This window comes from Herbaspirillum sp. RV1423 (assembly GCF_000577615.1).
GTDB lineage: Bacteria > Pseudomonadota > Gammaproteobacteria > Burkholderiales > Burkholderiaceae_D > Herbaspirillum.
The window spans coordinates 228547-286217 of the sequence record NZ_CBXX010000004.1; the positions used below are offsets into that span (position 1 = coordinate 228547).

47 protein-coding genes (1 of these 47 running past the window's edge) are annotated in these 57671 nt (G+C 59.4%); 22 read left to right on the forward strand and 25 right to left on the reverse strand.

Annotated features, from left to right (window positions below):
• Positions 1-137: 137 nt before the first annotated feature.
• Entirely contained in the window at positions 138-701 is a 564-nt protein-coding gene (locus RV1423_RS05800; protein ID WP_034294193.1) for a sigma-70 family RNA polymerase sigma factor, read from the reverse strand.
• A gap of 157 nt (positions 702-858) precedes the next feature.
• Here RV1423_RS05800 and RV1423_RS05805 point away from each other — a divergent pair, with 157 nt between their 5' ends.
• Together RV1423_RS05805 and RV1423_RS05810 are read left to right on the forward strand one after the other, a co-directional pair.
• A complete protein-coding gene (locus RV1423_RS05805; RefSeq protein ID WP_034294195.1) occupies positions 859-1587 on the forward strand; it encodes a c-type cytochrome in 729 nt (242 codons plus the stop codon).
• 2 nt (positions 1588-1589) lie between these two features.
• Positions 1590-2879: a cytochrome c gene (locus RV1423_RS05810; RefSeq protein ID WP_034294197.1), complete on the forward strand. Its 1290-nt coding sequence runs from the start codon at positions 1590-1592 to the stop codon at positions 2877-2879.
• Between the two features lie 37 nt (positions 2880-2916).
• Here the strand turns inward: RV1423_RS05810 and phoB are convergent, their stop codons facing one another.
• From phoB to RV1423_RS05835, 5 genes are all read right to left on the reverse strand, one after another.
• Positions 2917-3618 (reverse strand): phosphate regulon transcriptional regulator PhoB, encoded by a 702-nt coding sequence (gene phoB / locus RV1423_RS05815; protein ID WP_034294199.1) that lies wholly within the window; start codon positions 3616-3618, stop codon positions 2917-2919.
• A gap of 99 nt (positions 3619-3717) precedes the next feature.
• Positions 3718-5055 (reverse strand): phosphoglucosamine mutase, encoded by a 1338-nt coding sequence (gene glmM / locus RV1423_RS05820; RefSeq protein ID WP_034294201.1) that lies wholly within the window; start codon positions 5053-5055, stop codon positions 3718-3720.
• Between the two features lie 43 nt (positions 5056-5098).
• Positions 5099-5953, reverse strand: coding sequence for a dihydropteroate synthase (gene folP / locus RV1423_RS05825; protein ID WP_034294204.1), 855 nt, complete (start codon positions 5951-5953; stop codon positions 5099-5101).
• 164 nt (positions 5954-6117) lie between these two features.
• Entirely contained in the window at positions 6118-8004 is a 1887-nt protein-coding gene (gene ftsH, locus RV1423_RS05830) for an ATP-dependent zinc metalloprotease FtsH (RefSeq protein ID WP_034294207.1), read from the reverse strand.
• A gap of 297 nt (positions 8005-8301) precedes the next feature.
• Positions 8302-8946 (reverse strand): RlmE family RNA methyltransferase, encoded by a 645-nt coding sequence (locus RV1423_RS05835; protein ID WP_034294210.1) that lies wholly within the window; start codon positions 8944-8946, stop codon positions 8302-8304.
• An 87-nt stretch (positions 8947-9033) separates the two neighbouring features.
• On the opposite strand from RV1423_RS05835, the gene RV1423_RS05840 reads away from it, so the two are divergent.
• Positions 9034-9507, forward strand: coding sequence for a YhbY family RNA-binding protein (locus tag RV1423_RS05840; protein ID WP_034294212.1), 474 nt, complete (start codon positions 9034-9036; stop codon positions 9505-9507).
• A 120-nt stretch (positions 9508-9627) separates the two neighbouring features.
• On the opposite strand, the gene greA is transcribed toward RV1423_RS05840, so the two are convergent.
• The 4 genes from greA to RV1423_RS05860 form a co-directional block, all read right to left on the reverse strand.
• Positions 9628-10104, reverse strand: a complete 477-nt coding sequence (greA, locus tag RV1423_RS05845) for a transcription elongation factor GreA (protein ID WP_034294214.1) — start codon at positions 10102-10104, stop codon at positions 9628-9630.
• A gap of 214 nt (positions 10105-10318) precedes the next feature.
• Positions 10319-13552 carry a carbamoyl-phosphate synthase large subunit gene (gene carB / locus RV1423_RS05850; protein ID WP_034294216.1) on the reverse strand — a complete coding sequence of 1078 codons (3234 nt, stop codon included), beginning with the start codon at positions 13550-13552 and terminating at the stop codon, positions 10319-10321.
• Positions 13545-14717, reverse strand: coding sequence for a glutamine-hydrolyzing carbamoyl-phosphate synthase small subunit (gene carA, locus RV1423_RS05855; protein ID WP_034294217.1), 1173 nt, complete (start codon positions 14715-14717; stop codon positions 13545-13547). The genes carB and carA overlap by 8 nt, the downstream gene beginning before the upstream one ends.
• A 310-nt stretch (positions 14718-15027) precedes the next feature.
• A complete protein-coding gene (locus tag RV1423_RS05860; protein WP_034294219.1) occupies positions 15028-15435 on the reverse strand; it encodes a heme-binding protein in 408 nt (135 codons plus the stop codon).
• A 220-nt stretch (positions 15436-15655) separates the two neighbouring features.
• Between RV1423_RS05860 and RV1423_RS05865 the strand changes: the two genes are divergently transcribed.
• Complete coding sequence (locus RV1423_RS05865) at positions 15656-16222, forward strand: C40 family peptidase (RefSeq protein ID WP_034294221.1); 567 nt, start codon at positions 15656-15658, stop codon at positions 16220-16222.
• 59 nt (positions 16223-16281) lie between these two features.
• Here RV1423_RS05865 and RV1423_RS05870 read toward each other — a convergent pair whose 3' ends face one another.
• Positions 16282-17217 carry a patatin-like phospholipase family protein gene (locus RV1423_RS05870; protein WP_034294224.1) on the reverse strand — a complete coding sequence of 312 codons (936 nt, stop codon included), beginning with the start codon at positions 17215-17217 and terminating at the stop codon, positions 16282-16284.
• Between the two features lie 121 nt (positions 17218-17338).
• Between RV1423_RS05870 and RV1423_RS05875 the strand changes: the two genes are divergently transcribed.
• The 9 genes from RV1423_RS05875 (at position 17339) to RV1423_RS05915 (ending at position 32684) form a co-directional block, all read left to right on the forward strand.
• A complete protein-coding gene (locus tag RV1423_RS05875) occupies positions 17339-17956 on the forward strand; it encodes a TetR/AcrR family transcriptional regulator (protein WP_034294226.1) in 618 nt (205 codons plus the stop codon).
• An 84-nt stretch (positions 17957-18040) separates the two neighbouring features.
• Positions 18041-18952: an alpha/beta fold hydrolase gene (locus tag RV1423_RS05880; RefSeq protein ID WP_034294228.1), complete on the forward strand. Its 912-nt coding sequence runs from the start codon at positions 18041-18043 to the stop codon at positions 18950-18952.
• A 476-nt stretch (positions 18953-19428) separates the two neighbouring features.
• Positions 19429-20970 carry a TolC family protein gene (locus RV1423_RS05885; protein WP_231502066.1) on the forward strand — a complete coding sequence of 514 codons (1542 nt, stop codon included), beginning with the start codon at positions 19429-19431 and terminating at the stop codon, positions 20968-20970.
• 10 nt (positions 20971-20980) lie between these two features.
• Positions 20981-21850: an efflux RND transporter periplasmic adaptor subunit gene (locus RV1423_RS05890; protein WP_231502067.1), complete on the forward strand. Its 870-nt coding sequence runs from the start codon at positions 20981-20983 to the stop codon at positions 21848-21850.
• Positions 21851-21880: 30 nt separating this feature from the next.
• Complete coding sequence (locus RV1423_RS28460; RefSeq protein WP_081768708.1) at positions 21881-22804, forward strand: phage tail protein; 924 nt, start codon at positions 21881-21883, stop codon at positions 22802-22804.
• 64 nt (positions 22805-22868) lie between these two features.
• On the forward strand, positions 22869-23846 hold the full coding sequence (locus tag RV1423_RS05900; protein ID WP_034294230.1) for a tetratricopeptide repeat protein: 978 nt from the start codon (positions 22869-22871) through the stop codon (positions 23844-23846).
• Between the two features lie 84 nt (positions 23847-23930).
• Positions 23931-29183, forward strand: a complete 5253-nt coding sequence (locus tag RV1423_RS05905; RefSeq protein WP_034294232.1) for an Ig-like domain-containing protein — start codon at positions 23931-23933, stop codon at positions 29181-29183.
• Positions 29180-30571, forward strand: a complete 1392-nt coding sequence (locus RV1423_RS05910) for an efflux RND transporter periplasmic adaptor subunit (RefSeq protein ID WP_034294234.1) — start codon at positions 29180-29182, stop codon at positions 30569-30571. Before RV1423_RS05905 ends, RV1423_RS05910 begins: the two co-directional genes overlap by 4 nt.
• Positions 30572-30581: 10 nt before the next feature.
• The gene (locus tag RV1423_RS05915) at positions 30582-32684 is read left to right on the forward strand and encodes a site-2 protease family protein (protein WP_197034882.1); all 2103 of its coding nucleotides are present in this window, start codon (positions 30582-30584) and stop codon (positions 32682-32684) included.
• Positions 32685-32694: 10 nt separating this feature from the next.
• Here the strand turns inward: RV1423_RS05915 and RV1423_RS05920 are convergent, their stop codons facing one another.
• From RV1423_RS05920 to RV1423_RS28965, 5 genes are all read right to left on the reverse strand, one after another.
• Entirely contained in the window at positions 32695-35892 is a 3198-nt protein-coding gene (locus RV1423_RS05920) for a CusA/CzcA family heavy metal efflux RND transporter (protein ID WP_034294236.1), read from the reverse strand.
• Between the two features lie 29 nt (positions 35893-35921).
• Positions 35922-37496, reverse strand: coding sequence for an efflux RND transporter periplasmic adaptor subunit (locus RV1423_RS05925; RefSeq protein WP_034294238.1), 1575 nt, complete (start codon positions 37494-37496; stop codon positions 35922-35924).
• An 8-nt stretch (positions 37497-37504) separates the two neighbouring features.
• Positions 37505-38767 (reverse strand): TolC family protein, encoded by a 1263-nt coding sequence (locus RV1423_RS05930; protein ID WP_306409261.1) that lies wholly within the window; start codon positions 38765-38767, stop codon positions 37505-37507.
• A gap of 99 nt (positions 38768-38866) precedes the next feature.
• Positions 38867-39223, reverse strand: a complete 357-nt coding sequence (czcI, locus tag RV1423_RS05935) for a cation efflux protein, CzcI family (RefSeq protein ID WP_034294243.1) — start codon at positions 39221-39223, stop codon at positions 38867-38869.
• A gap of 131 nt (positions 39224-39354) precedes the next feature.
• Positions 39355-39918 (reverse strand): DUF4148 domain-containing protein, encoded by a 564-nt coding sequence (locus RV1423_RS28965; protein WP_197034883.1) that lies wholly within the window; start codon positions 39916-39918, stop codon positions 39355-39357.
• On the opposite strand from RV1423_RS28965, the gene RV1423_RS05945 reads away from it, so the two are divergent.
• The 3 genes from RV1423_RS05945 to RV1423_RS05955 are packed head-to-tail and all read left to right on the forward strand — an operon-like array spanning position 39917 to position 42406.
• A complete protein-coding gene (locus RV1423_RS05945; RefSeq protein ID WP_034294245.1) occupies positions 39917-40588 on the forward strand; it encodes a heavy metal response regulator transcription factor in 672 nt (223 codons plus the stop codon). The two genes, RV1423_RS28965 and RV1423_RS05945, sit on opposite strands and share 2 nt — an antisense overlap.
• A complete protein-coding gene (locus RV1423_RS05950) occupies positions 40585-42000 on the forward strand; it encodes a heavy metal sensor histidine kinase (protein WP_034294247.1) in 1416 nt (471 codons plus the stop codon). Before RV1423_RS05945 ends, RV1423_RS05950 begins: the two co-directional genes overlap by 4 nt.
• A 16-nt stretch (positions 42001-42016) precedes the next feature.
• Positions 42017-42406 (forward strand): hypothetical protein, encoded by a 390-nt coding sequence (locus RV1423_RS05955; protein ID WP_034294249.1) that lies wholly within the window; start codon positions 42017-42019, stop codon positions 42404-42406.
• A 199-nt stretch (positions 42407-42605) separates the two neighbouring features.
• Here the strand turns inward: RV1423_RS05955 and RV1423_RS05960 are convergent, their stop codons facing one another.
• The 4 genes from RV1423_RS05960 to RV1423_RS05975 all read right to left on the reverse strand — a co-directional run bounded on the left by RV1423_RS05960 (position 42606) and on the right by RV1423_RS05975 (position 46526).
• Complete coding sequence (locus RV1423_RS05960; RefSeq protein WP_034294251.1) at positions 42606-42986, reverse strand: RidA family protein; 381 nt, start codon at positions 42984-42986, stop codon at positions 42606-42608.
• Positions 42983-43870, reverse strand: coding sequence for an alpha/beta hydrolase (locus RV1423_RS05965; protein WP_197034884.1), 888 nt, complete (start codon positions 43868-43870; stop codon positions 42983-42985). Before RV1423_RS05965 ends, RV1423_RS05960 begins: the two co-directional genes overlap by 4 nt.
• A 109-nt stretch (positions 43871-43979) precedes the next feature.
• A complete protein-coding gene (locus RV1423_RS05970) occupies positions 43980-45104 on the reverse strand; it encodes a porin (protein ID WP_034294255.1) in 1125 nt (374 codons plus the stop codon).
• 111 nt (positions 45105-45215) lie between these two features.
• Positions 45216-46526 carry an MFS transporter gene (locus tag RV1423_RS05975; protein WP_051516505.1) on the reverse strand — a complete coding sequence of 437 codons (1311 nt, stop codon included), beginning with the start codon at positions 46524-46526 and terminating at the stop codon, positions 45216-45218.
• Positions 46527-47052: 526 nt separating this feature from the next.
• Here RV1423_RS05975 and RV1423_RS05980 point away from each other — a divergent pair.
• Positions 47053-47814 (forward strand): GntR family transcriptional regulator, encoded by a 762-nt coding sequence (locus tag RV1423_RS05980; protein WP_051516506.1) that lies wholly within the window; start codon positions 47053-47055, stop codon positions 47812-47814.
• Between the two features lie 81 nt (positions 47815-47895).
• Here RV1423_RS05980 and RV1423_RS29705 read toward each other — a convergent pair whose 3' ends face one another.
• The gene (locus RV1423_RS29705) at positions 47896-48069 is read right to left on the reverse strand and encodes a hypothetical protein (protein WP_155835033.1); all 174 of its coding nucleotides are present in this window, start codon (positions 48067-48069) and stop codon (positions 47896-47898) included.
• 426 nt (positions 48070-48495) lie between these two features.
• Between RV1423_RS29705 and RV1423_RS05985 the strand changes: the two genes are divergently transcribed.
• Together RV1423_RS05985 and RV1423_RS05990 are read left to right on the forward strand one after the other, a co-directional pair.
• Positions 48496-49341 (forward strand): ureidoglycolate lyase, encoded by an 846-nt coding sequence (locus tag RV1423_RS05985; RefSeq protein WP_034294257.1) that lies wholly within the window; start codon positions 48496-48498, stop codon positions 49339-49341.
• Positions 49342-49474: 133 nt separating this feature from the next.
• A complete protein-coding gene (locus tag RV1423_RS05990) occupies positions 49475-50227 on the forward strand; it encodes an SDR family NAD(P)-dependent oxidoreductase (protein WP_034294259.1) in 753 nt (250 codons plus the stop codon).
• Between the two features lie 252 nt (positions 50228-50479).
• Here the strand turns inward: RV1423_RS05990 and RV1423_RS05995 are convergent, their stop codons facing one another.
• Complete coding sequence (locus RV1423_RS05995; protein WP_034294262.1) at positions 50480-50920, reverse strand: multidrug/biocide efflux PACE transporter; 441 nt, start codon at positions 50918-50920, stop codon at positions 50480-50482.
• Positions 50921-51012: 92 nt separating this feature from the next.
• Between RV1423_RS05995 and RV1423_RS06000 the strand changes: the two genes are divergently transcribed.
• On the forward strand, positions 51013-51891 hold the full coding sequence (locus RV1423_RS06000; RefSeq protein WP_034294264.1) for a LysR family transcriptional regulator: 879 nt from the start codon (positions 51013-51015) through the stop codon (positions 51889-51891).
• Here RV1423_RS06000 and RV1423_RS06005 read toward each other — a convergent pair.
• Entirely contained in the window at positions 51888-53624 is a 1737-nt protein-coding gene (locus tag RV1423_RS06005; RefSeq protein ID WP_034294266.1) for a methyl-accepting chemotaxis protein, read from the reverse strand. The genes RV1423_RS06000 and RV1423_RS06005 overlap by 4 nt on opposite strands.
• A 704-nt stretch (positions 53625-54328) precedes the next feature.
• Here RV1423_RS06005 and RV1423_RS06010 point away from each other — a divergent pair.
• Both RV1423_RS06010 and RV1423_RS06015 read left to right on the forward strand, forming a co-directional pair.
• On the forward strand, positions 54329-55135 hold the full coding sequence (locus RV1423_RS06010; RefSeq protein ID WP_034294268.1) for a transporter substrate-binding domain-containing protein: 807 nt from the start codon (positions 54329-54331) through the stop codon (positions 55133-55135).
• A gap of 83 nt (positions 55136-55218) precedes the next feature.
• Positions 55219-56109: an NAD(P)-dependent oxidoreductase gene (locus RV1423_RS06015; protein WP_034294270.1), complete on the forward strand. Its 891-nt coding sequence runs from the start codon at positions 55219-55221 to the stop codon at positions 56107-56109.
• Positions 56110-56160: 51 nt separating this feature from the next.
• Here RV1423_RS06015 and phoR read toward each other — a convergent pair whose 3' ends face one another.
• Both phoR and RV1423_RS06025 read right to left on the reverse strand, forming a co-directional pair.
• Positions 56161-57480: a phosphate regulon sensor histidine kinase PhoR gene (gene phoR, locus RV1423_RS06020; protein ID WP_034294554.1), complete on the reverse strand. Its 1320-nt coding sequence runs from the start codon at positions 57478-57480 to the stop codon at positions 56161-56163.
• Between the two features lie 108 nt (positions 57481-57588).
• Positions 57589-57671 carry the 3' portion of a response regulator gene (locus tag RV1423_RS06025; protein ID WP_034294271.1) on the reverse strand. Its footprint extends 595 nt past the window's final position, so the window shows 83 of its 678 coding nt (coding positions 596-678); its start codon lies beyond the right edge, outside the window — the gene reads right to left on this strand; it ends in the stop codon at positions 57589-57591.

Here is a 57671-nt window from a genome sequence, read left to right on the forward strand (position 1 = left end):
ATTTGACTCCATTCACGCGGCGCCTTTCGGATGCCGGTGCCCAAATTTGCTTAGGAGGGGATCGCTCTATCCACTGAGCTACGGGGGCGTGGGCGCTATTGTAACGGCTGCGGAGGCAGAAGGAAAGTTTCGGCCGTTCAGGCTTGGCGGGTCTCGAACCAATTCTGGTCGAGACACAGGCGCAACTGCATGCGCGCACGATACAACAGCACGCTGCAATTGCCGGCGCTGATCTTCAGTTCCTTGCAGATCTCGGCAATGTCGAACTCGAACAACTCGCGCATCGAAAACACGCGCGCCATCACCGGCGTCAGCTTGTTCAGGCAGAAATCCATGATGTCGAAAAACTGCGCCTGCTGCAGCGTCTCAACCGGATTACCCCAATCCGCCGGCGCTTCGGCCCAATGGCCGGTGTCGTCGAACAAGGCGTCGAAATCGCCCGGATCGCCGATTTCGTCCTTGCCGACCTGGATGTATTTCTTTTCCTTGCGCAGCAAATCGATGATCTTGTGCTTGAGGATGCCTACCAGCCAGGTGCGCAGCGACGACTTGCCGGAATAGGAGGCCGGATTTTGCAGCGCTGCCAGCAGCGTTTCCTGGGCCGCGTCTTCGGCCGCATCCTCCTGCAAATGCAGGCGCGCAAATTTGACCAGCATGCCGCGCTCGGCAATGACGGCTTGCTCAAACGACTTGTCGTTCATGGGATGACCTGCCTTTTGTCATTTATCTGTACTGCAACAGGCGCTACTGTACTTCGGTTTTTGTGCAACTGGTGTACAGGCATGATAAGGGGTCGCTCCTATACAATGCAAACACTACGCGACCAGCTCGCCTCATATAACCAATAACGAGACTTATATGGCCAGCCCGACCTCTTTCCTGTTTGCGGCGCGCAGACTGCTCCTTGCGCTCTTCGCCGTGCTGATGGCATCCAACCTCGCGGATGCCCAGCAATTGCCGGACACCATCGCCCAGCGCCTAGCAGCCTGCACCGCCTGTCACGGCAAGCAAGGCCGCGCCTCCAGCGATGGCTATTACCCGCGCATCGCCGGCAAGCCGGAAGGCTACCTGTTCAATCAACTGACCAACTTCCGCGACGGCCGCCGGCAATATCCGCAGATGACTTACCTGCTCGATCATTTGTCGGATGCCTATCTGCATGAGATCGCCGCCTATTTCGCTGAACAGCACCCGCCCTACCCGGCGCCGCAGCCGACCGAAGCAACGCCGGCCGTTCTGGAGCGCGGCCGCGCCTTGGTCATGAATGGCGACAGCGGCAAGAAGGTGCCGGCCTGCGTGGCTTGCCACGGCCAGGCCCTGACCGGCACGGCGCCAGGCATTCCAGGCCTGATCGGATTGCCGCGCGACTATATCAACTCGCAGTTCGGAGCCTGGAGAAACGGCGTACGCAAAGCCAAGGCGCCGGATTGCATGGCCCAGATCACGCAAAAACTGTCGCTGGAAGACATCAATGCCGCCAGCAGTTGGCTGACCGCACAGATGGTGCCGCAAGACGCCAGGCCAGCCGCGGCGCCGATAGCCAGACTACCGCTGTCATGCGGCAGCGTCGCTGAACAAGGAGGCTGACCATGAAACGTATTTTTCTGGCCATCCTGTTTCTGTTCATCGCCGTGCCCGCCATACTGATCGGCGTCCAATTCATGGGCCACGATGACGATGAAACCGCGCCCTCATCCGCTACACCCGCCACCGAACAGCAAGTCGCCCGGGGTGCCTACCTGGCGCGCGCCGGCGATTGCATGGCCTGCCACACGGCGCGCGGCGGCCAGCCCTATGCCGGCGGACGCGCCATCCCGACGCCGTTCGGCACCATGTACGCGCCCAACATCACCGCCGACAAGGAAACCGGAATCGGCAACTGGAGTCCCATGGATTTCTGGCGTGCGCTGCACAACGGACGTTCGAAAGACGGCAACTTCCTTTACCCGGCGTTCCCTTATCCCAACTACACCAAGGTCACGCGCGAAGACGCCGATGCGCTGTTCGCCTATATGCAGACGGTGAAGCCGGTCCGCCAGGCCAATCGGGAACATGCGCTGCGCTTCCCCTACAACTACCGCATCCTGCTGGCAGGCTGGCGGGCGCTGTACTTCACGCCCGGCACGTATCGCGCCGAGAGCAGGCAATCGGCGGAGTGGAATCGCGGCGCATATCTGGTGCAAGGTCTGGGACATTGCAGCGCCTGCCACACGTCGCGCAACGCCTTCGGCGCCACCATCGACAAATCGGACCTCGCCGGCGGCCTGATTCCGATCATGAACTGGTACGCGCCGTCACTGACGTCGGATGCCGAAGCCGGGCTGGGCAATTGGGAACTGCAACACATTGCAGCGCTGCTGAAGACCGGCGTATCGCCGCGCAGCACCGTATTCGGCCCGATGGCCGAAGTTGTCAGCCAAAGCCTGCAACATCTGAACGACAGCGATGTCCGGGCCATGGCGGTATATCTGAAGTCGCTGCCGCAAAACGACCCACCGCCGGAGCTCGATACACAGCAACCGGACAAGGCGAGCGCCGATCGTATCCTGGAAGCGGGCAGCAAGATTTATAAAGAGAATTGCGCAGAGTGCCACAAAGCCGACGGCCGGGGCATAGCGCCGGCCTATCCGCCGATGAGCGGCAACCGCGCCCTGACCATGGGTTCCGCGGTCAATCCGATCCGCATGGTGTTGAATGGCGGCTTCCCGCCATCCACCGAAGGTAATCCGCACCCCTATGGAATGCCGCCTTTCGGACAGATGCTCAACGATCAGGAAGTTGCAGCCGTGGTGTCGTATATCCGCAATAGCTGGGACAACCGCGCCGGCTTCGTGTCGCCGCAAGAGGTGAATCGCTACCGCTCGATTCCTCTGGACTGAGGATTGACCGCTGGGATGAAGGATGAAGCGGCAGCCGTCAGCCGCCTTTGGCTTCCATGCTGAGCTTGTAACCCATGCCGCGCACCGTTTTCACATAGTCGGCGGCGGCACCCAGCGATTTGCGCAGACGCATGATGTGGACATCGACCGTACGTTCTTCGATAAAGGTATGGTCGCCCCACACCTTGTCCAGCAATTGCGCGCGCGAGAAAATCCGTTCCGGATGCGCGACCAGATAGCGCAGCAGTTTGAATTCGGCCTGATCCAGTTCAATTTCTTCCATGTCGACGGTAACGCGATGGCGTTCGGTGTCGATACCGACCAAGCCATAGGACAGGCTTTGCTGGCCGACTTCCGGCGCCTTCCGGCGCAGCAGCGCCTGCACGCGCGCCACCAGCTCCTTTGGCGAAAACGGCTTGGTCACATAGTCGTCAGCACCTTCATTCAGCCCCTTGACTTTGTCCTCTTCCATGCCCTTTGCCGTCAGCATGATCACCGGCAAGCTTGCCGTACGTGCATCGCGCCGCCATTCGCTCAACAGCCCCAGCCCTGAGGTATCGGGCAACATCCAGTCAAGCAACACCAGATGAGGCAACACGTCGGCAATCAGCTTGCGCGCCTGCGCGGCATCGCTGGCGGTCGACGTGGCAAACCCTGCGCCCTGCATCGTAAAACGCAGCAGTTCGGCGATGCTCGGTTCGTCCTCGACTAATAAAATATGTAACTGGTCTTTTGACATTCGCTGATATGTTTGACTTGTAATATGCGACGCCTGATTGGAAGATGCGCAGGAATCCATCCCGGTTCCTGCACCTTGCAGTTGCGTTAACCCGTAGCGTCAGACCGTTACTTTATCAGCAATCCGCCTGGCCATTGCTTGCGCGACATCCGCCTGCTGCGCTTCAACCATGACGCGGATCAGCGGCTCGGTGCCGGAAGGCCTGATCAGCACGCGACCAGTGTCGCCCAGCGCCTTCTCGACCGCGTCTTTTTCGGCTTGCATGCCGGGATTGGTTTTCCAGTCGAAGCCGACGGGAATCTTGACGTTGATCAGGACTTGCGGATACAGGTTGATGTCGGCCGTCATGTCGGCCAGGCTCTGTTTTGCGCGTTTGAGCGCCGACAATACCTGCAAGGCCGAAATGATGCCATCGCCGGTAGTGTGCTTGTCAAGGCACAGCAAGTGGCCCGAACCTTCGCCGCCAAGCAACCAGCCGCGCTCCTGCAGGGTTTCCAGCACATAGCGGTCACCGACCTTGGCGCGCGCAAAGCCGATGCCCATGTTCTTGAAGGCGACTTCCAGCGCCATATTGGTCATGAGGGTGCCGACCGCACCAGACACCGGACCGGTAACGAGGCGATCCTTGACCATCACGTACAGCAATTCGTCGCCATTGTAGATGCGACCGTTGGCGTCAACCATCACCAGGCGGTCGGCGTCGCCGTCCAGCGCGATGCCGACTTGCGCCTTGTTGGCAAGAACGGCTCTGGACAAGGCATCCGGCGCTGTCGCGCCGAAGCCTTCGTTGATGTTGAGGCCGTTGGGCTGATTGCCGATGGTGATGACTTCGGCGCCCAGTTCATGGAAGACGTGCGGCGCGATCTGGTAGGCGGCACCATGCGCGCAATCGACCACGATGCGCATGCCATGCAGGTCCAGGTCGTTGGGGAAGGTACTCTTGCAGAATTCGATGTAGCGTCCCTGGGCATCGTCCAGGCGCCTAGCCTTGCCCAGTTTTTCGGAGGACACGCAGGCCATCGGCTGTTCCAGTTCAGCTTCGATTTCGGCTTCCACTGCATCTGCCAGCTTGTTGCCCGAGGCCGAGAAAAACTTGATGCCGTTGTCATGATAGGGATTATGCGAAGCCGAAATCACCACCCCGGCCGACAACCGCAAGGCGCGCGTGAGATAGGCCACCGCCGGCGTCGGCACCGGGCCGGCCAGCATCACATCCACGCCGGCCGCGGCAAAACCGGCCTCCAACGCGGCTTCCAGCATGTAGCCGGAAATCCGAGTGTCCTTGCCGATCAGCACCGTCGGCTTGGCCGAGGAAGACCACGATTTGGTCAGCACCTTGCCGGCGGCATAGCCGAGACGCATGACGAAATCGGGCGTGATTGGCGCAATTCCCACGCGTCCGCGCACGCCATCGGTACCAAAATATTTTGCAGCCATGATTCTGAGCTTTCTATTGACAGGTATTTTTATAAATTGTTTTTCAATCGCCAGCGGCGACCGTGCCGGCCTGCCAGACGTTGAGCGCGTCAACGGTCTCCGCAACATCGTGCACACGAATAATCATCGCACCTTGCGCCGCCGCTGCCAAGGCCGCGCCTAGGCTACCGGCCAGGCGCTGCTCCAGCGGCTTGCCGGTGATCGCGCCGATCATTGATTTGCGCGACATCCCGGCCAGCAGCGGCAAATCGAGCGTCTCGATCAGCCGGCGCGTGTTCCTGAGCAATTCGTAGTTATGTTCAACGCTCTTGCCGAAACCGAAACCGGGATCGATGCACAGGCGATCATGATCCACGCCGGCGGCTTGCAAGGCAAGGACACGCTCCTGCAGGAAAGCGGCAACTTCCTGCACTACGTCGCCGTATTCCGGTTGCTGCTGCATGGTCTGGGGATTGCCCTGCATGTGCATGATGCACAGGCCTGCGGCGCTGTCCTTGACGGCATCGATGGCGCTCGGCGCGCGAAAACCGTTGATGTCGTTGATCATGTCGGCGCCGGCGATCAGGGCCTCGCGCATGACTTCCGGCTTGTAGGTATCAATCGACAGCGGCTTGCCGCAGTCACGCAGCGCGTAAATCACCGGCATCACGCGCCTCAGTTCTTCGTCGAGAGGCACCGGCGGAATGCCGGGCCGGGTCGATTCGCCACCGATGTCGATGATATCAACGCCGTCGGCAATCATTTGCTCGGCGTGCGACAGGGCAAACTCAAGCGAGGAATAACTGCCCCCGTCAGAGAAGGAATCGGGGGTGACGTTGAGGATGCCCATGACCAGAGGCCTGTGCCCCTGCCGGACCGTAAGGCGATAACGCCCGCATTGTAGATATTGTTGGTTCATTGAGGCTGAATCGTTTTCAAACCATGGTGCTCGAAGCTCACCTGCAGACGATGACTTGTTCTTGTTGATGTCTGCGTCGGAACGACTGTCTGGAACATGCCAAACAAAGAAAAAGGGCGAGGATCGCTCCTCACCCCGGACCAGCTTCGCTTCCGGCCCCTTGATCAGGCGGGGGCAGTAGCGTTCGGCGAAATATCGCTTGGCGGCGTGTTGTCGGAAGACTTCTTGGCCGGTATGCCGGATTTCGGCGGACGCGGTTCGTTGCCGGCCATGATGTCGCTGATCTGGTCGGCGTCGATAGTTTCCCAATCGAGCAGCTTTTGCGCCATGACTTCGACCTTGTCGCGATTCTCTTCCAGCAGTCTGCGCGACAACGCATATTGCGTATCGAGGATCTTGCGGATCTCGGTGTCGACCTTTTGTTGGGTCGCTTCCGAGACGGTCTTGGACGACATGCGACCGAAATAAGCGTCTTGCTCGGTGTCCTCATAGACCATGGTACCCAGCGACTCGGACATGCCGTAACGCGTCACCATTGCGCGCGCCAGTTTGGTGGCGCGTTCGAAGTCGTTGGAAGCGCCGGTCGACATCTGGTGCATGAAAATCTCTTCTGCAATGCGGCCGCCGAACAGGATCGCGATTTCTTCCAGCATCTTGTCCTTGTACATGTTGACGCGATCATGTTCAGGCAACTGCCAAGTCAGGCCGAGCGCATAGCCGCGCGGCATGATCGTGACCTTGTGCACCGGATCTGCCTTCGGCAACAGCTTGGCGACGACGGCATGGCCGGACTCATGGTACGCAGTGTTGCGGCGTTCTTCTTCGCGCATCACGGCGGACTTGCGTTCCGGGCCCATGACGATCTTGTCCTTGGCGTCTTCGAAATCCTGCATTTCGACCAGACGCTTGCTGCGGCGTGCCGCAAACAGGGCTGCTTCGTTGACCAGGTTGGCCAGGTCGGCCCCGGAAAAACCGGGCGTGCCGCGTGCCAGGATATCGGCCTTGACGTCAGGCGCGATAGGCACCTTGCGCATGTGGACATACAAAATCTGTTCGCGGCCGCGAATGTCCGGCAGGCCAACCATCACCTGGCGGTCGAAACGGCCCGGACGCAGCAGCGCCTTGTCGAGCACGTCGGCACGGTTGGTCGCAGCGATCACGATGACGCCGGAGTTGGCTTCAAAACCATCCATCTCAACCAGCATCTGGTTCAGCGTCTGTTCGCGTTCGTCGTTGCCGCCGCCCATGCCGGCGCCGCGATGGCGACCGACTGCATCAATTTCGTCGATGAAGATGATGCACGGTGCGTGCTTCTTGGCGTTTTCAAACATGTCGCGCACACGCGAGGCGCCCACGCCGACGAACATTTCGACAAAGTCGGAACCGGAAATGGTGAAGAACGGCACTTTGGCTTCGCCGGCAATAGCGCGGGCCAGCAATGTCTTACCGGTACCCGGAGGGCCGACCATCAGGACGCCGTGCGGAATGCGGCCGCCGAGCTTCTGGAATTTGGTCGGATCGCGCAGGAATTCGACCAGCTCCTGCACTTCTTCCTTAGCTTCATCGCAACCGGCGACATCGGCGAAAGTCACCGAATTGCTGTTCTCGTCAAGCATGCGCGCCTTCGATTTGCCGAAGGAAAACGCGCCGCCTTTGCCGCCGCCCTGCATCTGGCGCATGAAGAATACCCAGACGCCGATCAGCAACAGCATCGGGAACCAGGAAATGAAAACTTGCGACAGGAAGGATTGTTCTTCAGGTTGCTTGACGTCGAACTTGACGCCGTTGTTCAGCAGGTCGCCGACCAAGCCGCGGTCCAGATAGGTCGCGGCAGTCTTGACTTTCTTGCCGTCCTGCGTGGTGGCGACGATGCTGCGGTCTTCAATGGTCGCGTCCTTGATGTGGCCGGCTTTTACTTCGCTGATGAAGTCGGAGTATGCGATCGGCGTCGCTCCGGACGCCAGACTGCGGCTGTCGAACTGTTTAAAGACCATAAACAGCACCAGGGCGATCACCACCCAAATGGCGGCTTTGGAAAACATGTTGTTCACTAGAACTCCTCCGACGCGAGCGCGCCTCATTACCTATATTTGTCCGATTTTACTCGGATTCATCTGCGCTTACTAGGAAACCGTCCATACCGGCAGCCCTGCACTGGACTACGGCAAACCAGCGCGCAAACTTGAATGCGGCGAAACGGGAAAACGACGTCGGAATCGACGTACAAAAATTCCCTCTCAACGTACAAATGGGGGTTTCCAGTGATAGATGTGCGGCCGGAAACGATGAAATCAAGGAGAAAAATGGCTGGAATACCGGTTTTTCGCCCAAGATTTACGACATGACGCCTATACCGGATTCTTGAGAATCTTGCCCAAAAGGAAAATTTCGGAGGATTTGTCGCGGCTGGCTTTGGGCTTCTTCGACGTCACGGTCTTGAACTCGGCGCGAAACTTGTGCAGCAGCTCGTTGTAGCCGGTGCCGTTGAAGCACTTTACCAGCAAGGAACCGGTCGGTTTCATGTGCAATTGCGTAAATTCGATTGCCAGATCGATAAGATGCTCGACCCGCGCCGCGTCGGCAATGGCCACCCCGGACAGGTTGGGCGCCATGTCGGACAACACCAGATCAACCTTGCGGCCATCCAGAATCGCCTCCAGTTGCCGCAAGGAAGCCTCTTCGCGAAAATCGCCCTGGATGAAATGCACATCCGCAATCGGGTCCATCGGCAACATGTCCAAGCCGATGATGGTGCCGCGAATGCCTCCGCCCTCAAGGCCGGCCAGCTTGTTGCGCGCGTATTGCGACCAACTGCCCGGCGTCGAACCGAGGTCGACGATGACCTGGCCGGGCTTGATCAGCTTTTCCTCTTCGTCGATTTCCTTGAGCTTATAGGCGGCGCGCGCACGATAGCCCTCCTTCTGCGCAAGCTTCACATATGGATCGTTAATGTGATCGTGCAGCCAGTTTTTGTTTAATTTGTTCTTTGCCATTCGCGTAGAATACTGGTTTTAAATATTAAGGGACAGAGTTCGGGTCTGCTGACAGGCTCAAGCTGCAAGCCCCGCCAGAAACAATCTATGTTGAAACTTACTCCCGCAGAGCGCAGCGAACTGCGCGCCGAAGCGCATGGCCTGAGTCCTGTCGTGATCATCGGCGAAGGCGGTCTGACGCCTGCCGTCACCAAGGAAATCGACGCCGGCCTGAACGCTCACGGCCTCATCAAAGTGCGCGTATTCGGCGATGACCGCGAAGCGCGCGTGGCCATTTACGACACCATCTGCGAAGAACTGAAAGCGGCCCCGGTGCAGCACATAGGCAAACTGCTGGTGATCTTCCGCCCGAAGAAGGACGCCGCCAAAGACCAGCGCAGCGAAACGCGCGGCAAGGGCATGCGCGAAGTCACCATCGTCAAGCCAAGCCCCAGCGGCACCAAGCGCCCGACGGTCAGCAAGGTCATGCTCAAGGGCAACGAACGCGTGACTGCCGGTGGTTCGATCAAACGCGCCAAACCGCGTCAGAAAAGCGTCAAGAAATCGATGTCGAGCCGTTGACCCGCGCACTTCTTCGCAGAAGAAAAAATGCCCGCCGAAGCGGGCATTTTTTTGACCTCCACGAGACGCTGTTCATCCACTCATCATCTACAGCGCCGCAGCCGGCCATGATGCAGCCACTCAGACGTAGCGCACTTCCAGAATTTCATACTCGCGCAAACCTGATGGCGCCTCGACGGCCACCACGTCGCCGGCGCTCTTGCCGATCAATGCGCGGGCGATCGGCGACGTCACCGATACCTTGGATTCCTTGATGTCGGCTTCGTCGATGCCGACGATCTGGTAAGTCACCTTCTCGCCGCTATCCAGGTTTTCCAGGTCGACGGTCGATGCAAAGACCACGCGGCCGTCCGCGCTCAAGGTTGCGGGATCGACGACCAGCGCCGAGCCCAGCTTGCCTTCCAGATCCGCGATGCGGCCTTCGATGAAAGCCTGGCGTTCCTTTGCGGCATCGTATTCGGCGTTTTCCGACAAATCGCCCTGCGCGCGCGCTTCAGCGATCGCATTGATGACGGCCGGACGTTCTTTAGATTTCAAACGCTGCAACTCTTCCTTCAGAAGCTCTGCACCATGCTTGGTGATGGGAACTGTACTCATAAAACTCTCAACAAAAAATGAGGCACTTTTGTATGACTTGCCCTGGAGGCCGTTGCAACATCGCGCCGGCGGTTCCGCAGCGGCGGCGCGATGTTGCAACAGCCCTTACAGGCAAATACAGAGTTTGCCGTTAAAAAAGACACAGAGGGCATCGAATACTCAGATGCCCTCTGCACTAGTAATGAAACTCAGCAATGAAACGTGTATGTGGGGTTTAGTGTATAGCTTTATGCAGCCCTTGTAAATCATACACATCCAGCACGTCCAGGTGGCGCATGCCTTCCACGGCAGCCTCGGCGCCGGCGATCGTCGTGAACGTCGTCACGCGCGCGGCCAGTGCCGAAGTGCGGATGGCGCCGGAGTCGGCAATCGCCGTACGCTTCTCTTCGACCGTGTTGACCACGAGCGTGATCTCGTTGTTCTTGATCATGTCGACGATGTGCGGACGGCCTTCCACTACCTTGTTGACGGTCGTGACGGGAATGCCGGCGGCGGCGATGGCGGCAGCCGTACCCTTGGTCGCGACGATCGAGAAGCCGAGGCCGACCAGATCTTTCGCCACCTGCACTGCGCGCGGCTTGTCGCTGCCCTTGACGCTCAGGAACACCTTGCCCGAAGTCGGCAGCTTGACGCCCGCGCCCAATTGAGACTTGACGAAGGCTTCGCCGAAGGTCTTGCCCACTCCCATGACTTCGCCAGTGGACTTCATCTCTGGTCCGAGGATGGTGTCGACGCCCGGGAATTTCACGAACGGGAACACGGCTTCCTTGACGCTGAAGTAAGGCGGAATCACTTCGTTCCTGATGCCCTGGCTTTCCAGCGACTGGCCGACCATGCAGCGCGCGGCGATCTTCGCCAGTTGCAGGCCGGTCGCCTTGGAGACGAACGGCACGGTGCGCGATGCGCGCGGATTCACTTCCAGCACGAATACGACGTCTTGCAGCTTGCCGTCGACTTCGCTCTGTTGGATCGCAAACTGCACGTTCATCAAGCCGACCACGTTCAGGCCCTTGGCCATCAACGCGGTCTGGCGTTTCAGTTCTTCGATGGTTTCCTTCGCCAGCGAATACGGCGGCAGCGAGCAGGCCGAGTCGCCCGAGTGAACGCCGGCTTGTTCGATGTGTTCCATCACGCCGCCGATGAAGGTGCGCTCGCCGTCGGACAGGCAGTCGACGTCGACTTCGATCGCATCGTTCAGGAAGCGATCCAGCAGCACCGGCGAATCGTGCGAGACCTTGACCGCTTCGCGCATATAGCGCTCGAGGTCGCGTTGCTCGTGGACGATTTCCATAGCGCGGCCGCCCAGCACGTACGAAGGACGCACCACCAGCGGATAGCCGATTTCCTGCGCCAGACGCAACGCGTCGGCTTCGGTGCGGGCAGTGCGGTTGGGTGGTTGACGCAAACCGAGATCCTGCAGCAGCTTCTGGAAACGCTCACGGTCTTCGGCGGCGTCAATCATGTCCGGCGAAGTGCCGACGATAGGCACGCCATTGGCTTCCAGGTCCAGCGCCAACTTCAGCGGCGTCTGGCCGCCGTACTGGACGATCACGCCGTAGGGCTTTTCCAGCGCAACGATTTCCAGCACGTCTTCCAGCGTCAGCGGCTCAAAGTACAGCCGGTCGGAGGTATCGTAGTCGGTGGAAACGGTTTCCGGATTGCAGTTGACCATGATGGTTTCGTAGCCGTCGTCGCGCATTGCCAGCGCAGCGTGCACGCAGCAATAGTCGAACTCGATGCCCTGGCCGATACGATTCGGACCGCCGCCCAGCACCATGATTTTTTTCTTGTCGGTCGGCTTCGATTCGCACTCTTCCTCATAAGTCGAGTACATGTAGGCGGTGTTTGTCGAGAACTCGCCCGCGCAGGTATCGACGCGCTTGTAGACCGGACGGATGTTGAGCGCATGGCGCTTCTCGCGTACTGCGGTGTCGGTGACCTTCAGCAGCTTGGCCAGGCGACGGTCGGCGAAACCCTTTTGCTTCAGCTTGAACAGCGTGTCCTTGTCCAGCCCGTCGAGCGTCTGGCCGTTTTCCAGCCACAGTTCGATGTCGACGATTTCCTTAATCTGCGACAGGAACCAAGGATCGATGTGGGTCAGGCCGTGCACTTCTTCCAGCGAGAAACCTTGCGCGAACGCGTCGCCGACATACCAGATGCGGTCGGGACCAGGCTCGCCCAGTTCTTCCTTGATGGTCTCGTGATCGGTGGTCTTTTCGTTCATGCCGTCGACGCCGACTTCCAGGCCGCGTAAGGCTTTCTGGAACGATTCCTGGAAGGTGCGGCCGATTGCCATCACTTCACCGACCGACTTCATTTGCGTGGTCAGATGGTTGTCCGCTTGCGGGAATTTTTCGAACGCAAAACGCGGAATCTTGGTGACGACGTAATCGATCGACGGTTCAAACGAAGCCGGAGTCGCGCCGCCGGTGATTTCGTTGCGCAGTTCATCGAGCGTGAAACCGACCGCCAGCTTGGCGGCGATCTTGGCGATCGGGAAACCGGTCGCTTTCGAAGCCAACGCCGACGAACGCGAAACACGCGGATTCATTTCGATAACGATCATGCGGCCATCCGCCGGATTGACCGAGAACTGCACGTTGGAGCCGCCGGTGTCGACGCCGATCTCGCGCAGCACCGCCAGCGAGGCGTTGCGCATGATCTGGTATTCCTTGTCGGTCAGCGTTTGCGCCGGCGCCACGGTGATCGAGTCGCCGGTATGCACGCCCATCGGATCGAGGTTTTCGATCGAGCAGACGATGATGCAATTGTCGGCTTTGTCGCGCACGACTTCCATCTCATACTCTTTCCAGCCGATCAGCGATTCTTCGATCAGCAGTTCCGAGGTCGGCGATGCTTCCAGGCCGCGCTTGCAGATGGTTTCAAATTCTTCGGCGTTGTAGGCGATGCCGCCGCCGGTGCCGCCCATGGTGAACGATGGACGGATGATGACCGGGAAGCCCAGTTCCTTCTGCACTGCCCACGATTCCTCCATGGTGTGCGACACACCCGAGCGTGCCGAACCCAGACCGATCTTGGTCATCGCGTCCTTGAACTTGGAGCGATCTTCGGCCTTGTCGATCGCCTCTGGAGAAGCGCCGATCAGTTCGCAGCCGTATTTTTCGAGCACGCCGTTGCGGTGCAAGTCCAGTGCGCAGTTCAGCGCCGTCTGGCCGCCCATGGTCGGGAGGATCGCGTCCGGCTTTTCCTTGGCGATGATGCGCTCCACCACTTGCCAGGTGATCGGCTCGATATAGGTGACGTCGGCCATTTCCGGGTCGGTCATGATGGTCGCAGGGTTGCTGTTGACCAGGATGACTTTGTAGCCCTCTTCACGCAGGGCCTTGCAGGCTTGCGCGCCGGAATAGTCGAATTCGCAGGCCTGGCCGATGATGATCGGACCGGCTCCGATGATCAGGATGCTTTTAATGTCGTTACGCTTAGGCATGTTTCTTTTTCTCCATCATCGCCACAAATTTATCGAACAGGGGGGCGATGTCATGCGGCCCGGGCGATGCTTCGGGGTGGCCCTGGAAGCAGAACGCGGGCTTATCGGTACGGGCAAAACCTTGCAGCGAGCCGTCGAACAGCGACACGTGCGTGACGCGGCAGTTGGCCGGCAAAGTCGCGGCATCCACGGCAAAACCGTGGTTTTGCGACGTGATCAGTACTTGTTTGGTTTCCAGGTCCTGCACCGGATGGTTCGCGCCGTGGTGACCGAACTTCATCTTCAGCGTCTTGGCGCCGGAAGCCAACGCCATGATCTGATGGCCGAGGCAAATGCCGAAGGTCGGGATACCGCGCTCGATCAGCTCCTTCGACGCGGCAATCGCGTAGTCGCACGGTTCCGGATCGCCGGGGCCGTTGGACAGGAAGATGCCGTCGGGATTGAGCGCCAGCGCTTCGGCGGCAGTCGCCTGCGCCGGCAGCACGGTCACCTTGCAGCCGCGCTCGGCGAGCATGCGCAGGATGTTGTACTTGACGCCATAGTCGAAGGCGACCACGTGAAATTTCGGCGTGATTTGCTGGCCGTAGCCACGGCCGAGCTTCCACTCGGTCTCGGTCCAGTTATACGCTTGTTTGGTCGACACGACCTTGGCCAGGTCCATGCCCGCAAGGCCGGGGAAAGCGCGCGCCAATTCCAGCGCCTTGGCGGTGGCCGCGTCAATGTCCGATTCGCCGGCCACGATGGCGCCATTCTGCGCCCCCTTTTCGCGCAGGATGCGGGTCAGCTTGCGCGTGTCGATGCCGGCAATCGCCACAATATTGTTGGCTTGCAGATAATCGCTCAGGTTTTGCTTGGTGCGAAAATTGGAAGTCAGGCGCGGCAGATCCTTGATGATCAGGCCGGCAGCGTGAATCTGCGATGCTTCGACGTCTTCGGGATTGACGCCGGTGTTGCCGATATGCGGGTAAGTCAGTGTGACGATCTGGCGGCTGTAGCTGGGGTCGGTCAGAATTTCCTGATAGCCGGTCATGGCGGTGTTGAAAACGACTTCACCGGCGGTCGTGTTGACCTTGCCGGCGGCGCCGATGGAAACACCAAGAAAAACGGACCCGTCTGCTAGCGCGAGGATGGCCGGAACGGTAGGGCCAGAAAGAAGAGGCAGCAAGGGTAACTCCTGAGATTGTTACCGCCGCTGGCCTGACCAGATCTAGGGACGCACCCAACCAACCGACGACCGGCGCAAACACCCCGTTTTAACTACGTGGGGGAAGGTTGTGGGTCTGCTGGGGCGAGGTGGAGGATTCGGTATGCGCTACGGCGGAATTTAAATTAGCTAAACCGCTCGATTATAGCGCAAAATGCGCCCCCCAGCAAATCCAAAGATTGCCGGACGGCGCATTTCCAGACCTTCCCGGTTATCAAAAACCGGCTAAAAATCAACTAATTAGCAGATTATTTACATACCGATCCAGGTCTCACAGACCCAGTGCGGCGATACCCGCCTTGGCGATCTGCACATCCTCCGACGACTTCACGCCGGACACGCCGACGGCGCCGACACATTGCCCTTCGACAACGATAGGCACGCCGCCTTCCAGCAAGCCATCCAGTTCCGGAGCACACAGAAAGGAGAAGCGGCCGTTATTGATCATGTCTTCGTAAATCTTGGTTTCGCGACGGCCCAGGGCGGCAGTCTTGGCCTTGGCCGGAGCGATGTGCGAGGAAGCAGGCGCAGCGCCGTCCAGGCGTTGCAACCACAGCAAGTGACCACCATCGTCGACGATGGCAATGACGACCGCCCAGTTATTGGCCTTGGCTTCCGCTTCGGCGCCGGCGGCGATTTTCTTCAGGTCTTCGAGTGTCAGGTATGGTTTCGTTTGCATGATGCTCCCAAATGGCTCAAGTAAAAAAGAATGCTGATTGTAAGTCGAGATTGCGCCGCTGGCACAAAATATGCTGAACTCGCGGCATCCGCTTTCATTGCACGGCTACGTCAGCATATATAAGACATTGACCTTATTGCAATTTTTCAAAAATAAGCTTTTGACATCGGCGATGAAATTGTTTACATTCCAGCAGTCATACCGATAGGGAAATGTCCTGATGACAACACGCAACGCCGCACGATACCGACAACATCTCGCAAAAGCGTGCGTGCTGGCTGCCGGCCTCTGGTTCTGCAGCACCGCGTGGAGCATCGACAATCCCCCCCAGCAAGATCCTCTTCCTCCCGGCAAAGCAAACATCGCTCTCGCCAAACTGCATGACATCACCAACCGCGCTTCCGAACTGGCCGTCCAAGCGTTGAGCATGCTCGGCATCAACTACCGCTATGGCGGCACCTCGCCGGAAACCGGCCTGGATTGCAGCGGCCTGGTGCGTTACGTCTTTAAGGAAGCATGGGGCACCGACCTGCCGCGCACCTCGGCTGAAATCAGCCGCGTCGGTGAAAAAGTCGACAAGATCGACCTGCGTCCGGGCGACCTGGTGTTTTACAACACACTACGCCGCGGTTTCTCGCATGTCGGCATCTATCTCGGCGACCGCAAATTCATCCACTCGCCATCCGCGGGCGGCCAGGTGCGCATCGAAGATATGGATCTGGCGTACTGGAAAAAACGCTTCAACGGCGCGCGTCGGATCGTCACCGAAGGCGAAGAACCGCACTAAGTACCAAGTCCGGGATTGTGATCCCCGGATTTCCCATCATTGCCCGCCGAACAGCGTCGTTAATTCCCGCTTTTTGCCTTCAATTTCTGCCTGAGTTCCGGCATCGCCTTCATCGTCGCCTGCTCTCCGGCCAGAATCGCCAGATTGCGTCCCGCAAAATCGCTGCCCTTCATCGCCCCCAGTCCAGGCTGGATAACGATATCTGCATCCTTCAATTCGTAGTAGTTGATGCTCTGCCCCATGATCGCGAAGGTCTGCAGCATCACGTCGACCGAACTGGACGAAGCCTGGGCTTCAGGCTGAGCCGAGATATTCACGGCAATCACGAAGTCCGCCCCCATTTCGCGTGCAAAATGCACCGGCACCGGCGCCACCAGGCCGCCGTCGACATAATAGTGATCGCCGATCTTGACCGACTGAAACACGCCCGGCACGGCCGATGATGCGCGCACCGCGACGCCGGCGTTGCCGCGCCGGAACAGGATCGGCTGGCCCGTCTTGAGGTCGGTCGCGACGGCGCCGAACGGCAGTTTGAATTTTTCGATCGGCAAGTTATTGACTGAGCGGTTGACGTAACTCTGCACGCCCTCGCCCTTCAGCACCCCGCTGACCTTGGCGAAAAACGGCACCGACCAGTCGGAAATGGTTGCTTCGTCCATATCAAGCGCCAGCTTCTGCAAGGCAAAGCCGTTGTTGCCCGCGGCATACAAAGCGCCCACCAGGCTGCCCGCGCTGGTGCCGACCACGATGTCGGGGAAGATGCCCTGCGACTCCAGCGCCTTGATCACGCCGACGTGCGCGAACCCGCGCGCCGCGCCTCCGCCAAGCACCAGTGCGATACGCGGCTTTTGCTGCGGCCTGGCCGGCGCCGCAATCGGCGTCACCGTCGCGGCGACGGGTGTGTCGACGTTTTTTTGCGGCAGGATGCTGCAGGCGGACAGCAGGAGAAGGAAGAGCGGAAAGAGCGCGCTGACGGCGCCACGCAAAGCGGACATATTCTTCGAGAACACAAAATCTCAGCCCGGACGGGCGCAACCATTTTAGCCGAAACACCTTCCTGCCTGCCGTCGCCCTCTTTCCCTTGATTTGGAAACAATCATTTCCTATAATACGGCAATGACTGCCAACACTCCCCCTACAAGCAACCGCAGCCGTGGCCGGCCGCGCGAGTTCGACATCGACGCTGCGCTGGACAAGGCAATCGTCGTGTTCACCGAGAAGGGCTATTACGGCGCCTCGATCAATGATCTGGGCGTCGCCATGGAACTCACCGCCGGCAGCATTTACAAAGCCTTTGAAGACAAGAGGAGTGTTTTCGCCGCCGCCCTTGAACGCTATATCGCCTTGCGCACCGAGCGCCTGCAGCAAGCGCTCAAACCCGCCGCCACAGGACGGGAACGCATCAGGGCCCTGCTGGCGCTGTATGCCGAATCGAGCCACGAAGACGAAGGACGCCGCGGTTGTTTGATCGTCAGCAGCGCGGTGGAATTATCCGTCGCCGATCCCGCCATTGCCCGCCGCGTCGCACAGACGCTCGACACCCACGAACAGCGCTTGGCGCTCTTCATCCGCCAGGGAAAAGAAGACGGCAGCATTTCGGTGCAAGTCGATGCCGCATCCACGGCGCGCCTGCTGCTATGCGTGCTGCAAGGCATGCGCGTGATCGGCAAGACCGGGCGCAGCAAGAAAGCAATGTTCGGCCTGATCGACAATGCCCTCAAAGTACTCGATTAACTTTTTTTGGAAATTAAGGAAATAATCATTTCCAATTGCTTGAATCACCCTACCCAAACACTTGATGAAAAGGAAGCCAAGACCATGTCCACATTCGATCCCCTCACCTTCTGGAACAGCTTCCACCACGGCAGCGCGCACGTCAACGGCATACGCCTGCACTATGTCGAAGGCGGCGGCGGTGGTGCACCGGTTCTGCTGATCCCCGGCTGGCCGCAAAGCTGGTACGCCTGGAGACTGGTCATGCCGCTCCTGATTGCGCGCGGCCGGCGCGTCATCGCCATCGATCCGCGCGGCATCGGCGACTCCGACAAGCCGCCTTCCGGCTACGACCTGAAAACCGTGGCGGCCGACCTGCACGAATTCATCCGCACGCTCGGCCTGGCCGGGCATGGCAAAGTCGACGTCGCCGGCCATGACGTCGGCACCTGGATCGGCCATGCCCTGGCCGTCGACTGGCCTGAAGACGTGCGGCGGCTGGCCTTGTTCGACGCCGCCCTGCCCGGCATCACGCCGCCTCCGCCGGCCGGCATTGCGTCGACCGAGCTCAATGCCAAAACCTGGCATTTCGCATTCAACCGCCTCGACGATTTGCCTGAAATCCTGCTGCAAGGCCACGAACGCGCCTTTCTCAACTATCTATTCCATACCAAAGCGATCAATCGCTGGACCATCGGACCGGCCGATCTGGACGAGTACGAACGAGTATTCACCGCACCCGGCGCCGTGCGTGCAGCCTTGTCCTACTATCGCACCGCCTTCAGCCCCGAAGGTCTGGCGCAAAGCCGCAACCGCGCCGAAAGGAGGTTGGGAATGCCGGTCCTTGCCATCGGCGCCGAACACGGCGTCAAAGACGCCCTGCTCAATACGCTACGCACCATCGCCTCCGATGTGCGGGGCGACGTCATTGAGAGTTGCGGACATTACATTCCTGAAGAAATGCCGAACAGCGCAGCCGACGCCCTGCTGGGCTTTTTCGGCGAAGCGAGCAACTGAGGTACTTGCCGGCCGGACGGAATGTTTACTGCGTGAACATGACCGTCGGAATCTTTGAATCCGTTTTTTTGATTTGTTAGCGAGCCAAGCAAAGAAATTCAATGCCATTAAGCAACTATCGCCAAGGCCGTCGGCGGTTCGATTCATTATTCGAGCATGAAAATACGAGCAAACACACTCCATCGAAAAAGTACATGTATTTCCTAGAAATATGTCTTGAAATAGGGCAATCAATCCCTTAACATTCACGCACATTTAGACGATTTCGCGACGGCAAGGGCAATCATTCGCTCTCTTCGCAAGCCCATCTGAATACAGATTCAAGCTTGATGAACGACGCAGGATGACGCGCCGTTGATGACGCTCACAAGCCAAAACGCAAAGTTCTGGCTTTCGAAGGGGGAGTCTTTCTTCTCTAAAAAAGAGTGGGAAGACAAACAAAAATAACACCGCACTGCAATCAGGAATCGCTCCGCATGTCCATCGATAACAGCAACTCCGCATCGCATACTCCATCCTTCCGCCGACTCGCTTTCAGCGCCTTGGTATTATCGGCAGTGACCGGATGCGCCTCCATCGCGCCGCAAGCATTGAGCAACGCGGAAATATCCGCCACGCTGCAAGCCGACAAGCAGGCGCTGAGCAAAGACGTCGAGCCGCTCAACGGTCCATTGACGCTGGATGAGGCAATTGCCCGCGCCATCAAGTACAACGCCGATCGCCGGCTGAAAATGATGGAAGAAGCGCTGGCTACAGGCACGCTGGAAGCTGGCAACTACGACATGCTGCCGAAACTGGTGGCCTCGGCCGGCTACCGCGATCGCAGCAATGACTACATCACCCGCAGCCAGGATTCGGTGACCGGACAGCAATCTCTGGCCAACCCGTTTATTTCCTCCGGCCGCAGTGCGACAACGACCGATCTGACTTTCTCCTGGAGCCTGCTGGACTTCGGTCAAAGCTATTACGCGGCCAAGCAGAATGCCGACCGCGTACTGGTCGCGCAGGAGCGCCGCCGCAAGGCGCTCCACATATTGATTCAGGACGTGCGCACTTCGTATTGGCGCATGGTCGCGGCGCAATCCCTGAAAGACAAGGTGCAAAGCGCCATCGCCGACGCAGAAAAAGCCTTGAAAGACGCGGAACGCGCCGAAAACGAACGACTGCGCAATCCGCTCGACGCGCTGCGGTTCCAGCGGCAATTGCTGGAAAACCTGCGCCTGCTGGAAGCCGTGGAGCAGGAACTGTCTGCCGCCCGCATCGAACTGGCTTCGCTGACCAGCCTGCCGCTCGGCACCGACTACACCGTTTCCACGCCTGCCGTGGAAACGGCGAAAACCTGGCTTGACCTGCCTATCGCACAACTTGAAGAACAGGCGCTGATGCGCAATGCCGATCTGCGCGAAAGCATGTACAACGCCCGCATCGCGCAGCAGGAAACGCGTCGGACCATGCTGCGGTTATTCCCCGGCCTGTCCTTCAACTACGGTTACAAAACCAGCGACGACAGCTATCTCATCAACCAGCACTGGAGAGAGGCCGGCGTCCAGGTTTCCTTCAACCTGTTCAACCTGCTCGCCATCCCCAGCCAGAAACGCCTGGCCGATGCCGGTGTGAGCCTCGCCGAACAAAAACGCATGGTGACGCAGATGGCCGTGCTCACGCAACTTCACATCGCGCGCCTGCAATACGCCAATGCGCTGCACCAGTTTGACCGTGCCGATGCGATCGCCAATGTCGAGAACCGCATCGCCGACCACGTCACCAACCAGACCCTCGCCGAAAAACAAACCCAGCTTGATCGGGTCTCCCAGCAAACCTCGCAGATCCTGGCGCAATTGCGGCGTTACCAGGCAATGGCTACTGTGCAGACCGCTTCATCGCGACTGCAAGCCACGCTAGGCATGGAACCCGTCATCGCCGACACCGCCGGCGAGTCGGTGCAGGAACTGGCGGCAGCGGTGCACAAGTCGCTGCAAGCCTGGGATAGCGGTCAACTGCCAGAGACGAAAAATTAAGCCGGCAACCATGCGAACAATCAAGCCAGGCAGGAAATGGCAAACGCTGCAAGCGATGGCTGTGCTGGCAGCAGCCGGAATGGCGACCGCAATATCAGGCACTGCCTTGGCCACCGAACCGCTCAGACCTGCCGCGGCTGCACCGGCCAAACCGGCTGTATCGGCAACGACGACGCAAAATGCTCAGGCCGCGCCGGGCATGCTCGACAAACGTGAAATCCGCGCCCAGCTTGCTCCCGTGCGCTACACCACGATCGCCGCCGAAATCGGCGCGGTCGTCGCGCGGCTGCCGGTTCCTGAAGGCGGACGCTTCCAGCGCGGCCAACCCCTGGTGCAATTCGACTGCGCAGTGCAAAACGCCCAACTCAACAAAGCCAGGGCAATCCTTAACGCCGCCGACAAGGGGTGGCAAGCCAACAAGCGCCTGGCCGAACTCAACTCCGTCGGCAAAGTTGAGCTCGACAATTCGGAGGCCGAGGTCGCCAAGAGCCGCGCGGACGTGGCGGCGCAAGCCGCCATTGTGGCCAAATGCGCAATCGCCGCACCTTTCAGCGGCCGGATTGCGGAGCAAAAGATACGCGAGCAGCAATTCGCCCAACCTGGTCAGGCGCTGCTTGAAATCCTCGATGACAGCTCCCTCGAACTGGAGTTCATCGTGCCGTCCCGGTGGCTCGCCTGGGTCAAGCCCGGCAGCACTTTCCAGGTGCGCATCGATGAAACCGGCAAAGCCTATCCGGCCAAAGTCCAGCGCCTGGGCGCCCGGGTGGATCCGGTGAGTCAATCGGTCAAAGTTGTCGGCGTTATCGACGGGAAATTCAATGAATTGATGGCCGGCATGAGCGGTGCCGTGATGTTCCGCCCGGAAGAGCAACACCAATAGATCGAAAAATCTTATCAAGGGAGAAGGCACATGCGGAACCGATCGAATAAAACATGTCACCAGGTTGCCCAACTTGGCGTCTTGACCGCGGCATTGATGGGCAGTACCGGCAGCTACGCCTGCCCGGCCGATCCTTTCATCTCGGCGGTCTGCATCATGGCCGTGGCGGGCAGTCAGTACACGGCTGGTTTCGACAGCTACGTGCTGGCCAACGGCCAGGCACTCAACACCAATTCCTATCAGGCCCTGTACGCCCTCATCGGCACCACTTACGGCGGCACTACCAGCGCATTCAATCTGCCCAATCTGCAAGGACGCGTGGTGGTTGGCGCCGGTTATCAGGCTGCCACTGGCCTCAACTACCCAGTCGGTGCAGCGCAAGACAATAGCCCGGCTATCCAGTTGACGGCCGCGCAGTTGCCGGCCCACTTCCATCTGCTGAACTCCGCCTCCTCGCCGATCCAAGTCGCCGGCGGCGGCGTGTCGCTCAACTTTCAGAATGTCAACTTCGTCACCAGTCTGGCGGCGGTCACCGCGACAACGACGCTGACGAACGTACAAGCCTCGACGGACGGCAGCGCACTGCAACTGTATGCGTCTCACGGCGGGACCACCACCAACGAGCCCTTGAACGCCTCGCTCACCCTCACCTCCGGCGCGGCCGCCAAGATATATTCCGATGCCAGTCCCTACGTAGCAATGAAAGCTGGTTCCACCGGCAGCATTCGCGGTACCGCTCCCGTCAGCTTCGTCGGCAACCCGACCACCACACTGGCCGGCACCGCCACCACGAGCATGGTTGGCACGCCGTCAGCCAGCCTGACGCCATTCAATGCATCGATCAGCGGAGCAACCGCCGCAGCCGGCGCCAACGGACCGGTCAATATCATGCCGTCCTATATCGCACTGCGGTATTTCATTGCCGTTTCCGGCCTGTATCCGGTCTCCAACTAACCGCCGCGGCTGCGCCGCACCCGGCGCAGCCGCCGCATTCCTGATTGTCATTGCCCGCTTGCGCATGAACACTCCTCGCCACGGTTGCCTTCAAATACTCGTGATTGCCGCGTTGTTGCTCGGCAGCGGAACGGTGCATGCCGCACGGGACAAGGCGCTCGATAAAGCCCTGGATCTCGCGCAGGCGGCGCTCGCCGCAAAAGACTACAAGAAGGCTTATGCCTTGTACCTGCGTCAGAACGAACGCAGCGGTCTGGCGCAGTTCGTGGTGGGCATGTTTTATCAGGAAGGCTGGGGCCGCCCACGCGATCCGGCAGTAGCTTGCGGCTGGTTCGAAAAAGCCGCACAACGCAAAGTGCCGACCGCCGAAAACAACTGGGCCGACTGCCTGGCGCAAGGCATTGGCCGCCCACCGGACATTCCCTCCGCCCTGAAGTGGTATGAACTGGCTGCGCAGCACGGGCATCTGCTGTCTGCCTGCAACGCTGCCGACTATTACATCCAGGGCAAGGGAGTGCCCCAGGATGTGCAGCGCGGCATCGACCTCTGCACATCAGTCGCGCAAGCTTCCTCGCCTCCGGCCATGCTCCGGCTGGCAGACTATTATGAGCAAGGCAACTTCGTGCAGCAGGACTTGCCGCGTGCACGCGCCTGGTATCAGGAGGCCGCCGCCCTCAATAACGCCGAGGCGCAATATCATCTCGGCGTAATGCTGGCGCAGGGCGAAGGCGGCCCGGCCGACCTGCAGGCCGGCGTGTTCTGGTTGGAAACGGCTGCCGGCGCCGGCTATGTGCCGGCCTACCTGCCCACAGCCCTGCTGTATGCAAAACTCCCTGTCGAACCTGATACCGGCATGTTGTCAGCCGAACATCTGGCCAAGGCGTATCTATGGAATAGCGCCGCCAAAGCCACGGTCACCGATGCCGCCGGGCGCGCGGCCATTGAGCGTCTCGACGGCATGATCGGCACCGTCATGCCGGCCGCCTGGCGGGCGCAGTTGGATCAACAGGTTGCCGCACATTTGGCCCAATATGCGCACTGACCTGCTCAAAAACTTGACTACAATACTTCAACACGCTCCTGACTCCATGAGCGCCGGCATCAACGTCACTTCGGGACTCTCGCCATGAACAGTACAGCCTCCCACCGCTCTCTCGATCCGCTCGTCATCGACGCGGCCAAACCGATCCGGGCGCGCCTGCAACGCACCCCGCATCGACTGGCGTTGGAACAACGCTTCATGTTCGACGGCGCCGCCGCGGTGGACGCCGCCCACGCCCATGCCGCCGCCGACACTGCCGCGCTAGCCAAGATTGCCGAAGTACCCGCCGCGGTCGAAGTGCGCGCTGCAGATCCGGGCAAGAACGACCAGAAGAAAGAAGTGGTCATTGTCGACACCTCGGTGGCCAACTATAAAACACTGGAAGCGAGCATTCGCGCAGGCGTAGGCATTGTCGAAATCGACGGCAGCAAGGACGGCCTGGCGCAAATCGCCAAATGGGCGGAGACGCAAAGCGGCTACGATTCGATCAGCATCCTGTCGCATGGCAGCGATGGTCAACTGCATCTGGGCACCACCACGCTCACCGATGCCAGCCTGTCGGACACCCAGGTCCAGGCCGAGCTGGCCGAATTGGGGCACTCCCTCAAAGCCGGCGGCGATTTGCTGCTGTACGGCTGCAATATTGCTGAAAACCAGGATGGCCAGACCTTCGTCAATGACCTGTCCAAAGCGACCGGCGCCGATGTCGCCGCCTCCAGCGACGCCACCGGCAGCGCCTCCCTGGGCGGTGACTGGACGCTGGAATACCACACCGGCACGATCGACGCCACCACGCTGGCGGCAAGCGATTATCAAGGCCTCCTGACCAGCACAACATTTGATTTTGAAACCGTAACGCAAGGCACAATCAGCAAAACAATCACACAGACAATTGGCTCGGACACGATGGTCATCACCTCGACCGATGCCAATATGCTGGTCGACACCGAGACCTTTGCTTTTGGATCGGACGTGCCGAATGCTTCCGGTGTGGTGATGGCAACGGGAGAAGGCGGTCTCTATACCGAGTCGCAACTCACCCTCACCGTTGCCGGCGGAAAAACCTTTGACCTGACCTCATTCACGCTGGCGATTCTTGGCGGCGACGGCCAGACCATTACCCTCACCACGAGCAAGGGAAGTGAAACCTTCACGGCCAACTTCGTCGGCAATTCCTGGGTACTCAATCTGTCCTCGGCCACGCATCCGAGTTATTTCACCGGCGTGAGCAGTGTCTCGATCACCACCGCCGATCCCGCCCACGTCTTCGAATGGGGCTTCGACAACATCGTCCTCAGCAACATCACCGATCCCAATGCACCGCCGACCACGACCGTGGCAACTGCCGCCCTGCAGCACGATACAGGCGTTAGCGGCACCGACTTCATCACCAACGTTGCCGGCCAGACTATCAGCGGCACCCTGTCGGCCAACCTGGTCACGGGCGAATCGGTTCAGGTCTCGTTCGATGGCGGCGCCAACTGGGTTACCGCCACGAGTACGGTCGGCTCCAACGCCTGGTCCGTCAACACCACGCTGTCCGGCAGCAATACTTTCGAAGCCCGCGTGACCAACAGCAATGGCAGCAGCACCGCCTACACGCACACTTATGCACTCGATACCACAGCACCGTCCGTCACCTTCAGCAACCCGGCGTTGTCGAACGATACCGGCAGCAGCAGCACCGATTTCATCACCAACAACCCTGCCCAGACCATCACCGCCACGCTCAGCGCCGCACCGGCGGGCAGCGATGTCGTCTATGGCTCGCTCGACAACGGCACCACCTGGACCGATATCACCAGCAAAGTTTCCGGCACCACGCTGACCTGGAACGGCGTCACGCTGACGAGCAGCAACACGCTCCTGCTCAAGGTGCAGGATGCCGCCGGCAACGACGGCACGGCCACCAGCCATGCCTATACGCTCGACACCACCGCACCCGCCACCAGCGTCGCCAGCGCCGCCTTTTCCAACGACAGCGGCACATCCGCCAGCGACTTCATCACCAGCACGGCGGCGCAAACCGTCAGCGGCACCCTGTCGGCCAACCTTGCCAGCGGTGAAACCGTGTATGTCTCGCTCAACAACGGCGCCACCTGGACTGCCGCCACCGCTGCCGTCGGCGCCAACACCTGGACGCTGGCTGGCGTCACCCTGACGGGTAGCGACACGCTGAGGGTCAGGGTCAGCGACGCGGCAGGCAATAATGGCGCCGCGCTGGTGCAAGCCTATGTCCTCGACACCACCGCGCCGTCGATCTCCTTCAGCAATGTGGCGCTGTCGGCCGACACCGGCGCCAGCAGCACCGACTTCATCACCAAAACCCCCGCGCAGACCGTCACGGCAACTCTCAGCACGACGCTGGCCGGCGGCGACATCGTCTACGGTTCGCTCGACAACGGCGCCTCCTGGACCAATATCACCAGCAAGGTTTCTGGCACCACGTTGACGTGGAACGGCATCACGCTGACCGGCAGCAACACCTTGATGCTGCGCGTCACCGACGCGGCCGGCAATGACGGGACCGTCAACAGCCATGCCTATACGCTCGATACCAGCGCCCCGGCCACGCCCGGCACGCCGGTGCTCAGCAGCGCCAGCGATAGCGGCGTATCGAACAGCGACGGCATTACCAACGACACCACGCCGACTTTCACCGGCAGCGCCGAGAGCGGCAGCACCGTCAGCATCTTCGATGGCGCCACCTTCCTCGGCACCACGATAGCAAGCGGCGGCGGCTGGACCTTCACCTCCGGCGCGCTGGCCAACGGCAGCCACACCATCACCGCCACGGCCACCGACAGCGCCGGCAACGTCTCGGCCGCCTCCGGCGCATTGAGCATCTCGACCGACGACGTCGCGCCTTCCACGATCTCGGTCTCGGTGCCGGCCAATGGCACCTATTACAGCGGCCAGTCGCTCGACTTCACCGTCAATTTCAACGAGGCGGTCATCGTCGACACCACCGGCGGCACCCCGCGCATCGCGATGGTGGTCGGCGCGACCACCCGCTACGCCAGCTATGTCTCGGGATCAGGCACCAGTACGCTAACGTTCCGTTATGTGGTGTCCAGCGGCGACAACGACAGCAACGGCGTCACCGTCGGCGCGCTCTCGGCCAACGGCGGCAACCTGAGAGATACCGCCGGCAACAGCGCCGTACTGACTCTCAACAGCGTCGGAAGCACCGCGGGGGTGAACGTCGACGGCTCCCAGCCCAGCATCACCACCGTCACCTCGAGCACCGCCGACGGCGCCTACAGCAGCGGCCAGACCGTCACCATCGCAGTCAGTTTCAGCAGCGCGGTCACCGTCGACACCAGCGGCGGCACGCCGACATTGGCCCTCGACAGCGGCGGCACCGCCACGTATACAGGCGGTTCGGGCAGCAACACGCTGACCTTCACCTACACGGTCGCCAACAGTCAGAACAGCGCCGACCTCGACTACAGCTCATCCGGCGCGCTGACGCTCAACGGCAGCACCATCGTGGAAACCGGCGGCGCCCATCAGGCCGCTTCGTTGACGCTGGCGACGCCGGGCACCGCCGGTTCGCTCGGCGCCAACAAAGACATTGTCATCGACACCACCGCCCCCACCACCAGCATCGCCAGCGCCGCCTTTTCCAACGACAGCGGCACGTCCGCCAGCGACTTCATCACCAGCACGGCGGCGCAAACCGTCAGCGGCACCCTGTCGGCCAACCTTGCCAGCGGCGAAACCGTGTATGTCTCGCTCGACAACGGCGCCACCTGGACGGCCGCCACCGCCGCCGTCGGCGCCAACACCTGGACGCTGGCCGGCGTCACCCTGGCGGGCAGCAACACGCTGAAGGTCAGGGTCACCGACACGGCAGGCAATAGCGGCACCGTCCTGACGCAAGCATACGTCCTCGATACCACCGCGCCGACGATCTCCTTCAGCAATGTGGCGCTGTCGGCCGACACCGGCGCCAGCAGCACCGACTTCATTACCAAGACTGCCACGCAGACCGTCACGGCAACCCTCAGCTCAGCTCCGGCTGGTACCGACATCGTCTACGGTTCGCTCGACAACGGCGCCACCTGGACCAATATCACCAGCAAGGTTTCAGGCACCACGCTGACGTGGAACGGCATCACGCTGACCGGCAGCAGTACGCTGATGCTGCGCGTCACCGACGCGGCCGGCAATGACGGGACCGTCAACAGCCATGCCTACACGCTTGATACCACGCCTCCCACAACGACAATCAGCAATGTGGCGCTGTCGGCCGACACCGGCGCCAGCAACACCGACTTCATTACCAATACCGCCGCGCAGACCATCAGCGCCACACTCAGCAACGCCCCGGCCGGCTCCGACATCGTGTACGGCTCGCTCGACAACGGCGCCACCTGGACCAATATCACCGGCAAGGTTGCGGGCACGACGCTCACGTGGGATGGCGTCACCTTGCTTGGCGGCAGCAACACGCTCCTGCTCAAGGTGCAGGATGTCGCCGGCAACGACGGCGCCGTCGCCAGCAAAGCCTATACGCTGGAGGTCGTCGCGCCGGTCGTAACTACTCCCACTCCTACCCTGTTGCCGACCAACCCGCCGCCGGTGAACGTCATGGCTTTTCCGGACGCGCCGACGCCGGTGACCGCTCCGCTCGGTCTGGGGCCCGCCGATACGCCGAATCCCCCCTCGCTGACATTCTTGCCGGTCGACTCGCCGTTGGGTATTCCCCGGATATTGGCTGGGGCTGACGCGCCCTTGGCGACATCGCGCCTGTTTTCATCAGACACCCCCGGCGAACGAAGCACCCAGTTGACCTCCCCATCCGTCCCCGGCGGCTATCGGGTGGTGGTGCTCGGCTCAACGGGAGCCGGCGACGCGCTGCAGGTCAATGCACCGATCGGCGATGTCGCCTTCAGGGCTGGAGAGCGGCTTTCCTTTCAGGTGCCGGCCGATGCTTTCGGTCACACCAATCCGGATGCCGTGGTGACGTTGTCGGCCACCGCCGCCGACGGCCGCCCCTTGCCTAACTGGCTGTCCTTCTCCGCCAGGACCGGCACCTTCACCGGTCAGGTGCCTGCGGGCATGCGCGGCGAGATCAACATCCGCGTGGTGGCGCGCGACAGCCAGGGACATGAAGCGGTGCAGATTCTGAAGATTCGCGTAGGCGAAGTGCGGGCGCAAAGCGCTCAGCAACGCTTGCTCCCGGGCGAATGGCCGGGGTCGGAAAAGCCGCAGATCGTTGCAGGCCGCAGCAGCCTGAGCGAGCAACTGCATGCTTCCCGCAACGGCGGCGCAGATCGCCTGGCGGCGCTCGCACGTAGCGTCAAGGCGGTGCTGACGGGACATGCATGAGCAACGCGGACCGGCCTGACCATCCGCCTTCGCCGCTGCTGACCCTGATCGATCTGGGCCATCGCGCCCGGAGCGCCGCCAACGCGGACGAGTTGGCATTTCTGCTGGTGAACGACACGCACCGCCTGCTGCCGTACCGGCAAAGCGCCCTGTGGTTTGCCGAAGGCGGCATACGCTGCCTCTCCGGCGTTGTTCAGGTGGAAGCGAATGCGCCTTATGTGCAATGGCTCAACCGGCTTTGCCAGGCGTTGCCGCCGGCCGACGACGCGCCCAAGGCCAGCATCGTGGAATATGACGCCTTGCCTGCCGAGCTGGCGGCGCAATGGGATGAATGGTTGCCGCGCCAGGTGCTGTGGATCAGCTTGCCCACCAGCGCCAGGCATCCGGGCAGTGTCGCCGGCGGCCTGCTGCTGGCCGGCGATGCCGGACTGACCGATACCGCATTTTATCCATTGCTGGAAGAGTGGCTGCACATCTGGCGCCACGCCTGGCTGGCGCAGTTTCGCCCGCGCCCCTGGTCGCTTGCGCTATGGCGCGAAAAAGCCGCTGCATGGTGGCACGGCGCAAGCCCCCGTCCCTGGTGGCGGCGGCGCCCGTTGCAGATCGCGGTGGCGGTCATTGCGTTGCTGCTGTGCCCCGTCCGGCTCACGGTGCTGGCGCCGGGCGAGTTGGTGCCGGCGCAGCCGGCAGTCATCCGCGCGCCGCTCGACGGCGTCATTGCACAGTTCTATGTGCAACCCAATGCCGTGGTCAAGGCCGGGCAACCGTTGTTCAGCTTCGACGAAGCGCCGCTCACCAGTCGCCTGGACGTCGCCCGCTACGCACTGTCTACGGCCCAAACGGAATACCGGCAACAAGCGCAAATGGCGGTGTCGGACAACAAATCGAAGGGACAACTGGCCATGTCGCTGGGCAAGATAGGCGAAAAGCAGGCCGATGCCGACTATCTGGAAAGCCAGTTTCAGCGCGCCCATGTCATCGCGCCGCAGGACGGCATGGTGCTGTTCGACGATCCCTCCGAATGGATCGGCCGGCCGGTGCAGACCGGCGAACGGATCATGAAGATCGCCGCACCTCAGGATATGGAAATCGAAGCGTGGATCCCCGTCGGCGACGCCATCCCGCTGCCGGACGCCGCCACGGTCAGCCTGTATCTGGCGGCAACGCCGTTCGATGCGCTCGGCGGCCAGGTGCGCTATCTTGGCCACGACGCCCTGCCCCGGCCGGACGGCAATTATGCCTATCGTCTGCGCGCCCGGCTGGATGGCGCAAGCACGCAACGCGTCGGCCTCAAAGGCACGGTCAAGGTACAGGGCTCCTGGGTGCCGCTGGTGTATTGGGTGCTGAGACGCCCGCTGGCGCTGATCCGCCAAGTCATCGCCTATTGAACCGCGGCGCATGACTCCCGACCTGCCTCCTTTGCGCGAAGAATTGTCGTTGATGCCCGGGCCGCCGCTGGTCGGAGGCCAACCGAGCTGGACCCTGCATGACCCGGTACGCAATCTGTTCTTCCAGATCGACTGGAGCGGCTTTGAAATACTCAGTCGCTGGGCGCTCGGCCAACCGGCCGCCATCGTCGACGAAGTCAATGCGCAAACGGCGCTGCAGATCGGCCCTGAAGATGTCCAGGACCTGGCCCTGTTCCTCCAGCAAAACCAGTTGTTGCGCCCCGCCGTCGGCGCTGCGCCGCTGCTGGCGGACATGCGCGGCAAGCAGCGCAAAAGCTGGGGAGAATGGCTGTTGCATAATTACCTGTTCCTGCGCTTGCCGCTGGTGCGGCCCGATCGCTGGCTGTCGCGCTGGAGTCCGCGCCTGAACTTTTTCTATAGCAAGCTATTCTTTCGCCTGACGCTGGCCGCCGCACTGCTGGGCTTGTTGGGCGTGTACCGGCAATGGGAACAGTTTGCCGGCACGCTGGTCGATCATTTCACCTGGCAAGGGTTGGCCGCCTACGGGGCCACGTTGATTGCCATCAAGACGCTGCACGAGCTGGGCCACGGCTTCACCGCCAAACGCCACGGCTGCCGGGTGCCCAGCATGGGCGTGGCGCTGCTGGTGCTATGGCCGGTGGCCTATACCGACACCAACGAAGTCTGGAAGCTCAGCGAACGCCGCCAGCGCCTCGAAATAGCCGGCGCCGGCATCGCCACCGAACTCATCATCGCAGCCTGGGCCACCCTGGCATGGGTGGTGCTGCCGGACGGCTTGCCGCGTGCGATTGCTTTTCTGCTGTCGACCACCACCTGGATTTCCACGCTGCTCATCAATGCCAGCCCTTTCATGCGCTTCGACGGCTACTTCCTGCTCTCCGATTACCTGCAAATCCCCAATCTGCACAGCCGCTCCTTTGCGCTGGCGCGCTGGGATCTGCGCGAGCGTCTGTTCGCCGTCAATGAACCGGTGCCGGAACATCTGCCGCAGCGTTTGCATAAAGGGATGGTGCTGTTCGCGTGGGCCGTGTGGATCTACCGGCTGACGGTATTTCTTGGCGTCGCCGCGCTGGTCTACCATTTTTTCATCAAGGCGGCGGGGATTTTCCTGTTCATGATCGAGATCGGCTGGTTCGTGCTGATGCCGCTGCGGCAGGAATTGCTGGCATGGCGCCAGCGCTGGCCACAGATCCGCCAGCGACGACGCTATCGGCGCAGCGCCATTGCGGCGATCGTGCTGATGCTGATCTTTGCGCTGCCCTGGCCCACGCGCATCACGACATCCGGCATGCTCCAGCCCGTCCGGCAACTGGAACTCTACGCCCCCTCTCACGCGCAGATCGGCGCACTGCCGGCGACGAACGGCAGCACAGTTGCGGCAGAGGCGCCGCTGCTGGTCATGAAATCACCCGACCTGATCCGACGCAACCAGCAAAACGAGGCGCGGCAAGAACAACTGTCGTGGCAGTCGAACTCCGCCAGCTTCGACGTCGAGGCACGCAAAAACTGGCAATTGCTCAATGAGCAACTGGCGTCGACCGAGGCCGAACAAGCGACCGTCGACGCCGACATGAAACGCTACCAACCGGTCGCGCCCTACGCGGGCAAGCTGGAAGACCTTGATCCCGACCTGCGCCCCGGCCAGTGGCTCAGCCAGGGCGAGTCGCTGGGCCGCCTGATCGGCGATGGTCCCTGGCAGGTCGTGACGTATGTCGACGAAGACGACATTCACCGCCTCGCGCCGGGCGACCGCGCCGTTTTCATCGCCGACGGACTGGCCGGCCCCAATCTCCATCTGGAACTGCTCAACATTGACAAGAACGCCAGTCCGACGCTCAGCGAAGGTCCGCTGGCCAGCATGTTCGGCGGGCACGTTGCCGTCAGAGAGAAAAAAGGAATTCTCTATCCGGAGCGCGCTATCTACCGCGTGGTCTTGAGCGTCCGTTCCGATGGCCCGATCACGCAACATAGCTGGCGCGGACGCGTCACCTTCGCCGCCCGCTGGGAAGCGCCGGGACTGCGGTTCCTGAAAACCGCAGTGGCCGTGTTCTGGCGCGAGGCAGGATTCTAGGGCCTGTTCATTACAAAAACCGCGGTCTGCTCCAGAATTTCCAGAATGGCTGCTTCGCGGGGCGGGAATCGCTCTGCTCATCCTCGTCGTTCGCATGGGCCATCTTGTACAGCAGCGGCAAGACCAGAAGGGTCAGAATGGTCGACGACAGGATGCCGCCGATGACCACCGTTGCCAAGGGACGTTGCACTTCCGCTCCGGTGCCAGTGGCCAAAGCCATCGGCACAAAGCCCAAGGACGCCACCAATGCCGTCATCAACACGGGACGCAATCGCGTCATCGCGCCTTCGTGAATGGCCTCGCCCAGGGTCCGGCCTTCCTCGCGCAGTCCGCGGATGAATGCAATCATGACCAACCCGTTAAGCACTGCAACGCCGGACAAGGCAATGAAACCGACCGCAGCCGAAATAGACATCGGAATGCCGCGCAAGGACAATGCAAGAATGCCGCCGGTTAACGCAAACGGTATGCCGGTGAAGACCAGAAGACCGTCCTTGACATTGTTGAACATGGCAAACAACAGCACAAACACCAATAGCAGCGCAACCGGCACCACGATTTGCAAACGCCTGGCGGCTGATTGCAGATTCTCGAACTGACCGCCCCATGTCGTCCAATAGCCGGCCGGAATTCTGACTTGCTGCTGAATCTGTTGCTCGGCATCGGCAACGAATGATCCCAGGTCGCGTCCGCGGACGTTCGCGCTGACGACAATACGGCGCTTGCCATTTTCCCGACTGACCTGATTGGGGCCCGGCGCGATGTCCATCTCGGCGATTTCCGACAGGGGGATGTAGCTGGTCTTGGTCGCGTTTGCCGCCAGCGGCAATGCGATCGGCAACCGTTTCATCGCCTCGATGTCGTTACGTGTCTGCTCAGGCAATCTGACGATGATGTCGAAACGGCGATCTCCCTGGAACAAGGCGCCGGCTTCCTTGCCGCCGATTGCCGTGGCCAGCGTATCCTGCACATCTGCGATATTGAGCCCATAGCGTGCAGCCTTTTCCCGATTGATATTGACAGTCAACATCGGCAAACCGGTGGTTTGCTCTATTTTGACTTCGGTGGCGCCGGGGATTTTTTCCAATACCGACGAGATCTTGGCGGCATTGTCATTCAATACCGTCATGTCGTCGCCAAAGATCTTGACCGCAACGTCGCTACGCACGCCGGAAATCAACTCGTTGAAACGCAACTGGATGGGTTGCGAAAATTCATAGCTGTTGCCCGGGATTTTCGCAACAGTCTCCTGAATCGCCTCCATCAGTTCGGCCTGCGTCTTCTTCGGTTCCGGCCATTGATCCAGAGGCTTGAGCATGATGTAGCCATCCGAAATATTCGGCGGCATCGGATCCGATGCCACTTCAGCAGTGCCGGTCCGCGCAAATACCCGTTCTATTTCCGGGAATTTCTGTTTTAGCGTGCGCTCGATCTGCTGTTGCATGGCAATCGATTGCGTCAGGCTGGTGCCCGGTATACGCAGCGCTTGCACGGCCAGATCGCCTTCGTTAAGGCTTGGCACAAACTCACTCCCCATGCGCGAGCCGATCACGGCGCACAGTACGATCAAGGCACCGGCGAAAGTCAGGACAACGGGCTTATTCACCATCGCCTTGCGCAGAAGCGGCTCATAAGCGCGTTTTGCCGCGCGCATCAAACCGTTTTCCTTCTCCGCCACTTTTTCGCCGATAAACAAGGCAATCGCTGCGGGAATGAAGGTGACCGACAGGATCATTGCCCCGAGAAGCGCCGCGACAACCGTGAATGCCATCGGCTGGAACATCTTGCCTTCGACGCCAGTCAACGCGAACATCGGCAAGTAGACGATCATGATGATGAGTTGCCCGAAAAGCAGCGGCCGACGGGCCTCCCTGGACGCGGCAAATACCTCATGGAAGCGTTCGGTGCGTGTCAAGGGACGGCCATGATGTTCCTGCGCGTGAGCGAGTCGCCGTACGCAGTTCTCCACAATCACCACGGCGCCGTCAATGATGATGCCGAAGTCCAGCGCGCCGAGACTCAGCAAATTCGCGCTGACATGGTTGGCGACCATCCCCGTGAAAGTGAAGAGCATGGCAAGCGGAATCACGGTCGCCGTAATCAAGGCTGCACGAATATTCCCCAAGAAGACGAACAACACGGCAATGACCAGAATCGCGCCCTCGATAAGATTTTTCTTGACGGTATCAATGGCCTTGTCGACCAGGACAGTTCGATCGTAGACGGTGACGGCGTTGATTCCCTCCGGCAGCGAACGATTGATCTCCGCCATTTTCTTGTCGACGGCCTGTGAAACGGTGCGGCTGTTCTCACCGATCAACATGAAGACGGTGCCAAGGACCACTTCCCGGCCATTTTCGGTTGCTGCGCCGGTGCGCAGTTCCCGGCCGATGCCGACCTGGGCGACGTCGGTGATGCGAATCGGCACCCCCTGAACGCTGCCCAGAATGATGTTGCCGATGTCCTCGACCGAACCGACCTGGCCGGGCGCACGAATCAGATACTGCTCGCCGCGGCGTTCAATATAGCCGGCGCCGACGTTGCCATTGTTTTTCTCCAGCGCGGCGGCGACGGATTGCAATGTCAGGCCATACGAGGCGAGTTTTTCGGGAGAAGGCGCAACATGGTATTCCTTGGCATAACCTCCGATGGAATTGATCTCGGTCACCCCCGGCACGTTGCGCAGTTGCGGCTTGATGATCCAGTCCTGGATCTCGCGCAAATCTGCGGGCGTATATTCGGAACCGTCCGGTTTTCTGGCGCCGTCCCGGGCTTCGACCGTCCAAAGATAAATTTCACCAAGGCCGGTCGAAATCGGCCCCATTCCCGGATCGATTCCCGGAGGCAACTTGCTGCGCGCCTCCTGAATGCGTTCATTGACCAGTTGGCGCGCGAAATAGATATCGGTGCCGTCTTTGAAGATCACCGTGATCTGCGACAGACCGTAGCGGGACAAGGAGCGCGTCTGCTCCAGATTCGGCAAGCCGGACATGACCGTCTCGATCGGATAGCTGATGCGCTGCTCGGTCTCCAGCGGAGAATAACCGGGGGCAGCGGTGTTGATCTGCACCTGGACATTGGTGATGTCGGGTACCGCGTCGATCGGCAGTTTCTGGTAACTATAGACGCCGTAGGCGGCCATCCCAAAAACCGCAAGCAGGACCAGCCATCGGTGCTCGATGGCGAATCGAATGATGCGTTCAAACATGATTGTGATCTCTCTCGGTGAGTGCCAATTTAATGTGCGTGTTCCGCGCTGCCTTTGCCCAGTTCCGCCTTGATCGCAAAACTGCCGTCGGCGGCATAAGGCATGCCCGCCTTCATGCCCTCCTTGATCTCAACCTGCTTGCCGTCGGTACGCCCCAAGGCGACCTCTTGCGCCATGAAGCCGCCAGGAATCCGCACGAACACGATGTTCTTTCCATCGATGCTCTGGACGGCTTCTGCAGAAATGGCGACAGGCACTTCCGTCTGGTCGGAGATGACTTCCACGTTTACAAAAAGACCGGGACGCCATGCATTTGACGGGTTTTGCAATACCACATGCGCCTTCGCGCTACGCGTCTGCTCGCCCAACAGGGAGCCGACATAACTGATCTTGCCGGTTGCCGACGATTCAAAGGCGGTGGCCTTGACGATGGCTTTCTCGCCGACCTTGACGGTGTTCATGTCCTTGGGGGTGACAATGATTTCGGCCCAGACAGTCGACAGGTCGGAGACCATGAAGATATTGGCGTCTTCCTTGACGGACTCGCCAAGACTCAGATGCTTCTCGACCACGACGCCATCGAACGGCGCCCGGACCTCATATCGGTTCAAGCCGCCTGTGGAGACGCCTGCTCCGACAGCGCGCAGTTTTTGCTGAGTATTGCGTGCGGCGATCTCTGCTTCGTGCAAGGCTTGTTGTGCTTGCAGGTAGTCTTGTTCCGCAGAGATCTTTTCTTCCCAGAGCGTCTTCTCGCGCACATAAGTCGACCGCGCCAGAGCAAGACGTTGCTGGGCATTCAGTTGCTCGCTGCGCAGTTCGGAAATGGCGCTGCTGCTGATGACTGCCAGGACCTGGCCTTTCTTGACCATTTGTCCCAGATTCGCGCTCACGGAATCGACCACGCCTGCGACCTGCGGCACGACGTGGGCAGTGCGATCTTCATTGAAGCGGATCTCTCCCGGCAATTGCAAGCCGCTGTTCAATCGTACTCCTGCGGCGGTTTTAATCTTGATGCCGGCTGCCGCGATCTGATCGGCCGTCAGCTCGACCTTGCCTTCTTCCTTCGAGAACGTGAATGCCAGCTTCCTTCCATTGGCAACCACTTCAAAATTGATGTCGAACAGATGCGGCTCTTCTATGCTTGCGGCACTACGGAAAGCATCTTTGGTCACCTCAAGAGGAATCTTCTCTTTCTCTTGCAGCGGCCTGGCCAATACGGCCGTCAACTGAACAGATTGAGGAAGCACGGGTTTTCCATTTTCCAGGGGATAGACGACCAACCTGGCGCCGTCACTGTCTTCGGCAAGCACCACCTCGATAGCATTCGCGCCTTCGGCCAACAACGCACCGCCATGCGGACCTTTGGCGGAGGTCGTCTTATGGTGTTCGTCATCGCCGTGCTCGTCCTTATCTTTATGGTCCGATGCTTCGGCGGCGCCGTGATGTTCGCCATCTTTATGGGCTTTTTCTTCCTGGTGTCCCTGCGCCGGTTCGCCGGCTCCCTCACCGGCCGAGTCCTTCCCGCCCGTCGTCAATACCAGACCTGACAACAATGCGGTGACGATGACAATGGCGGCAATCGCTATTTTCTGTTTCTTATCCATGATTTCTCTCACTCTTTTTCTGTGCTGTTCGGACCCGCCAGACGATCCAGCTCGGCGGATGCCTGATGAACGTTGGACAGTGCCTGCCAGTATTGGGATTTGGCCTGGAAGTAGGTACGCTGGGCATCCAGGACCTCAAGGAAACTGAATTTCCCCAGCTCGAAACCCTTGGCGGCGGCGCCATAGGCGCTTTCTGCGCCCGGGATGATGTCTCGCCGCAAAGCGTCGACTTCCTGCACGGCATTGCGCATGCGCTCGTAGCTTTGCGCGGCTTCGCCTTGAATGCGTATCTCGGTTGCGGCCTGTTCATCGCGCGCTTTGTCCACGCGTTTGATCGCTTCCAGCTCATTGCCCTTGTTGCTGTCGAAGACGGGAATAGGTATCGAAACCCCGACTACCCACATATTCCGACGCGCCTCCTCATCCCGCTTGCTACCCAGGCTGACCGTCAGGTCCGGGATACGTTTGGCGCTTTCGATTTTGGCAAGCGCGCGCCGGCGTTCGACCTCCAGTCGCGCCAGCTTGATCGCCGGGCCGTCATTGACGCGGTCAATCAGTCCGGTAATGGCGGGCAACGCCGGCATGGTTTCCACATTACCAACGGCCGGCGTCAATGTGCTCCCGAAGTCGCCCCAATACGCCGTCAACCGCTTGCGCGCCAAGGTCAGATCGCTTGAGGCCTGCCCCAGGGCAAGACGCGCGCTGGCGTCGGCCACTCTCGCCTTGGTCTCTTCCACCGGCGAAATTTTGCCGGCGCTCACGCGACGGGCGGTCATAGCGGTCGAGCGTTCCGTCAGCTTCAGCAGATCCTCCGCCAATCGCAATCTTTCTTGCGCGATCAGCGTCTCAAAGTACGCCGCTGTCACACCGGATCTGATCTCTGCCCGCTTGACTGAAAACTCGAGAACCGCTATGTCGTGCGCACGCTGCGCCGCCTCGATGCGCGCACTACGCTTGCCGCCCAGCTCAATAGGCTGATTAAGCTGATAGGTAGTCGTGCGCGTGGATTTTCTCGTGTCCTCCATGAGAGCCGATATTTCGGGATTAGGACGCGCGCCGGCCTGGATGATGGTGGCTTCAACGGCTTCAATTTCCAACCTCGCGGCAGACAGTTCTTTGTTTCGTTCGAGCGCGAGGTCGATAGCGGCCTGCAAAGTGGGGCTATCGCCAGATGGATTCGCCCCGGCATTGGGTGCGAATGCACTTGCATGTCGGTCATTGCCGGCGGCAATGGATTGCGCGTACGCAGGATGGGCGAGCAGGATCGCCAACCCGATGGGAAGGTAAAACCAGGACATCAAATTCTCCAAAGATAAAGGGAAGAATTCGGCGAGTGTCCGACGGAAAAGGTGAAAGTCGAGCTCGCCGAGTTAGGCGGCGAGATGCCAGTTGGGCTTTTCAGGGCCCTCGGCGATATGGGAGGAGAAGCTGGAATGGATGAACGGATACACCGCTGGATTGAAATCAACCGAGGCTTTTAATTGCGGATAAGTGCAAACGGATTTGGCGCAGGAAAGATGGCAGAAGCCGCATTCCACGTCGTTGTCAGCCGCGCCCTTTGAGACCTTTTCCTTCGTCGAAACGGACTTCGGCGTGGTCGTATGCTCATGGTGGCCGAAGTGCGCGCGCGTCTGAATCGCCTCATTTTGACAATACGATGCCATTGCAGCCCAGGAAAGCTGCAACGGCAACAGCAATAGCAAAATGACGAGGAAGAAGCGTCTCATAGCGGCAGATTATAACTTCATCGTCGAAGTCGATAGTTCACAGGTTCGGGTATTTTTTATCGTGATACTAGAACTCACGCCTATTTATGAAATGAGTTCTCATACAACGAAGAGCGTCGCCGATGCTGAGCTTATGCGCCGGAGTAAAGAGACTTGCCCGGAGACTGCTCCGCTTCCTGGATCGATTCCCGGCGAACTTCATTCTTTACTTCGGCACGCGTTTTCGCTGAGGGCGCCATGATCAGGACGGAGTAACTATTGTTATTGACGATCAAACCATCCTTTTGCGCCTGCGCCAATTCGGCAATCACTTCTGCGCGCGTTTTGCTGCCTTGGTATGTCACGACGGGATAATTATTGCGCGCCGACATATTGGCAGCATCGCGTGCAGCCTGTGTCGGCGCGGTTTCCGCAAAGACGGCGGCAGACGACAGCGACAACAGGGCGATAACAATGATTTGGGTCGATTTCATATTAACTCTCCAATTAGATAAAGTAAGATCAAACGCCTCAAGAATGAGACCTTTAAAACCGATCGCCTGCCAGCCTGTGCCGTCCGGCGCATCGTTGGAGAGAATTTTAGAAGCCGGCCGCGCACACAAAGATTGCCTGCACATTACAAATTTGTAATGCAGAGATGCCTTGATATCGGAGAAAATGCGGGCACAACCATTGCCGTAAAGGGACCGCCGCATGCGCATCTTGCTGGTAGAAGATGAACCGAAATCAGGCGACTATCTGCGCAAAGGCCTGACTGAGTCAGGTTTTACCGTGGATTGGGTACAAACCGGCCCGGATGGTCTGCATCATGCCCAGACCAGCGACTACAATCTGATCGTTCTTGATGTCATGCTCCCCGCCATGAGCGGTTGGGATGTTCTCCAAGCATTACGCCAGACACACGACACGCCTGTACTTTTTTTGACGGCACGAGATGAAGTTGAAGACCGTGTGAAAGGACTCGAATTGGGAGCCGACGATTATCTCGTCAAGCCATTTGCGTTTACCGAGCTGCTTGCACGGGTGAGAACCCTACTGCGACGCGGCCCCACGCGCGAATCGGAGATTATCGTATTCGCCGACGTGCAAATTGACGTCATCAAACGCCGTGTCACGCGTGGGGAGCACCGCGTCGATCTGACCGCCAAGGAATTTGCGCTGCTCCATCTACTGGCAAAGCGGCCGGGGGAAGTGCTCTCGCGGTCTCTGATCGCCTCTCAGGTCTGGGATATGAATTTCGACAGCGACACCAATGTCGTCGATGTCGCTGTACGACGCTTGCGCGCCAAGCTGGATGATCCGCATATGCAAAAACTCATTCATACCGTACGCGGCATGGGCTATGTATTGGAGGTGCGTTCGTGAATCGTTTTCATCCTGCATCGTTGACTGCGCGTCTGGTCTTCCTGTTTGGGCTGGTAGCGATCGTAACCTTCGCCGGGGTCGGCACCTATCTTTACCATTCCCTTTCCCGGCAACTTGAAACGCGTGACGATGATGAGTTGCTCGGAAAAATACGCGCCATGAGCCATCTGGTCCAAGAGGCAGGATCCGTTGACGCGATTCGTCGTGATCCGCATATCTTCATGGATGCGGCTGCCGGCCACGATCAACTGGTCGTCTTGATGAAAGTCGGCAATGATGATTTGGTCGTGAATAGTCATCCCGAAACGGAAGTTCTATCCTTTTCGGTTCCGGCCACCAATGAAAATGATCTCAATCGTTCTGCGGTGTCGGCGCTGAAGTTGCGAAACGGCGGATCTGCGCGCGCCGTCGCGACCGCGGCCATCGTCGGCAAGACAAATGAGCGCGTGGAGATCATGGTCGCTCGTACTGCGTCGGACAGGATGCAACTATTGGATGGCTACCATGCGGAAGTATGGACGGCTGCGCTGGGCGGCACGCTGTTGGCGACGGTACTCAGCTATTTCCTGGTATTGCGCGGTCTGCGTCCATTACGCATGGTTGCGCGTCAGGCGCAGACCATTACTGCGCATCGTCTCGATACGCGGCTGGATATGACTGCAGCCCCGCAGGAACTGCACGAGATAGTGCAATCGTTTAACGCCATGCTGGATCGGCTTCACGCGAGTTTCGAGAGATTGACCCAATTTTCTGCCGACCTGGCTCATGATTTGCGAACACCGCTGAACAATCTCATGGTGCAAACACAGGTGGCGATTTCCCAGGTTCGGACGCCGGAGGAATATCAGGCGCTGCTCATTTCGAACATCGAAGAATACGAACGCTTGACCAGGATGACGGAAAGCATGCTTTTCCTGGCAAGAGCGGAGCATGCGCATGTGGTCGTCAACAAAGAGTCGCTCGACATCGAAACGGAACTGCGTCGTATCGCGGAGTATTTTGAGGGGATTGCCGAAGATGCAGGCATCACGATTCAGGCATCAGGGAAAGGCACGCTTTTTGCAGACGCAATCTTGCTCAGACGTGCCGTGAGCAATCTTGTCGCCAATGCCATCCGCTATACGCCGATCGGCCACGTCGTCAAGCTTGAAGCCAGGAAAGACCACGGATCCGCGATAGTCAGCGTATCCAATCCGGGACGCGGTATCGAGGCGGACCATCTCGAACGGATCTTTGACCGGTTTTACAGGGCGGATACGGCGCGAAGTAATTCGGCCTTCTCCACCGGACTGGGACTGGCCATCGTGCAATCCATTATGACCTTGCACGGCGGCACAGCGACCGCTGAAAGTGCGATTGACGGAGCAACCGTATTCAAACTGACTTTTCCGCCTGAAGCGCCCCTCTTATGAGAAAGGACATCGCGTCATGAAAAACAAGGAACCCATTCCATGGGGAAAAAACGCCGCGGCGATAGGCATCGGCGCCATGATTGCCGGATGTGCGACCCATCCTGTGGCAACGGTTGGCGCAGGCACTATTGATGCATACGTCCATGGCGACTATCAGATAGAAAAAGACCTTTCCGATCGCCCGCAGTGCCTCCGGAAAATGCCATCAAGCGAACTGGAAAAAATCAGACTTGTGAAGGTTTCGTATCGCGCCAGCGGCAGTCAATTTCGCACTTTTACAGTTGCCGAGGCGCCGAAAGATGGATTTGCTCAAGCCGGCGTACATGTGGAACTCATTCCCGGAGACTGCAGGAAGGGAAACCTGGCCACCATCGTCCGCCCGCTATATGCCCATCCACCATCCTGATGTGCTGTGGCAGTACTTATTTTCCTCTCATCGTTGTTGTTGGCGCTGTCAATGCTTCCATTTTATTTTTCCGATCTCCTGCGTGAAAGCGACTCGCAAGCTTCGACAAAAAGTTGTAATCGGCCGAGGTTACGTAAGAACATCCATTTGCAAAAAATGGTGGGCCGAGAGTCCCTTCCCGATATCGATAAAATTGACGCTATTTGTTATCAGTTTGAGCGTAAGCGACGATTTCTATCGCCATCCCCGGCACCACTAAAGCACTCACGCCGACGGTAGAGCGATTTGGGTACGGTGCATCAAAGTAAAGGCGATAGACCTCATCCACGATACGCATGTCGACGACATTGGTCAGGTAAATCAATACCTGTGCAACATCATGCATGCCCATGCCGGCCGCTTTCAGCGCCAGCTCAAGGTTGGAAAAAGTCAGATGGGCCTGGTCTGCGATCGGCCCGGTCTCGACAGTGCCGTCTTGGCGTACCGGGCCATGCGTAGTGTAGAGAGTCCGTCCAGCGCGGATGGCCCATGAAAAGGGCTGCCCCAGATCGGGCAGGCCGGTGTCGATGTGCTCTTTCATTGAACGGTGTCCTTGACGATGGCGGCGAGGCGTCGGTACCAGGGATGATCGGGATCTCGCAGCGCCAGATGCGTTTGAAAATGATCGAGACCGGTTTCGACGTGGAAGCTTTGGCGGCAATCTTGAAACGCCAGCAGCGACGCCAGACGTCGATTGGAACTGAGTACACGGGGACTGTCGCTGTCGCCGCAACTGAGAAGCATGGGTATCGTGTTGCCGTTGGTCCAGCACAAAGGACTCATTACGCCATCGTGTTCTGCCGCCGACAGCACCATGCTGTAGACGCGCTCTTCCAGTGATTCCGGTGCCGGTGCGGGATGGTGCATATCCATGATGCCACTGATGGGCAGGCAAGCACGGATGGCGCTGCTTCGAATACCTGCGGCGACCAGTTCGCGCATGCGCAACGCTGTCAACGTAGCGAGATGCGCGCCGGCTGAGTGGCCAGACAGATACAAACGGTCGGCGCTGCCGCCATATTGCGGCGCCTGCAGGCTCAAGGCTTGCAGCAGCAACAGACAATCGTTGTAAGCGGCGGGCATGCGATGTGCAGGCGCCAGCCGATAGGTCGGTGCGACCAGGACCATTCCCAGGCCTACTACGTGTTCGGCCATGAAGGAGACGTATTCCTTGTAGCCATTGGTCCAGCCGCCGCCGTGCCAGAACACCAGAATCGGACGTCCGCTGACGCCTCCTTTGAAGTAGACGTCGTAGCGTTGCGCCACGTCCTGGCCGTAGTGAACGTCGCGGCGGCAAATAAGCTCTTTGCCGTGGGTATGGGCCAGACTTAATACGGTTTGTTCGTATTGTCGGGCCGCTTCAGATGGCAGCGGTAACTGGGGCGGTAAATTGGGGGGCACGTTACCGCTATTCGAATTAAGCAAGATGATTCTTTCCGGGAGAAGGTTGATTCACGGCTTCAGAGGCTCAGCGCAAAGTTAGTCTCCCTGACGTCTTACTTGACTCACCATCTGAAGCGTTCTTTAAATTCGTTCAGAACTTGTGGCGCATGCCGAACGAAATCGAGGTTTGTTCCCGGCGGCTGGAAGGCGACATGTAATAGATCTGCGCAAATTGCGCATCCCCTGCCGCACGTTGGTAAATGCCGACCAGAAACAGGTCCGTGCGCTTGGTCAGGAAGTAGTCCAGGCCAAGATTGATTTGATGCCACTTGGGCTTGGTCTGCGCCAGGCTGGCCTTGCCATCGGTGAAAATATAAGACGCGCCGGCCATGAGCTGGGGCGTCAGGAAACGTGTGCCCGTGAACTGATAGTTGGTCAGTTTGAGGTTGCTGTTGTCCAGATAGTCGAACTTGACATTGGTCAGCAACAACGAAAGCTGGTTGTCGCCGAATTTGTAATAACCGCCGGCGCCGTACATCTGTTGTTTGTCCACTGCCGCACCACCGCCGCTGGTGACAAACGGCGAGGTGAAGCCGTAGTCGAAATTGCCCAGCGCGCCGTTGGTGTTGCTGGCCGATGCCGGCGAATGCAGAACGTGATACGCCGCACCGAAGCGGAAGGGGCCGTTGGCGTAGCTGCTGCCGATACTGAAGCTGCTGTTGTTGTTGACACTGCCCGCAGCCTCTGAAAATCCATAGTCGGTCATGATTTGCAGGCCATCGAAGTTGCGCGTCTTGTATTGCACCGAATTACTCACGCGAAAGGTAGCGAAGACATTGTCGGCGTCGCCGATCGGCGGCGCATAGGTGGCAAACTGCACCGCCGATTCGAACGGTGCCAGCGATTGCGCCATGCTGTCGATCTGGCGACCGAAGCTGAGCGAGCCCATTTGTTCATCGGACAGACCGATGAAGGCCTGGCGACCGAACAGACGCCCGCCTTGGCCGAGTGCGCCGGTGGTGATGCTAAATCCGTTTTCCAGCGTGAAGAACGCCTTGCGGCCACCACCAAGGTCTTCCTGGCCGATCAGGCCGATACGCGGCGGTTGTTGCGGTCCGTTCAGCAGGCCGTAGTTGCTCAAGCCTTTCTGGTTGTCGGTATAGAACATCCCGGTCGAGATCAGGCCGTACAGCGTGACCGAGGATTGTGCAAAAACGGGAACGGCCGGGACGACGGCGCAAGACAACAAGGTCAGGGCGAGTGATATTTTTTTCATGATTTCTCTCAATGGATGCGTTGGTTTCAGTCTTGTTCGTGAATGCCGGGACGAGTCGGGAGAACGGGTCGACGGGCGCCCCGGTTTTTCCGACTGGTGTTTAAGAGGAAATTAAGGTTTGGCGTTCATCGGCTGCAACCCCGGATGACGCTGCCGCGCACCGTTGAAGGGCAGAGTTGCCGCCAGCACGGTGGCGATCAGCAGGCTGGCCGCCATGCCGTACAACGAGTAGGAAAAGTTGGGCGACAAACCGCGAATGAAGCCGATCACATAGGGACCGAGGAAACCCGACAGCCCACTGATCGTATTGATCAACGCCAGACCGCCGGCCGCCGCCTGGCCGGTCAGGAAAGTCGACGGCACCGACCAGAACACACCCAGCGCGCCAGAGATCCCTGCCATCGAGAAGCACACCGCGATGAAGGAGACCAGTGGCGAAGAGGACATCGCGCTAGCCGTCAGGCCGGCGGCGCCCAGCAGCAAAGACAGACTCAAATGCCAGCGGCGTTCGCCGGTGCGGTCCGAATGTTTGCCGTTGGCGATCATGGCGACGGCGCCGACGACGAAGGGAATCGCACTGATCATGCTGACCGCAAGAATGGAGAAGCCCGAAATCTGCTTCACGATCTGCGGCAGCCAGATCGTCAGGCCGAAGAAACCGAGTCCGACGAAGAAATACAGCACGCCCAACATCCACACGATCGGCGCCTTGAAGGCAACGCGCACGTCCGAGATGCCGGCATGTCCCGCGACAGCGCTGTCGCTGCTCAGTTTGGCGACGAGCCAGGTGCGCTCTTCGTTTGACAACCAGGAAGCTTGCGCCGGTTTATCGGTCAGGTAGAAGAAGGTGAAGATGCCGAGCACCACCGCCATGCCGCCTTCGATGACGAATACCCATTGCCAGCCGGCGACGCCCAGTGCGCTATCCATTTGCATGATCAGGCCCGACAAGGGGGCGCCGATGATGACGGCGACAGTATTGGCGGACATGATTTGCGCGATCACCTTGGCTCGGTTTTCGGCCGGCACCCACAGCGTCAGGTAATACAGCATGCCCGGCAAGTAGCCCGCTTCAGCCACGCCCAGCAGAAAGCGCAGGCTGTACAGCGAATGCTCGCCGACAATCCAGGCCTGCGCCATGGAGACGATGCCCCAGGACACGATGATGCGCGTGAGCCAGCGGCGTGCGCCGAATTTGTACAACATCAGGTTGCTTGGTATTTCGAAAAGGATGTAGCCGAGAAAGAAAATTCCGGCGCCGAAGCCGAAAACAGCCGGCGTAAAATGCAAAGCTTCATTCATTTGCAGTGCGGCAAAGCTGATATTGACCCGATCAAGGAAGTTGATCAGCCACAGTACGAACAGGAGCGGGACGATGCGCAGGCAAACCTTGCGCACGGTATTGGTTTCAATAGACGACATTATTTCCTCTGGGTTTGCGAATACGTTGGACGTATCAACCACTGGCCGAAAGCATCGCCGACGTGTTCCTCAACTGGAGAAAACGCAGGTCTTGCCAACCGCCACATCAATCTCTGACACCGCCGATAAACACCAGAGATGGGCACGTGGCGCGTAAATGCGCGCAGCACTTCCCTATCGCCGCTATCCAGGCATCCCCATGACGAGACCGCCTTGCGCGGTCTTTGAAACATGTATCACCCCAAAACGTATCGCACGCTTCTTGCGTCAGTGCATGCGACCACGCTCGCATGCACGGTTAAATACTTGCGCAAGCAAATCACGAGTCTCATACCTGGCACCCGCTGGAAGCAGGTTTGCAGTCGTGTGCCGATAACGATCATTGAGGTGGTTTAATTTTATGCAGGATAATTTCGAAAGTAAACATTAATTTATAAATTATTTATTAATTTCGTTTTTGTTCCATTTTGGAGCAAATTTATAAAATGTTATAAAATGGGGCATTACCGATTACTTCAGTTTAATCATGGACAACATCGCCCCTCTAAACAGCACAGCCGACCGCGCCGGGACATACGAGAAAACCGACAAGACTTTGTCTCAGCGCGTCTACAGGCTGATTCGCGCTGATTTGCTTGCCGGAACTATCCAGCCGGGACAGAAGCTGATCTTGCGTGATCTTCAGAAGCGTTACGCACAAGGCATCAGTCCGATTCGCGAGGCGTTGATCCTGCTGGCGTCAGAAGGTCTGCTCGAAGGCGAAGGACAAAAGGGATTTCGCGTAGCATCGATTTCCATCGACGAGTTGATGGATTTGGCCGCGACGCGCCAAAAGATCGAGAAGCTGATGCTGGAGGCATCCATCAATGCCGGCGACGCCGATTGGGAAGGTCGCGTGGTAGCGTCGCATCATGCATTGTCGAAGACGCCGCTGCCGGAAGATATGCAAGATCAGGACGCGATTCAGTTATGGGAAAGCCGTCACCGTGCGTTTCATCAGGCGCTGTTGTCGGCTTGCGATTCACCCTGGCTTCAAAAAATCTACGCTCAACTCAGTGCCCACACTGAGCGGTATCGACTGATCCGCTTATTCCATTCACCCGCACACATCCATCTGGAAGTCGACGTCGATCTGCAACATCGTGAGATCATGGATGCCAGCCTGAAGCGCGATGTACCGGAAGCCACACGTTTGCTGGGCGAGCATATCGCCAAGACTACGGAGCTGGTCAAGCGTTTGTGGCAGTCGGGCATGGAGGACAACGCCGGTACTGGCGACATTTTGTAGATCTGCTGAGATCGCCCCGACACTACCAATAGGATCAAACAAGCGCTGCCAGTGCTCTGGTCTGTTGCGCACTGGCCGAACTCAGACAGGTTGGATCGACGAGCGCCCCCGGCTAATCAACACCATCATGCGCAGGCAGAGAGTTTCGTCTCCCTCAAGGCCGAGGAAGTCTATTTGGCCGACCACGAGAAATGCGCCGATGTCGCTGCCAGACTGCCGTATTTTATCGAAGATATCTATTAACGGACGACGCATGCATTCGACTCCAGAATATCAATCGCCTACACAATACGCTCAGCGAGCAGCTTAGATTCTCAATCAGCTTCGGTCCAGAGCGAGGGGGGGTTCATTTGCAGCCCTGATTGCCCCTGTTTTGCATTATTCGTTGCCCCACTATTTCGCTTGAAACACCAAGTCTCATAGATATCTTGAATTACTAGGTAAGGTCGTCATTCATTGCAAACGTGGGTCAGATCCACGCGCAAATCAACAAGTTCAGAGATAAATGAATTCCGACAGTTACACCAACGCTTTATTAATTTTCATCTGAAACTCGGCAAAGTTGTTTGGTGGTCTTACCAATTAATTGGTATTATCTCGATTTCCAAACAGAACACAGGCGCCGCGCGTTTGCCCGGACGGCCCTTTATTTTCACCAGATCAACCACTAAAGGAAGAGCAATGAAATTACTCCGTTACGGCCCCGTCGGCCAAGAAAAGCCTGGCATCCTGGATCAGGCAGGCAAGATCCGCGATCTGTCGGCCCACATCAAGGACGTCAACGGCGCCCATCTGGACGACGCCACACTGGCCAAGATCCGCGCGCTGGACCTGCAAAGCCTGCCTGTGGTCGACGGCAATCCGCGCATCGGCGCCTGCGTCGGCAATATCGGCAAATTCATCTGTATCGGCCTCAACTACGCCGATCACGCCGCCGAATCCAACCTGCCCATCCCGGCGGAACCGGTCGTGTTCAACAAGTGGACGTCGGCCGTGGTCGGTCCCAACGACAACGTCAAAATCCCGCGCGGCTCCAAGAAGACCGACTGGGAAGTCGAACTGGGCGTGGTCATCGGCAAGGGCGGCGCCTACATCGAAGAAAAGGACGCGTTGTCGCACATTGCCGGCTATTGCGTCGTCAACGATGTCTCCGAACGCGAATTCCAGACCGAACGCGGCGGCACCTGGGACAAGGGCAAGGGTTGCGACACCTTCGGTCCGATTGGCCCCTGGCTGGTGACGCGCGATGAAGTCGCCAACCCCAACAACCTGCAACTGTGGCTGGAAGTGGACGGCAAGCGCTACCAGAACGGCAACACCAACACCATGATCTTCCATGTGCCGTTCATCATCTCTTACCTGAGCAAATTCATGAGCCTGCAGCCGGGCGACGTGATCTCAACCGGCACGCCTCCAGGCGTCGGCATGGGCGTCAAACCCAATCCGGTATACCTGGTTGCCGGCCAGACCATGCGTCTGGGCATCGAGGGCCTGGGCGAGCAGCAACAAAAAACGATCAGCGCCTAAAAATCTGTTCCTGCGTCTGCTGCGAGGCCATACGCCGTCATGGCCGATAGCCTCGCAGCGGAGCGGACAAATACAACTGCCCGCAGAAGGCAGACTCAATAAATTACCTCAGAGTACAAAAAACGGAGTCAGCATGAATCACTACGATTTTCAAGGTCGCAGCGCGATCATTACCGGCGGCGCCCAGGGCATCGGCTTTGCCATCGCCGAACGCCTGCTGCAAGGCAAGGCTAAAGTTGTGTTGTGGGACATGGATGAAAAGCTGCTGCAGGAAGCACGCGGCAAACTGGAATCGTTTGGACATGTCGAAACCGTCGCCGTCGATATCGGCGACCAGGCCGCAGTGCAACGCGCCATCGAAGCCACGGAAAAAGTCACGCAATCGATCGACGTGCTGGTGCACAGTGCCGGCATCGCCGGGCAAAATGCGCTCGTGGCCGAATACTCGCCGGAAGAATGGCGCCGCGTCATCGACATCGACCTCAACGGCGCGTTCTACGTCAACCAGGTCGTCGTGCAACGCATGATCGCGCAGAACTACGGCCGTATCGTCAACATCGCTTCGATCGCCGGCAAGGAAGGCAATCCGACCGCTTCCGCCTACAGCGCCGCCAAAGCCGGCCTGATCGCATTGACCAAGAGCCTGGGCAAGGAAACCGCCACCAAGAATATCGCCGTCAACGCCATCACGCCGGCGGCGGCGCAAACCCGCATCCTGGAGCAATGCACCCAGGCGCACATCGATTACATGCTGTCGAAAATCCCGCGCGGTCGTTTCGTCAAGGTGGAAGAAATCGCCGCCATGGTGTCCTGGCTCGTGTCGGAAGAAAACTCGTTCACCACCGGCTCGGTCTTCGACCTGTCCGGCGGCCGTGCGACATACTGATCCGGCCAAGACATTCGTTGGCAATGAAAGGCCGCCCTCGGGTGTCATGCCATCCGGTTAAGCCTGTTTCCCTCTCCTTCGTCCCGGCGCACGCTGGGACTCAGTGTCCTCAAGACGTCCGTTACGACGCTGGGTCCTGACTTTCTGTCAGGACGACGGTTGCGATGCACCGACAATGCGGCAAGGGGCTTTTTACGCTTATCCGAACGGCATGCCCCCGAGGACGGCTTTTCTCATCGCCTGCTCGGCCGCTTAACAGGCGGCGCGCTTGAGCATGCCGGCGCGCACCTTGTCGTAGCACCAGTTGAACGCCAGCGTGTAAGGCAGAAAAAACAGCACCAGCCCGATGTCGAGCACAAACGCTTCCACCAGGCCGATGCCCAGCCACCATGCCGCCAGCGGCACCACCGCCAGGATCAGGCCGGCCTCGAACAGGATCGAATGCACAACGCGCACGGCAAAACTGCGCAGCGCGGCCGGGTCTTTCCTACGGCGCTCCAGGCGATCGAAGATGCTGTTGAAGATCACGTTCCACGCCATCGCCACCAGCGAAATCATCAGCGTCAGCAAACCGGCATGCGTGAACGACACGCCCAGAAACCAGGACATGACCGGCGCGCACAGCAACAGCGCCACCAGTTCGAACAGGACGGCATGCAAAAAACGCTCGTACAGGGATTTCTCAATGGTCATGGGGGCCTCCATCAAAAGACCGGGCCATTATCCCCATTCAACCTGATAGGATAAAATCATTAATCATCGGAAAAACCGATTAAACAAAATCCATGCTCCATTCTATCGACGCTCTGCTGATGTTCATCGAAGCGGCCAGTCTCGGCTCTTTCTCGGCCGCTGCGCGCAAGCTCGGCAAGCAGCAGTCGACCGTCAGCGAAGCCATCGCCAACCTGGAAATCGATCTCGGCCTCACGCTGTTCGACCGCAGCACGCGCAAACCGACGCTGACCGAACACGGCCATGCCCTGCTCGCCCACGCGCGGCAAATGCTCGACGCCAACGACCGGCTAAGCCGCGCCGCGCAACGGCTGGCGGGCGGCCTCGAAGCACAGCTCAGTTTTGCGCTGTCCGACACCTACCAGTCCGATGTGTTTGAAAAGAGCCTGGCGCAACTCGAACAACGCTATCCCGACCTTCGACTGGAATGCCTGATCGCCGAGGACGAAGATGCCGTCGACTTGGTTCAGTCTGGCCGCGTGCAACTGGCGCTGGTGGCGGCGCAGACCTCTTATCCGCCCGACATTGGCTTCGAGACGATTGCCGACCAGTCGGAAATCGGCCTCTATGTCAGCACCGCGCATCCGCTGGCGCAAGCTGTGCACGTCAACGGCGACATGCTGCGCGAAGCGCGCGAGCTGCGCCTGAACACCTATCGCGACGAAGCCAGGCCGCCGCGCCAGGGTTTTCACTGGTCGGCATCGAGTTATCTGATCTTGCTGGAAATGACCGAACTGGGATTCGGCTGGGCCGAGCTGCCGCGCTGGATCGTCAAGCGTTTCGGCGCGGCTGACCTGAAGGAGTTGCGGGTGCACGGCTGGCCGCGCAACATCCAGGTGCATGTGATCTGGTCGCGCGAGCGGGGACTGGGTCAGGCCGGGACCTGGCTATGCAACACTTTTCTGTCGCCGCCGTGCCAAGGGACTTCTTAAAACTGTTCCCAGTCGTCGTCCGAAGTTGACGCCGGAATACGCGGCATCCTGGACGGGGCCGGGCTGGGCGCAACCGGTTTTACCGGAGTCGGCGCCGGAGAGGCAGGCATCGCCACGGCAACCAGCGGACGCGGCGCGCTCGCCGCTTTCGGCGCGACGCGGGCAACCGATGTGCCGGTCGCGGCATGATCGAGCTTGAAGATGCCGACCACCTCCGTCAATGTTGCCGCCTGATCCTGCAAGGATTGCGCTGCCGCTGCGGCCTGCTCGACCAGCGCCGCGTTCTGCTGCGTGGTCTCGTCCATCTGTGCAATGGCCTGGTTGACCTGCTCGATGCCTTCGCTTTGTTCCTGGCTGGCCGAACTGATTTCGCCGACGATATCGGTCACGCGCTTCACGCTGGCCACCACTTCGGTCATGGTCTGCCCCGCCTCTTGGACCAGCTTGCTGCCCGAGCCCACCTTCTCTACCGAGTCGTCGATCAATCCCTTGATCTCCTTTGCCGCCGAGGCAGAACGTTGCGCCAGACTGCGCACTTCCGACGCCACCACGGCGAAGCCCCTGCCCTGCTCGCCGGCGCGCGCGGCTTCGACGGCGGCATTCAGCGCCAGGATGTTGGTCTGGAAAGCGATGCCGTCGATCACGCTGATGATGTCGACGATCTTCTTCGACGACGCGTTGATGGCGCCCATGGTATCGACTACCTGGCCGACCACGGCGCCGCCCTGGATCGCGACCTCGGAGGCCGAGACCGCCAGTTGATTCGCCTGGCGCGCGTTGTCGGCGTTCTGCCTGACGGTCGAGGTCAGCTCTTCCATGGCGGAAGCGGTTTCTTCCAGCGAACCGGCTTGCTGTTCCGTGCGCGAGGACAGGTCGAGATTGCCGGTGGCGATTTCGGCCGAGGCGGTGGCGATGGTGTCGGTGCCGCTACGCACCTGGCCGACGATGCGCAGCAGATTGTCGTTCATGGTCTTCAATGCCAGCAGCAACTTCCCGGTTTCATCCTTGCGGCGGGTGTCGATGCGCGAGGTCAGGTCGCCAGCAGCCACCGTCTCCGCAATATCGACGGCCTGATTCAGCGGACGCGTAATACTCAGCGCGAGACGCCACGCAAATAGCCAGCCCGCGACGAACAACAGCACGCCGAAGGCGACCAGCAAGTTGCGGCTTTGCGTATACAGATCGTGAATACTGGCAGCGATTTCATCGATGCTGGAACGCTGCAGGTCGAGCAATTGCTGCAACAGATCGAGATATCCTTTGGCCGCCGCAGGAAAGTCTTTCTCCAGGATGCGGTTGGCTTCTTCCACCTGGCCATCAGCCTTGGCCTTGGAGATGGCGTCGCGCGCGGCAATGTAGCTCTTGCGCACTACCGTCAATTGCGAGAACAGCGTTTTTTCCTTGTCGCTGCTAAGCAAGCCTTCCAGCGCCTTTTGCTGTTCGTTGGAAAGCTTGGTCGCAGTCGCGGCGTCGTCCGCAAAGAACGCGCTCAGGCTGGGATCGGCGCTCTTGGCGATCGCAGTCGTGCGGCGCACGCTGGTGTGGATGGTGCGATACCAATCCGACACCAGGCGTTCTTTCGCGAGCGGCTTCTGCATCATATCCTGCGTGGTTTCCGCCACTATATGCAGACGCCAGATGCTCAGGGCGATGACGCCGATCGCAGAAAACAGAATGATCGCAAAGCCCAGATTGAGACGTTTGCTGATGTTCAGGTTGGCAAAGAAATTCATGTTTTTATCCTTCTGTGAATGTCGATTCCGGAGTCGCCATCAGGGCGCGCGAAAATGTATGCATAACATCCGGAACCGCCCGTATTGTGGGCAATAAGGCCTCATTGGAGATATAAGTATTTCTACCTAGAAAGAAGCCGAACTGCATTCATAACATCGAAACATGTCCACTTCATGAATTGACTTGTGCACTACTCAAACAGGCAATGTTGTCAGGCATATACAACAATGAAGCAGATTCGCCCCGAAATGCGCGTCAAGATGCGTCGAAATCAATCCGCTCTGAAGGCTCCCTGAACGCCAATGACGCAACGCCAGACAAACATCTCGCCGCTGGCGCCGTCGGTTATCACGCGATGAATTAGTTTCATTGGACAGTGCCATAGGCGCGGCGTACTGTCGCTTTCCACATGAGGCCCCGATGCAGTAAGGGTCCCGGGACAGAATCAAGAATCATAAAAGCCGGCGGGCGATCGATCTCACGAATGCCACGCCCATGGCGGAGACAACACCAGTATCTTTCATGCGACATCGATGTTCCATCGCTGACGGCGCCATTGCGCCTTCGGCAATGAAAACGATCAATGCAGGCAATATCGCGCGACCCGGCTGCATTTTTTCCCTGACGCAAGCGCATTTCCGTATCCGCAGAAGATGTTTTTTCAAGCAGTGAAACAACAACAATTCTTACTACAGGAGATAGCATGAAAGTCATCAAAACCACCGTCAAATACGCTGCCGCGGCTGTCTTCGGCCTCGTCTGCCTGGCCCAATCCGTCAGCGCCGACACGCTCAGCGACATCCGTCAGCGCAAGAAAATCGTCGTCGCCATCGACCTCGGGTCGCCGCCATTCGGCATGACCGACGCCAAGCTCCAGCCCTACGGTTCGGATGTCAGCGCGGCCAAAATGCTGGCCAAGGACCTCGGCGTCGAGATGGAAATCATCCAGGTCACCGGCCCCAACCGCGTCCCTTTCCTGCTGACCAACAAGGCAGATATCGTCATCGCCTCGTTCAGCATCACGCCGGAACGCGCCAAGGTGATCTCGTTCAGCGTGCCGTACAGCGCCTCGGAATCGGTGGTCGCCGCCGAACGCACAGCGCCGATCAAGAGCCTGGCCGATCTGGCCGGCAAACGCGTCGGGGTGGTGCGCGGCAACCTGCAGGACACGCTGCTGACGCCGATCGTCCCCAAGGGCACGACGCTGGTGCGCTACGACGACGATTCGACCAATGCCGCCGCGCTGCTGTCGGGCCAGGTTGACGCCATCGGGACGGCCAGAGAACTGGTGACGACCACCGCGCGCAAGAATCCGGGCCGCTTCATCGAAACAAAATTCGCCGTCAAGGTGGTGCCGCATGGCATCGGCGTGCGCAAGGAAGATACCGAACTGCTGGCCTGGATCAACAACTGGGTCGTCGCCAACATGAAGAACGGCAACCTCGCCAAATCGTATGAAGCAGCCGCCGGCGCGCCGCTGCCGGATATCTCCCAGTACATGCCGAAGTAACCCCGGCAACAGATCGGCTCGCGTCGGCACGGCAAGCAGCCGTGCCGGCATTTTCAACTTTTCAGGAAAGCATTTCACCAGTCATGAAAAATATCGGATTCATAGGCGTCGGCATGATGGGCCAGGGCATGGCGCACAACCTCGTCGTCAAGGGCTTCAACGTCACCGTCATGGGCAACCGCAATCGCAAGCCGGTGGAAGAACTGGTAGCCGAAGGCGCGCGCGAAGCGAACAGCCTGCAAGACCTGATCGCCGCCGTCGACGCCATCATCCTGTGCGTCACCGGTTCGCCGCAGGTCGAAGACCTGATGTTCCGCGCCGGCGGCATCCTCGAACACTGCAGCAGCGGCCAGATCGTGATCGATTGCTCCACCAGCGAGCCGATGTCGAGCGCGCGCATTGCCGCACAACTGGCCGCCAAGGGCGTCGGCTTCGTCGATGCGCCGCTGGCGCGCACGCCGGTCGAAGCCATGCAAGGCAAGCTCAATACCATGGTCGGCGCCGACGACGCCACCTTCGCCAGGGTCAAGCCCGTCCTCGAAGCATTCTGCGAAAACATCTTTCACATCGGCAGCACCACCAGCGCCCAAAAACTGAAACTGCTGAACAATTTCCTGGCCATAGGCATCGCTACATTGACCACGGAAGCATTGGCGATGTGCGACGCCGTCGGCGTCGATCAGCGCAAGTTTTTTGAAGTGATCAGCAAGGGCGGCGCCAACAGCGGCATCTTCCAGATGATCGGCAACGGCATCCTCGAAGGCCGCGACGACGGCATGAAGTTCAGCGTCGGCAACGCCAGCAAGGATCTCGGCTATTACAACAACATGACCGCGCAGTTCGCCAACGCGTCCATGATCGGCCCGCACGTCGCCGCCACCTTGCAACAATCGGTCAAAGAAGGTTACGGCGACCAGATGCTGGGCGCGATGGTCAAGGCGCACAAGGAGCGGCAGGCAGCGTCGGGGAAATAGCGCGATCGGCCGCGACGGGCCGGACCGCATATCTCATGCACTCCGGTCCGGTCAGTGGCTTTCCACAGGAACGAATTCTTCGATCAGCAGACTTGCCGGAAAACAGACCGTGAAGGTGCTGCCTTTGTCCGGTATCGATTCCACGCCCAACGTGGCGCGGTGGCGCAGCAGGACGTGGCGCACGATGGCCAGGCCCAGGCCGGTGCCCTGGGTTTCGCGCGAACGGCTCTTGTCGACGCGGTAGAAGCGCTCGGTCAGGCGCGAGATGTGTTCCTGGCTGATGCCGATGCCGGTGTCCTTGACGACGAACTGTGCACCGCCGCCGGGCTTGCGTTCCCAGCGCAGCACGATGGCGCCGCCTGCCGGCGTGTAGCGCACGGCGTTGGAGACCAGATTACTGAAGGCGCTGCGCAATTCATCGACGCTGCCTTTCAGGTCGGGACCGTCGACATGCAGCGCAATCTCATGCTTTCCTGCCGACAGCGCGCGCGCTTCTTCGAGGATGCCTTCCAGCAGCGGCTCGATATGCACGCGCTCGGCGCGCAATGGGTAGTCGACGGACTCCAGCCGCGTCAGCGTCAACATGTCGCCGATCAGGTTCTGCATGCGCTGGCCCTGTTCGGTCATCAGCTTGAGATGCGCGGTGCGGACTTCCGGATCGAGGTTAGGCTGGGCCAGCGCGATTTCGAGGAAGCCGTTGATGACGGTCAGCGGCGTGCGCAGTTCATGCGAAGCATTGGCAATGAAGTCGCGGCGCATCATGTCGATGCGTTCCGATTCGGTCGCATCATGTGTGACGAGAATCTGGCGGCGATTTTCAAAAGGGATGATCTGCACGATCAATTTGCGTTCCTGCACGCTCAGCGTCAGCGGCTGTTCGTAACGGCCCAGGATGATGTAATCGATGAATGCCGGATTGCGGATCAGGTTGGTCACGCGCATGCCCTTGTCGCGCTCCAGTTGCAAACCCAGGTGCCGCTGCGCAGCAGGATTGCACCACTCGAGGAACAGCACGTCGTCCATGATCACGACGCCGTCCGGCAGCAGGCTCATGGCCTGGCGGAAGCGCGCCAGCCACTCGGCCAGCTCGATCTGGTTCTTTTCATCGTCGCGGCGCATGCGATACAGGCGCGCAAAAATGTCGGTCCAGGCGCCCCAGCCGTCCGGCAGCTTGGAATGGGTCGGGTTGTCGAGCCAACTGCCCAGGCGGAACAGGTAATGCAACTGGGTAAACGCCAGCGCACCCATGCTGATCAGGGCGACGACCAAACCGGCTGTCGCGCCGAAGAAAAACCAGATGACGCCGACGCCAGCCAGGCATATCAGAAAACGCAAGGCGGCCGGAACCCAAAACAACAACTGTGGACTCATGTAAAACTCATTATTCAGGACTGGATTGTCGTCGCGGCGACCAGGCATCCAGTATAGAGGTCTTTCTGGATTCCCTGTGTCTCTCAGGGCCGGCGTGTGTGTTTTTTGTTATTTTGCCGACAGCATGTAGCCGACGCTGCGCACCGTCTTGATCAGGTGTTCGGCATCGCGCAGGGCCTTGCGCAGGCGCA

Coding starts and splice junctions, on each gene's coding strand:
- RV1423_RS05920 (WP_034294236.1), bottom strand. CDS start 35,892: ATGTTTGAACGCATCATTCGATTCGCCATCGAGCACCGATGGCTGGTC.
- glmM (WP_034294201.1), bottom strand. CDS start 5,055: ATGGCTGCAAAATATTTTGGTACCGATGGCGTGCGCGGACGCGTGGGA.
- RV1423_RS05910 (WP_034294234.1), top strand. CDS start 29,180: ATGAGCAACGCGGACCGGCCTGACCATCCGCCTTCGCCGCTGCTGACC.
- RV1423_RS05955 (WP_034294249.1), top strand. CDS start 42,017: ATGAAAAACAAGGAACCCATTCCATGGGGAAAAAACGCCGCGGCGATA.
- greA (WP_034294214.1), bottom strand. CDS start 10,104: ATGAGTACAGTTCCCATCACCAAGCATGGTGCAGAGCTTCTGAAGGAA.
- czcI (WP_034294243.1), bottom strand. CDS start 39,223: ATGAGACGCTTCTTCCTCGTCATTTTGCTATTGCTGTTGCCGTTGCAG.
- RV1423_RS05865 (WP_034294221.1), top strand. CDS start 15,656: ATGACAACACGCAACGCCGCACGATACCGACAACATCTCGCAAAAGCG.
- RV1423_RS05805 (WP_034294195.1), top strand. CDS start 859: ATGGCCAGCCCGACCTCTTTCCTGTTTGCGGCGCGCAGACTGCTCCTT.
- RV1423_RS28965 (WP_197034883.1), bottom strand. CDS start 39,918: ATGCGGCGGTCCCTTTACGGCAATGGTTGTGCCCGCATTTTCTCCGAT.
- RV1423_RS06005 (WP_034294266.1), bottom strand. CDS start 53,624: ATGAATTTCTTTGCCAACCTGAACATCAGCAAACGTCTCAATCTGGGC.
- RV1423_RS05875 (WP_034294226.1), top strand. CDS start 17,339: ATGACTGCCAACACTCCCCCTACAAGCAACCGCAGCCGTGGCCGGCCG.
- RV1423_RS05835 (WP_034294210.1), bottom strand. CDS start 8,946: ATGGCAAAGAACAAATTAAACAAAAACTGGCTGCACGATCACATTAAC.
- RV1423_RS05870 (WP_034294224.1), bottom strand. CDS start 17,217: ATGTCCGCTTTGCGTGGCGCCGTCAGCGCGCTCTTTCCGCTCTTCCTT.
- RV1423_RS05880 (WP_034294228.1), top strand. CDS start 18,041: ATGTCCACATTCGATCCCCTCACCTTCTGGAACAGCTTCCACCACGGC.
- RV1423_RS05900 (WP_034294230.1), top strand. CDS start 22,869: ATGAACACTCCTCGCCACGGTTGCCTTCAAATACTCGTGATTGCCGCG.
- RV1423_RS05915 (WP_197034882.1), top strand. CDS start 30,582: ATGACTCCCGACCTGCCTCCTTTGCGCGAAGAATTGTCGTTGATGCCC.
- RV1423_RS05885 (WP_231502066.1), top strand. CDS start 19,429: ATGTCCATCGATAACAGCAACTCCGCATCGCATACTCCATCCTTCCGC.
- RV1423_RS06010 (WP_034294268.1), top strand. CDS start 54,329: ATGAAAGTCATCAAAACCACCGTCAAATACGCTGCCGCGGCTGTCTTC.
- RV1423_RS05990 (WP_034294259.1), top strand. CDS start 49,475: ATGAATCACTACGATTTTCAAGGTCGCAGCGCGATCATTACCGGCGGC.
- RV1423_RS29705 (WP_155835033.1), bottom strand. CDS start 48,069: ATGCGTCGTCCGTTAATAGATATCTTCGATAAAATACGGCAGTCTGGC.
- carB (WP_034294216.1), bottom strand. CDS start 13,552: ATGCCTAAGCGTAACGACATTAAAAGCATCCTGATCATCGGAGCCGGT.
- RV1423_RS05985 (WP_034294257.1), top strand. CDS start 48,496: ATGAAATTACTCCGTTACGGCCCCGTCGGCCAAGAAAAGCCTGGCATC.
- RV1423_RS05980 (WP_051516506.1), top strand. CDS start 47,053: ATGGACAACATCGCCCCTCTAAACAGCACAGCCGACCGCGCCGGGACA.
- RV1423_RS05905 (WP_034294232.1), top strand. CDS start 23,931: ATGAACAGTACAGCCTCCCACCGCTCTCTCGATCCGCTCGTCATCGAC.
- RV1423_RS05810 (WP_034294197.1), top strand. CDS start 1,590: ATGAAACGTATTTTTCTGGCCATCCTGTTTCTGTTCATCGCCGTGCCC.
- RV1423_RS05800 (WP_034294193.1), bottom strand. CDS start 701: ATGAACGACAAGTCGTTTGAGCAAGCCGTCATTGCCGAGCGCGGCATG.
- RV1423_RS05925 (WP_034294238.1), bottom strand. CDS start 37,496: ATGGATAAGAAACAGAAAATAGCGATTGCCGCCATTGTCATCGTCACC.
- RV1423_RS05945 (WP_034294245.1), top strand. CDS start 39,917: ATGCGCATCTTGCTGGTAGAAGATGAACCGAAATCAGGCGACTATCTG.
- RV1423_RS05970 (WP_034294255.1), bottom strand. CDS start 45,104: ATGAAAAAAATATCACTCGCCCTGACCTTGTTGTCTTGCGCCGTCGTC.
- RV1423_RS05890 (WP_231502067.1), top strand. CDS start 20,981: ATGCGAACAATCAAGCCAGGCAGGAAATGGCAAACGCTGCAAGCGATG.
- RV1423_RS05975 (WP_051516505.1), bottom strand. CDS start 46,526: ATGTCGTCTATTGAAACCAATACCGTGCGCAAGGTTTGCCTGCGCATC.
- phoR (WP_034294554.1), bottom strand. CDS start 57,480: ATGAGTCCACAGTTGTTGTTTTGGGTTCCGGCCGCCTTGCGTTTTCTG.
- folP (WP_034294204.1), bottom strand. CDS start 5,953: ATGAACCAACAATATCTACAATGCGGGCGTTATCGCCTTACGGTCCGG.
- RV1423_RS06015 (WP_034294270.1), top strand. CDS start 55,219: ATGAAAAATATCGGATTCATAGGCGTCGGCATGATGGGCCAGGGCATG.
- RV1423_RS06000 (WP_034294264.1), top strand. CDS start 51,013: ATGCTCCATTCTATCGACGCTCTGCTGATGTTCATCGAAGCGGCCAGT.
- RV1423_RS05860 (WP_034294219.1), bottom strand. CDS start 15,435: ATGCAAACGAAACCATACCTGACACTCGAAGACCTGAAGAAAATCGCC.
- phoB (WP_034294199.1), bottom strand. CDS start 3,618: ATGTCAAAAGACCAGTTACATATTTTATTAGTCGAGGACGAACCGAGC.
- RV1423_RS28460 (WP_081768708.1), top strand. CDS start 21,881: ATGCGGAACCGATCGAATAAAACATGTCACCAGGTTGCCCAACTTGGC.
- RV1423_RS05840 (WP_034294212.1), top strand. CDS start 9,034: ATGTTGAAACTTACTCCCGCAGAGCGCAGCGAACTGCGCGCCGAAGCG.
- RV1423_RS05960 (WP_034294251.1), bottom strand. CDS start 42,986: ATGAAAGAGCACATCGACACCGGCCTGCCCGATCTGGGGCAGCCCTTT.
- RV1423_RS05995 (WP_034294262.1), bottom strand. CDS start 50,920: ATGACCATTGAGAAATCCCTGTACGAGCGTTTTTTGCATGCCGTCCTG.